The organism is Paenibacillus oleatilyticus, assembly GCF_018998565.1.
Lineage (GTDB): Bacteria > Bacillota > Bacilli > Paenibacillales > NBRC-103111 > Paenibacillus_G > Paenibacillus_G oleatilyticus.
In genome coordinates, this window is sequence record NZ_JAHNZO010000039.1 from 1 (window position 1) to 57671 (window position 57671).

General features: G+C 54.9%; 47 protein-coding genes, 1 tRNA gene and 1 riboswitch (1 of these 49 running past the window's edge). Of the genes, 9 read left to right on the forward strand and 39 right to left on the reverse strand.

From position 1 onward, the window contains the following. Positions 1 to 324: 324 nt before the first annotated feature. The 4 genes from KQX66_RS38810 to nrdR form a co-directional block, all read right to left on the reverse strand. On the reverse strand, positions 325 to 606 hold the full coding sequence (locus KQX66_RS38810; RefSeq protein WP_498047120.1) for a DUF8371 domain-containing protein: 282 nt from the start codon (positions 604 to 606) through the stop codon (positions 325 to 327). Further along, positions 593 to 1393: a DUF8371 domain-containing protein gene (locus KQX66_RS32265; RefSeq protein ID WP_216797672.1), complete on the reverse strand. Its 801-nt coding sequence runs from the start codon at positions 1391 to 1393 to the stop codon at positions 593 to 595. Before KQX66_RS32265 ends, KQX66_RS38810 begins: the two co-directional genes overlap by 14 nt. A gap of 665 nt (positions 1394 to 2058) precedes the next feature. Then, positions 2059 to 2131 (reverse strand) — tRNA-Ala (locus KQX66_RS32270). Positions 2132 to 2255: 124 nt separating this feature from the next. Next, complete coding sequence (nrdR, locus tag KQX66_RS32275; RefSeq protein ID WP_216797673.1) at positions 2256 to 2738, reverse strand: transcriptional regulator NrdR; 483 nt, start codon at positions 2736 to 2738, stop codon at positions 2256 to 2258. Positions 2739 to 2837: 99 nt separating this feature from the next. Here nrdR and KQX66_RS32280 point away from each other — a divergent pair, with 99 nt between their 5' ends. Continuing rightward, complete coding sequence (locus KQX66_RS32280; protein WP_010496076.1) at positions 2838 to 3062, forward strand: alpha/beta-type small acid-soluble spore protein; 225 nt, start codon at positions 2838 to 2840, stop codon at positions 3060 to 3062. Between the two features lie 86 nt (positions 3063 to 3148). Here the strand turns inward: KQX66_RS32280 and KQX66_RS32285 are convergent, their stop codons facing one another. The 5 genes from KQX66_RS32285 to polA form a co-directional block, all read right to left on the reverse strand. After that, the gene (locus KQX66_RS32285; RefSeq protein WP_216797674.1) at positions 3149 to 3730 is read right to left on the reverse strand and encodes a lytic transglycosylase domain-containing protein; all 582 of its coding nucleotides are present in this window, start codon (positions 3728 to 3730) and stop codon (positions 3149 to 3151) included. After that, positions 3727 to 4323 (reverse strand): dephospho-CoA kinase, encoded by a 597-nt coding sequence (gene coaE / locus KQX66_RS32290; RefSeq protein ID WP_216797675.1) that lies wholly within the window; start codon positions 4321 to 4323, stop codon positions 3727 to 3729. The genes KQX66_RS32285 and coaE overlap by 4 nt, the downstream gene beginning before the upstream one ends. Before the next feature lie 41 nt (positions 4324 to 4364). Continuing rightward, positions 4365 to 5048, reverse strand: a complete 684-nt coding sequence (gene ytaF, locus KQX66_RS32295; RefSeq protein WP_216797676.1) for a sporulation membrane protein YtaF — start codon at positions 5046 to 5048, stop codon at positions 4365 to 4367. Positions 5049 to 5134: 86 nt separating this feature from the next. Next, positions 5135 to 5998, reverse strand: a complete 864-nt coding sequence (gene mutM / locus KQX66_RS32300) for a DNA-formamidopyrimidine glycosylase (protein WP_216797677.1) — start codon at positions 5996 to 5998, stop codon at positions 5135 to 5137. A gap of 45 nt (positions 5999 to 6043) precedes the next feature. Then, positions 6044 to 8725, reverse strand: coding sequence for a DNA polymerase I (polA, locus tag KQX66_RS32305; RefSeq protein WP_216797678.1), 2682 nt, complete (start codon positions 8723 to 8725; stop codon positions 6044 to 6046). A gap of 183 nt (positions 8726 to 8908) precedes the next feature. On the opposite strand from polA, the gene KQX66_RS32310 reads away from it, so the two are divergent. After that, entirely contained in the window at positions 8909 to 9679 is a 771-nt protein-coding gene (locus KQX66_RS32310) for an HAD family hydrolase (protein WP_216797679.1), read from the forward strand. On the opposite strand, the gene KQX66_RS32315 is transcribed toward KQX66_RS32310, so the two are convergent. From KQX66_RS32315 to KQX66_RS32370, 12 genes are all read right to left on the reverse strand, one after another. Then, on the reverse strand, positions 9676 to 11484 hold the full coding sequence (locus tag KQX66_RS32315) for a GGDEF domain-containing protein (RefSeq protein ID WP_216797680.1): 1809 nt from the start codon (positions 11482 to 11484) through the stop codon (positions 9676 to 9678). The genes KQX66_RS32310 and KQX66_RS32315 overlap by 4 nt on opposite strands. Positions 11485 to 11597: 113 nt before the next feature. Further along, positions 11598 to 12620, reverse strand: coding sequence for a response regulator transcription factor (locus KQX66_RS32320; protein WP_216797681.1), 1023 nt, complete (start codon positions 12618 to 12620; stop codon positions 11598 to 11600). Between the two features lie 42 nt (positions 12621 to 12662). Then, entirely contained in the window at positions 12663 to 14489 is a 1827-nt protein-coding gene (locus KQX66_RS32325) for a sensor histidine kinase (protein WP_216797682.1), read from the reverse strand. Beyond that, on the reverse strand, positions 14486 to 15511 hold the full coding sequence (locus KQX66_RS32330) for a response regulator transcription factor (RefSeq protein ID WP_216797683.1): 1026 nt from the start codon (positions 15509 to 15511) through the stop codon (positions 14486 to 14488). The genes KQX66_RS32325 and KQX66_RS32330 overlap by 4 nt, the downstream gene beginning before the upstream one ends. A 167-nt stretch (positions 15512 to 15678) precedes the next feature. Beyond that, on the reverse strand, positions 15679 to 17232 hold the full coding sequence (locus KQX66_RS32335; protein WP_216797684.1) for a type 2 periplasmic-binding domain-containing protein: 1554 nt from the start codon (positions 17230 to 17232) through the stop codon (positions 15679 to 15681). Positions 17233 to 17377: 145 nt separating this feature from the next. Next, positions 17378 to 18247: a carbohydrate ABC transporter permease gene (locus KQX66_RS32340; RefSeq protein ID WP_216797685.1), complete on the reverse strand. Its 870-nt coding sequence runs from the start codon at positions 18245 to 18247 to the stop codon at positions 17378 to 17380. 16 nt (positions 18248 to 18263) lie between these two features. Continuing rightward, positions 18264 to 19220 (reverse strand): ABC transporter permease, encoded by a 957-nt coding sequence (locus tag KQX66_RS32345; protein WP_216797686.1) that lies wholly within the window; start codon positions 19218 to 19220, stop codon positions 18264 to 18266. A 171-nt stretch (positions 19221 to 19391) separates the two neighbouring features. Continuing rightward, positions 19392 to 20051, reverse strand: a complete 660-nt coding sequence (gene phoU, locus KQX66_RS32350) for a phosphate signaling complex protein PhoU (protein WP_216797687.1) — start codon at positions 20049 to 20051, stop codon at positions 19392 to 19394. 36 nt (positions 20052 to 20087) lie between these two features. Continuing rightward, on the reverse strand, positions 20088 to 20876 hold the full coding sequence (gene pstB, locus KQX66_RS32355) for a phosphate ABC transporter ATP-binding protein PstB (protein ID WP_081890320.1): 789 nt from the start codon (positions 20874 to 20876) through the stop codon (positions 20088 to 20090). 2 nt (positions 20877 to 20878) lie between these two features. After that, complete coding sequence (pstA, locus tag KQX66_RS32360) at positions 20879 to 21736, reverse strand: phosphate ABC transporter permease PstA (protein WP_216797688.1); 858 nt, start codon at positions 21734 to 21736, stop codon at positions 20879 to 20881. Beyond that, complete coding sequence (gene pstC / locus KQX66_RS32365; RefSeq protein WP_216797689.1) at positions 21733 to 22671, reverse strand: phosphate ABC transporter permease subunit PstC; 939 nt, start codon at positions 22669 to 22671, stop codon at positions 21733 to 21735. Before pstC ends, pstA begins: the two co-directional genes overlap by 4 nt. A gap of 195 nt (positions 22672 to 22866) precedes the next feature. After that, entirely contained in the window at positions 22867 to 23796 is a 930-nt protein-coding gene (locus KQX66_RS32370; RefSeq protein WP_054973561.1) for a phosphate ABC transporter substrate-binding protein, read from the reverse strand. Positions 23797 to 24009: 213 nt separating this feature from the next. On the opposite strand from KQX66_RS32370, the gene KQX66_RS32375 reads away from it, so the two are divergent. Next, positions 24010 to 25968: a methyl-accepting chemotaxis protein gene (locus tag KQX66_RS32375; protein ID WP_216797690.1), complete on the forward strand. Its 1959-nt coding sequence runs from the start codon at positions 24010 to 24012 to the stop codon at positions 25966 to 25968. 70 nt (positions 25969 to 26038) lie between these two features. Here the strand turns inward: KQX66_RS32375 and KQX66_RS32380 are convergent, their stop codons facing one another. The 6 genes from KQX66_RS32380 to KQX66_RS32405 all read right to left on the reverse strand — a co-directional run bounded on the left by KQX66_RS32380 (position 26039) and on the right by KQX66_RS32405 (position 33605). Further along, positions 26039 to 27121 carry a Gfo/Idh/MocA family protein gene (locus KQX66_RS32380; protein ID WP_216797691.1) on the reverse strand — a complete coding sequence of 361 codons (1083 nt, stop codon included), beginning with the start codon at positions 27119 to 27121 and terminating at the stop codon, positions 26039 to 26041. Positions 27122 to 27261: 140 nt separating this feature from the next. Continuing rightward, positions 27262 to 28251 carry a Gfo/Idh/MocA family protein gene (locus KQX66_RS38115; RefSeq protein WP_216797692.1) on the reverse strand — a complete coding sequence of 330 codons (990 nt, stop codon included), beginning with the start codon at positions 28249 to 28251 and terminating at the stop codon, positions 27262 to 27264. Positions 28252 to 28382: 131 nt separating this feature from the next. Continuing rightward, complete coding sequence (locus KQX66_RS32390) at positions 28383 to 29102, reverse strand: response regulator transcription factor (protein ID WP_216797693.1); 720 nt, start codon at positions 29100 to 29102, stop codon at positions 28383 to 28385. A 96-nt stretch (positions 29103 to 29198) separates the two neighbouring features. Further along, on the reverse strand, positions 29199 to 30998 hold the full coding sequence (gene pnpS, locus KQX66_RS32395) for a two-component system histidine kinase PnpS (protein ID WP_216797694.1): 1800 nt from the start codon (positions 30996 to 30998) through the stop codon (positions 29199 to 29201). Positions 30999 to 31059: 61 nt separating this feature from the next. Then, the gene (locus KQX66_RS32400) at positions 31060 to 32055 is read right to left on the reverse strand and encodes a bile acid:sodium symporter family protein (protein ID WP_216797695.1); all 996 of its coding nucleotides are present in this window, start codon (positions 32053 to 32055) and stop codon (positions 31060 to 31062) included. A 14-nt stretch (positions 32056 to 32069) separates the two neighbouring features. Beyond that, on the reverse strand, positions 32070 to 33605 hold the full coding sequence (locus KQX66_RS32405) for a fumarate hydratase (RefSeq protein ID WP_216797696.1): 1536 nt from the start codon (positions 33603 to 33605) through the stop codon (positions 32070 to 32072). Here KQX66_RS32405 and KQX66_RS32410 point away from each other — a divergent pair. Together KQX66_RS32410 and yfbR are read left to right on the forward strand one after the other, a co-directional pair. Beyond that, positions 33591 to 33908, forward strand: coding sequence for a hypothetical protein (locus tag KQX66_RS32410; RefSeq protein WP_216797697.1), 318 nt, complete (start codon positions 33591 to 33593; stop codon positions 33906 to 33908). The genes KQX66_RS32405 and KQX66_RS32410 overlap by 15 nt on opposite strands. A 48-nt stretch (positions 33909 to 33956) precedes the next feature. Further along, on the forward strand, positions 33957 to 34538 hold the full coding sequence (gene yfbR, locus KQX66_RS32415) for a 5'-deoxynucleotidase (protein WP_216797698.1): 582 nt from the start codon (positions 33957 to 33959) through the stop codon (positions 34536 to 34538). Between the two features lie 128 nt (positions 34539 to 34666). On the opposite strand, the gene ytaF (KQX66_RS32420) is transcribed toward yfbR, so the two are convergent. Continuing rightward, the gene (gene ytaF, locus KQX66_RS32420; RefSeq protein WP_216797699.1) at positions 34667 to 35302 is read right to left on the reverse strand and encodes a sporulation membrane protein YtaF; all 636 of its coding nucleotides are present in this window, start codon (positions 35300 to 35302) and stop codon (positions 34667 to 34669) included. 131 nt (positions 35303 to 35433) lie between these two features. Between ytaF (KQX66_RS32420) and KQX66_RS32425 the strand changes: the two genes are divergently transcribed. After that, entirely contained in the window at positions 35434 to 36096 is a 663-nt protein-coding gene (locus KQX66_RS32425) for a DUF1232 domain-containing protein (protein WP_216797700.1), read from the forward strand. 503 nt (positions 36097 to 36599) lie between these two features. Next, positions 36600 to 36772: riboswitch (M-box (ykoK) riboswitch) on the reverse strand. Positions 36773 to 36843: 71 nt separating this feature from the next. Here KQX66_RS32425 and KQX66_RS32430 read toward each other — a convergent pair. Together KQX66_RS32430 and pepF are read right to left on the reverse strand one after the other, a co-directional pair. After that, positions 36844 to 39288, reverse strand: coding sequence for a S8 family serine peptidase (locus tag KQX66_RS32430; RefSeq protein ID WP_216797701.1), 2445 nt, complete (start codon positions 39286 to 39288; stop codon positions 36844 to 36846). Between the two features lie 111 nt (positions 39289 to 39399). Next, positions 39400 to 41199 carry an oligoendopeptidase F gene (gene pepF / locus KQX66_RS32435; RefSeq protein ID WP_216797702.1) on the reverse strand — a complete coding sequence of 600 codons (1800 nt, stop codon included), beginning with the start codon at positions 41197 to 41199 and terminating at the stop codon, positions 39400 to 39402. 87 nt (positions 41200 to 41286) lie between these two features. Between pepF and KQX66_RS32440 the strand changes: the two genes are divergently transcribed. Continuing rightward, a complete protein-coding gene (locus tag KQX66_RS32440; RefSeq protein WP_216797703.1) occupies positions 41287 to 41589 on the forward strand; it encodes a hypothetical protein in 303 nt (100 codons plus the stop codon). Here KQX66_RS32440 and KQX66_RS32445 read toward each other — a convergent pair. Beyond that, positions 41576 to 42517 carry an MsnO8 family LLM class oxidoreductase gene (locus KQX66_RS32445; RefSeq protein WP_216797704.1) on the reverse strand — a complete coding sequence of 314 codons (942 nt, stop codon included), beginning with the start codon at positions 42515 to 42517 and terminating at the stop codon, positions 41576 to 41578. The two genes, KQX66_RS32440 and KQX66_RS32445, sit on opposite strands and share 14 nt — an antisense overlap. A 127-nt stretch (positions 42518 to 42644) precedes the next feature. Then, the gene (locus tag KQX66_RS32450; RefSeq protein ID WP_216797705.1) at positions 42645 to 43424 is read right to left on the reverse strand and encodes an SDR family oxidoreductase; all 780 of its coding nucleotides are present in this window, start codon (positions 43422 to 43424) and stop codon (positions 42645 to 42647) included. A gap of 609 nt (positions 43425 to 44033) precedes the next feature. Between KQX66_RS32450 and serS the strand changes: the two genes are divergently transcribed. After that, positions 44034 to 45323 (forward strand): serine--tRNA ligase, encoded by a 1290-nt coding sequence (serS, locus tag KQX66_RS32455; RefSeq protein ID WP_216797706.1) that lies wholly within the window; start codon positions 44034 to 44036, stop codon positions 45321 to 45323. 48 nt (positions 45324 to 45371) lie between these two features. Here serS and KQX66_RS32460 read toward each other — a convergent pair whose 3' ends face one another. The 6 genes from KQX66_RS32460 to citZ form a co-directional block, all read right to left on the reverse strand. Beyond that, the gene (locus KQX66_RS32460; RefSeq protein ID WP_216797707.1) at positions 45372 to 45797 is read right to left on the reverse strand and encodes a hypothetical protein; all 426 of its coding nucleotides are present in this window, start codon (positions 45795 to 45797) and stop codon (positions 45372 to 45374) included. 87 nt (positions 45798 to 45884) lie between these two features. After that, complete coding sequence (locus KQX66_RS32465) at positions 45885 to 49010, reverse strand: efflux RND transporter permease subunit (RefSeq protein WP_216797708.1); 3126 nt, start codon at positions 49008 to 49010, stop codon at positions 45885 to 45887. Next, on the reverse strand, positions 49007 to 49606 hold the full coding sequence (locus KQX66_RS32470) for a TetR/AcrR family transcriptional regulator (protein WP_216797709.1): 600 nt from the start codon (positions 49604 to 49606) through the stop codon (positions 49007 to 49009). The genes KQX66_RS32465 and KQX66_RS32470 overlap by 4 nt, the downstream gene beginning before the upstream one ends. A gap of 215 nt (positions 49607 to 49821) precedes the next feature. Further along, positions 49822 to 50763: a malate dehydrogenase gene (gene mdh / locus KQX66_RS32475; protein ID WP_216797710.1), complete on the reverse strand. Its 942-nt coding sequence runs from the start codon at positions 50761 to 50763 to the stop codon at positions 49822 to 49824. A gap of 388 nt (positions 50764 to 51151) precedes the next feature. Further along, positions 51152 to 52447, reverse strand: coding sequence for an NADP-dependent isocitrate dehydrogenase (gene icd / locus KQX66_RS32480; protein ID WP_216797711.1), 1296 nt, complete (start codon positions 52445 to 52447; stop codon positions 51152 to 51154). A gap of 188 nt (positions 52448 to 52635) precedes the next feature. Next, positions 52636 to 53748, reverse strand: coding sequence for a citrate synthase (citZ, locus tag KQX66_RS32485; RefSeq protein ID WP_216797712.1), 1113 nt, complete (start codon positions 53746 to 53748; stop codon positions 52636 to 52638). Between the two features lie 529 nt (positions 53749 to 54277). Between citZ and KQX66_RS32490 the strand changes: the two genes are divergently transcribed. After that, positions 54278 to 55819 (forward strand): Ppx/GppA phosphatase family protein, encoded by a 1542-nt coding sequence (locus KQX66_RS32490; protein ID WP_216797713.1) that lies wholly within the window; start codon positions 54278 to 54280, stop codon positions 55817 to 55819. On the opposite strand, the gene ppk1 is transcribed toward KQX66_RS32490, so the two are convergent. Next, positions 55785 to 57671, reverse strand: the 3' portion of a protein-coding gene (gene ppk1 / locus KQX66_RS32495; protein WP_216797714.1) for a polyphosphate kinase 1. It continues 207 nt past the right edge of the window; only the last 1887 of its 2094 coding nucleotides appear in the window; its start codon lies off the right edge, out of view — the gene reads right to left on this strand; its stop codon occupies positions 55785 to 55787. The two genes, KQX66_RS32490 and ppk1, sit on opposite strands and share 35 nt — an antisense overlap.

Here is a 57671-nt window from a genome sequence, read left to right on the forward strand (position 1 = left end):
TCGATAGTATGATTAAAGCACAAAAAACCGTAAGAGGTCACTTTTTTTCAAGTGTCCATCTTACGGGTTACAGTTCATACAACGTTGTGGTTTTATTATTAGCCCTATGATAGGCTTCTAGAAGCTTCAGTCTATCCGACTTATTTTTATGATAAACTTGCGACACATTACCGTTTTTATCTACCTCAAAATAACAAACTGTACTCATACCATACGGGAAGTTATTAGCTTCTTTAGCACTTCTCATCAATAACACTCCTTTATAGTCCTATACTACCACAAAACCCCAAAACCTGATTCATCTGGATTCATTTTTTACAAAATTCATGAAACAGAAGCAGTCTTGCGCTTACGTAAATCTAATATGGCTATATTTATATACAGTTGTATTGTATCGGTATAGACATGATTTCTAATAAACTGCTCAGTTTTTTCAATTTCGCTATCTGTAAAACATGCAATTAAATAGAACGCATTTTGATAGTTAGTAGACAACATATAATCTGTCAATTGCTTTTCATATCCTTTCTTTAAATATGAACTGCTTGCTCTTTTAATTTCAATTAATACTTTTTCATCTTCCTTTTTATTTCTATAGTTTAAAATCTACTTTACCATTTCCCAACAAAGCTTCTCTAGTAATATCAATTTCTTGATTATAAAAATACGCATCCATAATATTTTCTAAAATTAATTGTATACGTTCTTCTCGAACAGGAGTATTATTCTCCCAAAATAGTTTATATAAATTTCCATAATTTAATTTATGTCCAATATAGTTAAGCATTCCAGAGACTTCACCTGAAAGTGTGATATGCCTGGATTTATATTCATTCTGAATATCTAACGGCAATATGTCATAATAAAAGTCAATATTGATACCTAGATTATCTTCCAAATTAGTATTACCAAGCTTACGACTATTATAGAATTTATCAATTAATAAAAAATCTGTATCTTCGAATAAATAATCTGAATAATAAAAAACATCATAAAAATTATCCTCATACACTTTCAATGACATATCATTATATTCGTTAAAGTCTAATTGACTAGCTTCCTTGATTAATGAATGACATTTGTCATCAAAATATATATTATAAAATTCTTCCATATCCTCTTTCATTTTTGCCAAATAATCAATGAAATTATACAAAGCTAACTCGTGAAAAGCACTCATGCTGTGGTAAAACTCATCTTCTGTCCACCTAAATAATTCCTCAAAGATTTTTATGCATTTATGATATTGTTCTCTGAACAAATATTTAGGTAATATTAATTCTAGTTTATCTCCAATATCTATGTATGCATCTACATTGAAAATCTCAATTTCTAAAAAATGATGAACAATATAGTTATAAACCTTTAAATGATTAGTATTAAACAAAATCATATTACCCCTCCTTAATTTACGATAAAATGGATCAGCTACACTAAGTTGGACAAAAAAAGGGACTAGTAGAATACAACTTATTATCCTAAGAAGCGGCTCCTACATGCTAAAACCACGCAGAAGATTTACAGCTGAATTCAAGAATCAAACGGTTCAGTTCTATGGAACATCGCGAGCGGCTTTTGTGGAAGGGCATGACGACCTCACAGCCTCAGTTCTAGATCGCTGGGTCGAACAAGGACGACAGGCTTCTTCTTAAAGAAGGACTATTTTTCAGTAAAAAAAGTACCGCTAGGGTACTTCCTTAAAGTAAGATCTATTATAAGAAAAATAAAACGACATCTCTGCCGTTTGTGTGTCTTACTGGTGTAGCCTAGGGGATATGGAAATCACGATTAACCTTACGAAGAAGTCGGCTCGACGATGCCAACCCGCAGCGGTAGATTTCCATGCCGCGCTCGTTCGCTGATGCGATTCCGGGAGGCTTCCCCGATCGCTCCCTTCGCGCGTACTGACATTCGCCGATGCAGATCGCAGCGGTAGATTTCGTTGCTACCTCCTCCGCTTCGTTGCGGAGTGCGTACTGAACCCCTTGCAGGGGTTCGCTCCCTAGCACCTGTAAATGAAAAAAAACCGATCCATTCGGACCGGTTTTTTTTCATTTATGGAGCCTAGGGGGATCGAACCCCTGACCTCATCGCTGCCAGCGATGCGCTCTCCCAGCTGAGCTAAGGCCCCTCGCTATTCGTTTCTTTTATCGCTCTTGTTTATTTCAGCGGCGACAAAATTGATAATAGCACAGCCCTTAGTGGCTTGTCAATCAAATAAACTAAAGTTGCATTTTTCTGAAAATAACAAGCCACTACAGCTTAGTCGTATCCCCGCCGGCCTGATGCTTGGACAGCAGCCCGGTCAATTCCTTCATAAACATATCGATGTCTTTAAATTGACGGTACACCGAGGCGAACCGGATATAAGCGACCTCGTCTACAGGATACAGCTCGCTCATGACAATCTCCCCGATCTCGCGGCTGTCCACTTCGGCATGGGCCGTCGTGCGGATTTGCTTCTCTACCTCGGAAACGATCATCTCCAGCCGTTCGACGGATACCGGACGTTTCTCACAGGCGCGGATCAAGCCCCGCAGCATTTTTTCCCGGTTGAATTCCTCCCGGCTTCCGTCCTTCTTAATAACAATGAGCGGCGTCTCCTCGACCATCTCAAAGGTCGTGAACCGCTTTTGACACTTCTCGCATTCGCGGCGGCGCCGGATCGATTTATTCTCATTGGCGGCACGCGAATCCAATACCTTCGTGCCGGAATAATCGCAGTATGGGCATTTCATCGATCGTTTCTTCCTCCCCCTATTTCCCAATAGCTCCCTGTCATGAAGTCCGGGCAATCGCACATAATAGGACTACCAACGACAAGGAGGTGAACAGACATGGGTGCAGGTCAATCCCGCAGCAGCAATCAATTGGTAGTGCCTCAAGCGAATGCAGCGTTGGATCAACTGAAATACGAAGTAGCGCAGGAACTGGGTATCGCCATCCCTCAGGACGGTTACTTCGGTCACATGGCTACTCGTGATACTGGTGCGATCGGTGGTCACATCACTCGTCGCCTGGTGCAAATCGCCGAACAGTCTCTTGCCGGTCAATTCAAATAATAACATGTTTTGAAGAATACGCAAGAAGTATCGGGCTTAAGCTTCCTTCCAAGGCAGCTTGTCCGATACTTCTTTGACGTGTAAGGTTAAGCAGCGCGCTCTCCCCACTCTTCCCCATACAATTTCTCGTATTTATTATAATAATACATTACACGTTGTATGTAATGTCTCGTTTCCCCGTAAGGAATACGGTCCGCATTCTGAAGCGTTCCGTCCCATTCGTTCTCCTGGAGCCAGCGGCTGACTTTACCATGCCCCGCATTATAGCCCGCAAGAACTGCTATTCGATTCCCGTTAAACTGCTTGAACAACCAATTAAGATACCATGAGCCCAACTCGATGCTGACTGCCGGATCGTTAAGCCTGGTTTTGAATTCTTCACTAAAACGCGCCTTGTCGATAATCCAACTCGCCGTATCCGGCATAAGCTGCATCATTCCGTATGCGCCCTTCTTGGATTCCGTTTCCGCCAAATAGTTGGATTCCACCCGAATGACGGCGGCCACAAGAAAAGGATCGAGATCGTATTTTGCGGCGTTTTGGCGTATTTCCTGTTCGTAACGGATCGGATACAGCATGCGCCCCACATAGGTGCTGCTTAAGAACAAAAAAATAACAAACGTCAGCAGCAGCAAGGCGAACACCCGCTTTTTCCGCCAAAAGCTCATGATAGCCCCCTTTCATTCCAGAAAGCTTCAATTTGCTTTTCCGTCGCCTCTAGGGTACCCGAATTATCGATAACCCAATCGGCGAGCCCTTTCTTTTCCTCGATCGGCATCTGGGACAACAGCCGTTTTTCCGCCTGCTCCGTCGTGATTCCGTCCCGGGCCATCAGACGCTGAAGCTGCACATCGCGCGGGACATAGACGACCATCACCTGCTCGTACATGGCCTGTTGCCCCGATTCGTACAGGAGCGGCACGTCGACGACGATCAGCTTGTCCGGCTGCTCCGCCGCGTAGGCCTGCATTCTCTCGCGTATTAATGCGCGAATGGGCGGATGCAGCAGATTTTCCAAATCGCGAAGCGCCTCGCGATTGCCGAAGACACGCTCGCCCAGCTTTTTGCGATGAAGAGAGCCGTCCGGCAGCAGCAGATCGTCCCCGAACCGCCGGATCACTTGAGCCAGAACGGGGGTTCCCGGCTCCACGACCTCTCTCGCAATCCGATCCGCATCGATCAGCAGCGCACCGCGCCGGACGAGCATCTCGGCCACCGTGCTTTTGCCGCACGCAATCCCCCCGGTTAATCCGATGTTCATGGTCATTCCCCTATTATATCCAAGATGATGTTGTTGTGTGGTCAGAACAGTTTCATGATGCCCATCAGGATCAAGACAAATCCGGGCAAAACGGACAGCTTACGAATCCATTTCAGCTCCGCATAGCGCAATCCGATTTGCAGACCGATTCCCAGAAACGTGCCGCTGGCCAGCGCAATGACCGCTGCCGTCAGCCACGGCGTGAAGCCGAGCAGCGCGGCACCGATCCCTGCCCCAAAGGCGTCCAATGAGAGCGCCAGACCCAGCAGCGTCGCTTCATAGGCCGATATGTTGCCGGAACGGTCTACATCCGCCATAGACGGCGTGCGCAGAATTTGAATGACCAGACCGAACCGTTTCAGTTCAAGATAAAATACTTCTTTAGCCGTCGCCGGCCCCGGCGTGGGGACTGGCGGCTGCGGCTCGTTCGCCGGCCCCGCTTGCGATTCCTGCCGTCTTTGCTGGATTAGTTGAACCAGCGCCCACAAGCCGATCCCCATTAGAATGACGGCGCCGATATCTTTCGCCACGGCCGGGTCGACAAAACGGCTCATCCAGACGCCGATCTGCATCGAAGCGTAAATGATAACGCCCGACCAAGCCGCGATGATCGCGATCGAAGTGAGCGGAATCCTGATTTTGCGGAGACCGTACGTGACGCCTACCCCGAAACCGTCCAAGCTGACGGCAAACGCAAGCAGAAGCAACGAAACGACAGACAACATGACGTTCCCTCCTCACCAGTAACTGCACACCATACTATATGGCTGTACTGGGCGGAGGGTGCGTGTTGCCGTTCCGGGAGGCCCCTTTAGCCTTCGAGCGTTTCCTGTTTCCCGCGCTTGCGCTTTAGCGGCTGGCAGACCGGACAATAATGGGTGCCGCGCCCCGCTACCACCGTCTTCACAATCGCCGTGCCGCATGTCAGACAAGCCTCGTCCTTGCGGCCGTACATTTTCAACTGATGCTGAAACATCCCGATCTCGCCTTGACCGTTGACGTACGACTTGATGGACGACCCGCCTGCCGCCACGGCGTCTTTCAATGTTTCTACAATCGCTTCATGAAGCTTGGCCGATTCCGCCGCGCTCAGCGTATGGGCTTCCCGCTCCGGATGAATACCGGCCAGGAATAACGCTTCATCCACATAAATATTCCCGATGCCGACAATGTATTCCTGATTCAGCAGCAGCGGCTTGATCTTCGTCTTGCGCTTTCCGATCTTCCCGTGGAAAGCTTCCGGCGTAAACGCCTCGTCCAGCGGCTCAAGCCCCAGCTTCTTGAGCGGCGCCTCCAGCAAATCACGATCCTTCGGATACACGTGCATTGTTCCGAACTGCCGCACGTCCTTGTACCTCAGCTCCGTGCCGTCTGTAAAATGAAACACGACATGCGTGTGCTTCTCCATCGGTTCGTCCGAGCGGTATACCCCATAGCGTCCCTCCATCCGCAGATGCGAGACGAGCGTATACCGGTCGAGCATGAACCGCAAAAATTTTCCCCGCCGCTCGACTGAGCGGATCGTTTCTCCCTCAAGCATAACGGCAAACGCCTGGATGTCGTCCGGATGCTGAATAATGCGGGGCAGCAGGACGGACACGCGTTCGATCTTCTTGTCGATCACCAATTGATTGAGCGTACGGCGTACCGTTTCGACCTCCGGCAATTCCGGCATGATGTCTTCCCCCTCCTCCATTCCGCCCGGACGATGCCCGGCGGATTACTTCGCCTCGTACCAGTTGTCCCCGGCATCGACGTCCACCTTCAGCGGCACGTCGAGCTTCAGGGCCGATTCCATCACTTCGGCGACCATTCGTTTCATCAAGTCAATCTCGTCCTCCGGCACCTCGAACACCAGTTCGTCGTGCACCTGCAGCAGCATGCGGCTGCGCACGCCCTCTTCCTTCATCCGCTTGTCCAATTGGACCATCGCCAGCTTGATGATATCCGCGGCCGTTCCTTGAATCGGCGTATTCATCGCGGTACGCTCGGCGAACGAACGCAGGTTGAAGTTCGAGGCGGTAATTTCCGGCAGGTAGCGGCGTCGCTGCAGCAGCGTCGTGACATAGCCGTCCTGACGGGCTTTTTTAACGATATCGTCCATATATTGGCGAACCCCTTGGAACACGACAAAATATTGCTCGATAAACTTCGCCGCGTCCTTACGGGTAATGTTCAAGTTCTGCGACAACCCGTAATCGCTGATGCCGTATACGATGCCGAAGTTGACCGCTTTGGCCTGACGCCGCATATTCGAATCGACTTCCGTTTCGGATACGCCGAACACGTCCATGGCCGTTTTCGTATGAACGTCCATATTTTCGCGGAACGCTTCGATCAGCTTCTCGTCCTGCGAAATGTGCGCCAGCACGCGCAGCTCGATCTGCGAGTAGTCGGCAGTAAGAATTTTCCAACCAGGCTCGGAAGGGAAAAATACCTTGCGGATTTTGCGGCCTTCCTCCAGCCGGATCGGAATGTTCTGCAGATTCGGATACTGGCTGCTGAGCCGCCCGGTCGCCGCGATTGTCTGCTTGTAGAACGTATGCACCTTCCCGGTAGAAGGTCGCACTTCCTTCAGCAGGCCTTCCACATAAGTCGACTGCAGCTTCGCCAGCGTCCGGTAATGAAGAATATGACCGACCATCGGATGGTACGGCTCCAGCTTTTCCAGCACTTCGGCGTCGGTCGAATAGCCGGTTTTCGTTTTCTTGATCACGGGCAGACCGAGCTTCTCGAACAAAATTTCCCCCAGCTGCTTCGGCGAGTTGATGTTAAACTCGACTCCGGAGGCATCGTAGATCGATTGCATGATACCCTCAAGCTGATTTCCAAGCTCCGCGCCGTAGGCTTTGAGCTCCTCCGCATCGACCTTGATCCCTTTGCGCTCCATCGAAGCCAGCACGAGCGCCAGCGGAAGCTCCAGCTCGTAAAACAGTTGATGCATTTCGCTCGTTTCAAGCGCTTCCTTCAGCTTCGGCGTCAGCCGATGGACCGCGGCGGCTTTGCGGCACAAATAAGCGGTCAGCACGTCTTCCTCGGGCACCTTGAATTTCGCGCCCTTGCCGAATACTTCCTCGTCAGCCGGAAGCGGACGCAGTCCATAACGGGACGTCAGGCCGTCCAGCGTCAGCGACGATTCCGTCGGATCGAGCAAATAGCCGGCGAGCAGCGTATCGAAGCCGATGCCGCCCAGCCCGATCCCGCGCCAGGACAGCACGATGATGGCACGGTGCAGATCGTAGACGGCAACCTCCTGCTTGTCTTCCGAAGCGAGCCACTCTCGTACTGCGGAGGCATGATCCTGCTCAAGCCGTCCCACCGGCACATAGTAGCATACGGGCTCCGCGCCCGCTTCTTCGCTGTAGAAGGACACGCCGATCACCTCGGCGTTATGCGGATTGTCGCCCGCCGCTTCCACATGCAGCGCTCTGACATGCGGCAGCGCCGCGATCAGCTCGGCCAGCTTGTCGTCCGTAACCAGCACCGCCGGGGGCTCCGTACCGGCTTCCTCCACTACCCCGGCCGCCCCAGCGCCGGAAGCGGGCAGCTGCAGCCGCTCCATTAACGATTTAAACTCCAGCTTGCGGAACATCTCGGCAAGCTCCGATTCCTCATATCCGCGGTAGGCCAGCTCGTCCCACGAAAAATCGACCGGCACCTCCCGGAAAATCGTCGCAAGCTCCTTGCTCATCCGGGCGCTGTCGGCGTTCTCCGCGACCTTCTCTCCCAGCTTGCCTTTAATCTGCGAGGCGTTCTCCAGCACGTTCTCGACCGAGCCGTATTCTTGCAGCAGCTTAAGCGCCGTCTTCTCCCCAACGCCCGGGATGCCCGGAATGTTGTCGGACGTATCGCCCATCAGCCCTTTCAGATCGATGATCTGATGCGGCTTCAGGCCGTACGTTTCTTCGATATGCGCCGGATCGAACAGTTCGACCTCACTGATGCCCTTGCGCGTCAGCGCGATGGTCACCTGCCCGCTCGCGAGCTGCAGCATGTCCTTGTCACCGGTAACGACGACGACCTCAATGCCGCCTTTTTCGTCCGCAACGCGCGTCAGCGTGCCGATAATATCGTCGGCTTCGTAGCCGTCCAGCTCGAACTGACGGATACCGAACGATCCGAGCAGATCCCGTAGAATCGGAAACTGCTCGGACAGCTCCGGCGGCGTTTTTTCGCGGCCGCCTTTGTAATCTGCGTAATCTTTATGTCGAAACGTCGCTTTCCCCGCGTCGAATGCGACCAAAAAGTGCGTCGGCTTCTGCTCTTCCAGCAGCTTGAGCAGCATGGTGGTGAACCCGTAGACGGCGTTCGTATGCAGTCCCTTGGAATTGCTCAGCAGCGGCAGCGCAAAAAAAGCGCGGTAAGCAATGCTGTTCCCGTCGATCAGTATAAGCTTGGACAATGGATACACCCCATTCAGGCAGTCTTCCTACTCTATACATGATAGCATAGGACAGCATAAGAAAAAAACCTTTGGAAAGCTTTCTCGAAAAAGGGGTGTGCGCCGTTTTTGCCGCATAAAATGAACTAACTTTTGATCCTTGACGGCGCCTTTCGAGCGGAAAGGAGATCGGAGGCTGGGTTCATGAAAGAGATGGTTCGTTTGAACGGAAAACGCGCGATTTTTTTCGATGTTAATCAGACGCTGGTCCAGCAGGGACTCAGCTTCGAGCAATGCTTCGCGGAGGTGTGGAACGATTATTCGGCCAGATGGGCGGCGGAGGACCGCCCGAAGGCGGATTCGCTCTGGGAGCAATATATTACCCGTTGGCAGCAGCGAAAAAAAGGCCGGACGACGTTCAAGCAGCTCGACGAGCTGCAGCAGCAATGTCTGCGGGAAGCCTTCGAGGCGCTGAGGATTCCCGCTTCCTCCGGCGTTCTGCGAGGCTTCATGCAGGATATCCGCCGCCTGCAGGTAGCGGCGAAGTCCATGGCGCCGCAGGCGGCCAAAACACTGGAGACGCTGTCCCGTACATACCGCCTCGCCATCATCAGCAACAGCCCCCGCAGCGAAGTGCTGATGATGCTGCAGCGGTTCGGGCTGGAATCGTATTTTCCCGAAGAACGCGTCTTTACGGCGCAGAAGCCGGCGGACAAGAAGCCTGCCCCTCACCTCTTCAAGACGGCGCTCCAAACGATGCAGCTTGCGCCCAGGCAGGCGCTCATGGTGGGGAACTCGTGGAAGCATGACGTGTGCGGCGCCGTCAAGGCGGGCCTGGATGCCGTATGGCTTCATCCCGGAGCAGTCGGTCCGTCCGCCGAGTCGGGAGACAAAAAAATTTCCCAGCAGCGGCTGGGAAAGCGTAAGGTGTATCTGATCAAGCAGCTGGATCAGCTTCACCAGCTTTTCGGTTAAATTTCAATCGGCCCGCCGTCCTCCGGAACGCCGACCGCATCGCTGCTGAACACGCTCCCGCGGTGCGCTTTCGACTGCTTCTTCAGCTTGGCCGCCGTTTCGGAAATTTGCTCCGGCGTTACGGCGGCGGCCGCCTTGCAGATCACAAGCGACAGCGACAGCGTGACCCCGTCGCTATCGATCCGGTTGCCCTGCCGGTCCTCGACATACGTCCAGTCGTCCTCGTCGTAGAACATTTTGACTCCCGCATCGAACCGCCGCAAAATTTCGCCGCACAGCTTCTCCGGCTCCTCGCTCGCCGTAATCGCAATAAAATCGTCCCCGCCGATATGGCCGACGAAATCGAACGGCAGTCCCAGCACACCCATCGCCTGCTGAATGCAGTCGGCGGTAAATTGAATGAGCTGATCGCCTTTTTGAAAGCCGTACCGGTCGTTAAACCATTTGAAATAATCGAGATCGGCATAGATGACCGAGAACGGCTTCTTGTCCGTCAGCCGCTTGCTCAACTCCCGGTAGATTTGCAGATTGCCCGGCAGTCCCGTGAGCGGATTGGCCACTTTGGCGCTTTCCATGCGGGCATTCGTGATGCATTCGAGAATCGACCTTATGGAGGACATCCCCAGCATCCGCCCTTTGGAGGTGATGATCACAAGATCGTACAAATTTTGAATGTCCCGTGAGGTCGCAAGCTGGGACACCTCCTCGACCGGCATCTGCTCGTCCACGATCAGAGGCGACGGGTCCATCACCTGATCGATCGGACGGTTCCAGAACAGCGAGTACCCGTACTGTCCCGCAAGCTGCTGGAACAAACGGTCCCGCATAATGAGGCCGATGGGCACGCCGCCGGAAACAACCGCCGCGCCGAGTGCGTTCGCATTTTTCTTGAAATACCCGGCGACCGCCGAGATAGGCGTCGAGTTTTCAAAGGACTGATACGGGATCGACAGATCGCCGATCGTCCAGACGCTGCCCGCGGTTTCGACAATTTTGCGGTGCAGCAGAATATGATTTTTCAGCTCCGGCTTCAGCGCGGCCTGCTCCGTTCCGGGACGGCCAAGCAAAAAGCCTTGGCCGAAATGCACGCCCATGCGCGTAAGCTTCATCAGCTCCTCGGCCAATTCAATGCCCTCGGCAATCAGGTGGATGCCCAGCTTCTCGGCGAATGACAGCATCGTCTCGAGGATGTATTCCTTCGTTTTGTGGCGGTGAATGTCCTTGATGAGCGAACGATCGATTTTGATAAAATCGGGCTGCAGCTCGGCAATGGCTTGCAGCGAGGAATACCCCGCTCCGGCATCGTCGATGGCGATCCGGTATCCTTGCTGGCGGTAATGGTCCAGAATCGTCTTGGCCGCGTCGAAATCTTCGATCGAGCTGCGCTCCGTAATCTCGAACACGACATTCCCCGGCGTCAGCCCCCGCTGCTCCAGCAGCTCGAGCGTCCGGCCCGGCTCGAACTGCGGATCGTTCAAAATTTCGGCGGACAGGTTCAGAAACAGCATCTCCTCCTCCGTCCGGCTCAACGCGCCCTGAATCGCCTTGGCCCTTGCAAGCCGGTCCAGCGGATACAGCAATCCCTCGGACTCCGCCGCCGCGAACAGCCTGAGCGGAGAATGCAGCGGGCTGCCCTCCGGTCCCCGGGTTAACGCCTCGTAGCCGAAAACCGTGCCGTCCTTCAGCGAAATAATCGGCTGATAAACGGAAGTTACGGCTTGTTGATGTAAAATGTGCTCCAGCTCGCTATGAAGCGTCGAACCGTCGATCGGCTGCTCCGTCATTCGTTCTATCGTCATGACCATCCCTGACTTTCCGTGTCTTTGGATCTACTATATCATGGGAATTTTATCCCAGTGTTAACACGGAACGTCCTGATTTGTTAAACGATTGTAAATATTTACGAAGAAATCGACTCTTACTTGATGCCGATCGATTGGCGGTATTCGGAAGGAGAACAGCCGACCGCCTTTTTGAACAGGATGGAGAAATGCGGATAGCTCTGATAGCCGACGGCCAAGGAGACGTCGATTACTTTGTAATGGGGAATTTCCAGCAGCCGCTTGGCCATCTCCATCCGTTTGCGGATGCGGTACTGCACGAACGTCTCGTTCGCCGTTTTTTTGAACAGGTGGCTGAAATAAGTCGGCGCGAGCCCGACTTTTCCGGCGACCTCCTCCAGGCTGATATCCGTCGCAAGATGCTCGTCGATATACGCTTTGGCTTCCTCCCAGACGTTCTTCTGGTTGCCGCCGCGGTAGGTTTGCAGCAGTCCGGACAGCTTGAAAATCTCTTCCTCCAGAAAGGCCAGGGCTTCCTGAAGGGCAGGAAAGCTTCGCCGCTCGGGAGGCTCGGGAAAGAGGAAAACGTCTCTGGCGTTCAGCCGCTTCACCAGCAAGCGGAGCACGTCGTTCACGGCTGCGCTCAGTCGCTCGGGAGACGCTTGCTCCTCGAAATAACGGTCCTTCCCTTCCGTCCAGCAGGCGGCAGCCGCGTCCGGGTCGGCGCTCCAGATCGCTTCCTCCAGCGAATCGAGCCACTGCTCGTATTCCGAAATGGACGGCGCGTCGGCCCGGGCCGGTTTCAGAACACGGTCCAGCACCGAATACAGCTCCCCAGGGGTGACCGGCTTGAGCAGGTATTCCTTGACCCCGTATGTCAAACATTTTTGCGCATACGCAAATTCCCCGTAGCCGGAGATGACGACCGTCCTGACGGAGGGTCGGGTTTCCGAGATGATTCTGCACAGCTCAAGCCCGTCCATGCGAGGCATCCGAATATCCGTGAGCACCAGATCGGGCGGGGTCTCCCGCACCAAAGCAGCGGCCTCCTCGCCATTGGTCAAGGCGGTAACGCGTATCCTTCCCGCCCCATACCGCTCGACCATCCGGGCAAGCCCGAGCCGGATCATCGGCTCGTCTTCGACGACGACAACATGCATCCCTATCCCCCTCCGCTCCGCATCCGTACAAATCGTAACCCTTCAGCCTGACGGCCTGCCCGTGGAAGGCATAATCATCGTGACTTTCGTCCCCTCGTCAAGCCGGCTCTCGATGTGCAGGCCATACTGCTCGCCGAACACCATCTGAATGCGCCTGTGCACGTTAACAATGCCAATTCCGCCCTTCTTTCCGGCCGCATCGTCCCCTCCGTCGACAAGACGGTTCGCCTCCAGCTTCTCCCGCAGCTCCGCCAGACGTTCCTCCGGCATGCCGTTCCCGTTATCCTCGACGCTGACCCAGAACGTGCCTTCTCCTTCGCCCGCATCGATCCGGATGCAGTGGTAATCCTCCACGCCGCCTTCGAACGCGTGCTGAAATACGTTTTCGACAAGCGGCTGCAGCGTCAGCCGGACCATCTTGTGAAGCAGCAACTCCGGCTTCACGGCGACATCGATCTCAAACTCCCGCCCGACCCGGTGCTTCAGCACGATCATAAAGTTAAGCACGTGCTTCAGCTCGTTGGCTACCGTAATTTCCTCCAGATTCGTCTGCACGGAATAGCGCAGCATGTAAGCCAGCGCGCGCACGATTTCCGAAATTTCGTCCGAATCCTCAACGAAGGCATAGCACACAATCGTCTCCAGCGTATTGTATAAAAAGTGCGGATTGATCTGAAGCTGCAGCGATTGGAACTCCGCCTTTTGCCGCTCCATCTGGATTTCGTGGTTTTTCAGCTCGGCCTGATATACCTTGTCCACGAGCTCCGACAACCGGTTGACCATCAGATTGTAACGGATCATCAGCTCTACGATTTCGTCCCGCTGCCGCTGCTCGGGAAGCGGAATGGTCGCCCAGTTGCCCTTCTCGGTCTCCCGCATCCCTTCCTTCAGCGCCCGGATCGGCCCGGTAATCGACTTGCCGAAACGGAAGGCCAGCCATAACGCAAACACAAGCGTAAACAGACCGACGACGATCGAAGTGACGCGAATCGTATCCACCGGCTTCCGCAGTTCGGCCATCGGCATGGACACGACGAGATGCCAGCCCGAATAGGCAGACTTCTGGCTCCGGTACAAGCGCCGCTCTCCGTTTTCCTCCGCCACGAACGACTGCAACCCCGATTCGACGATGCTGCGCTTCAGCTCAGGCTGTACGGTTTCCCCAATCCGCTCCCTTTGGGGATGATACACGATCCGCCCCCGCTCGTCGACGATGAAGAAGAATCCGGTGTTGGTGAGCTCGATGCCTTTCCACAGCTCCGAAAGCTCGGCCGATCGAAGCTCGATCGCGAGGATGCCTTGCGGCTCTGAAGACGTTAAGCCGCGAATTTGGCGCACGAGCGTGATCGTCCGGTTATTCTGGCTTTCGATAATGCTGCGGTTCAACACGCTGAGGTTCCCGTAGGCCGACGTATTCGTCTTGAAGAAGGTCAACTGCTCCTTGATTTGCTCCGGCGTAAACGACGTTCCCGTGACTTCGTTATAGTAGTACACGGCGTTCTCGTTGAAGCTGATCGAATAAACGGCCGTAATCTCGGGATTCCGTATAAAGATCGGGTCGATCACGAATTCCTTGATCTGCTTTTGGATCTCATAGAACTCGTATCCCTCCAGCCCTGCCGGCAGATCGATAAAACGTTTGACCTCCTTGTTGGTCAGCAGCGAAACCATGGAACGCTCATACGATTTCAGATACAGATCCGTATGGTATGCCGCATTGCCGACCATCTGGGACAGCTGTCGCTCCACCATCCGGTCCAGCTCCTGGGAAGAGGCGTAGTACGTCACGATGCCCACTGTCGTCAGGGAGACGATAATTACGGTCAGAAAGTAGAGGAACAGCTTCCGGTACAGGCTCGCCCTCTTCATTTGATCCCCAGTTGGCTGCGGTATTCCGAAGGCGAAATGCCAACGATCTTTTTAAATGTTTTCGTAAAATGCGGATAGTCGTCGTAACCGACCTCCAGCGCCACGTCCACAATGCGGATATGGGATTGGGCCATCAATTGAAGCGCTTTCTCCATCCGGCGCTTGATCCGGTATTGGACGAACGTTTCGGAGGTCATTTTTTTGAACAGCGCGCTGAAATACGTCGGGGTCAGCCCGACAAGCTCAGCCACTTCCTCCAGGGTGACTTCCTCGGACAAGCGCTGATCGATGTAAGCCTTCGCTTCTTCCATCGGGTCCTTGAATTGCCCGCGGCGCGCCGAGATTAGCCTCCGGTATATCGCCCGCAGCGTCTGTTCGAAATCGTCCAGCAGCTCGGCCTTCGTATGAGCGGCAATCGCCTCCTTCGTCTCGGGGGACACCGAAAAAGCGTTCCGCTCCTGCAGCCGCTGCACAAGCAAGCGGATGCAATCGCCGAGCAGCTCCCGAAGCTTCGCGGCGGACAGGCCAGAGTCGAGGCAGTAGCCCCGCCACTGCTCCAAATACCGGGCCAGCTCGTCCGATTGGTTGGCCCAAATGCACTGCTCCAGCTTCCCTACCCATTCCACGTATTTGGATACCGGCACATAGCCTTTCATTTTTTGCTTGAGCACCGTATCCAGCGCTTCATGCAGCTCCGGCTTCGTGACGGGCTTCAGCAAATACTGCTTCACGCCGTAAGCCAGACATTTTTGCGCATACTCGAAATCGTTGAACCCGGAGATGACGACCGTTTGAATATCGGGGAATTCTTCGTGAATGCTGCGGCACAGCTCCAGTCCGTCCATCTTGGGCATCCGGATATCGGTCAGCACGATGTCGGGCTCTTGCGCGCGGATCGACTCCAGCGCCTTCATCCCGTTCTCCGCGGTTGTGATGCCGGTGAACGCGGGACTGTACTGCTCCGCCATTTTGACCAAGCCTCTGCGGATGACCGGCTCGTCGTCCACGATGAGCAAATGCATGGAACACCCCTCCTGTTAGGTCCGGCTAAGGGAAAAGTATCCGCTCCGGACAAAGCCGGAAACGGATACTTTACCGTGATCTGTATGATGATTTTACTATGCCTTCGGGATGCAGGGCAATGAGAGAAGTTGGCTTTGACGGACAACGGCTTTCCGGCTGCAGACCGTTACTTCACATTGTTGCGGACAATGACGCCTTCCTTCTTGTTGTAGCGCTCCGTCGCTTCCTTGATAACTTCGTTGCCGCCTTTGGTTTTGTATTCTTCGATGACCTTCGGCCAATCGGAGATCGGCTCTTTGCCGTAGATCATTTTGACCATATGGTCGATGATCAGCTTCGGCGCCGTATCGGTCGTCGGCATCAGATCCGGGTATTTGGCGAACGCATTCAGCGTCGGCGTGAATTCGATCGTGCCGAGTCCTTCTTTGGCCAGCACCGTATCGAACGCTTTGGCCAAGTCCTTGCCGTCCTGAGACAAGGAGGCGCGGAGCTTGTTGATGGTAATGTCGTGCGTCCACCACAGATTGCTGCGGAAGCCCTCTTCGTCCACTTCTTCTTTCGTTTGCGGGAATTTGTACTTGATCTGCCCGTTCTCGACGGTGTAATTCTCGCCTTCCACCCCGATGCTGAAAAACTTCTCCGCTTCGTCGGTCAGCATCCAGTCCAAAAATTTGACGATGCCGATCGCCGTTTCCTTCTTTACATTATTGTTGATATACAATGCGGTGGACAAGGAGCCGTACAGAAGATGACCGCCGTATCCTTCCGGACCTTTCGGCGACGGAATAATATCTATTTTGGCCTCGGGCACGACCTTCTTCACCTTGGTCCGGTAGTTGGCCATCCCTTCCGCATTGGCGGACCACATGCCGACTTTACCGGCCTCGATATTTTTGCCATAGTCGGTTGATGTCACCGTTGCAAAATCTTTCGGAATCAAGCCTTCGTCGAACATCGTTTTGTAGGCTTGAAGCGCCTTCGTCATATTTTCCACGTCAAAAAATTTCGGAACGACCTGTCCGTCCTGCAGCTCGAACTGGGAACCGATCACGTCGTAAGAGCCGAAAATCGTATCGGCATACTTGAATTTTTCCCGGATCTGGTACGGATTCTCGACGCCGAGCTTTTTCATCGCGCGCATCACGTTCAGCATGTCCTCGACCGTCTTCGGTGCAGGAAGGCCGGTTTTCTCCAGCAGGTCCGTACGGATGAACAGCGCGCGCCGCGACGGATTGGACAGCCACGCCGGCACGGCGTAAATTTTGCCCTGGTAGCTGACCTCGTCCCAGGCCTGCTTCGGCACCTGCTTCATCAGATTCGGCGCATATTCTTTCAGCAGATCGTCCAGCGGCATGAACAGCCCAGCCTCCACCGAGCCGGACATCGCCTTGCTGTTGACGCTGCTGCCTTGAACCACGTCGGGGATGTCGTTGCCTGCGAACATGACGGCCATTTTCTGGTCGAATTCCTTGAGCGGGAGGAAGCGAATATCCATGTCTACGTTCGCCAGCTTCTCCAGCTTTTTCACCCATTTGTCTTCGTTAATATTTGGCGAGCTTTCCGCATACGCATTGCCGCTCGTGTTCAGCGAAATGGTAAACTTCGTTGGCCCCTGCTTCCCGTCGGCGCCCGGCGCTTCGCCTTCATTCTTGCCGCCGCCGCATCCGGCTGCCGTGACCGCCAGCGAACCGACCAGCACCGTACTGATGAGCTTTTTCAAGTCGAACCCCTTCTTTCGCTTAAAAAGTATGTGTATGTTGCCTAAGTCAAATGATAGCGATTTCAAAGCGAACATAGAATTGGCTAACTTATTATGACGATGTGTTTTTTTACGATGGGACGAGTTCTGCCACCGGAAAGAAAGGTCACGATTTGATCGAGCCGATCAGCATCCCTTTGACAAAATAGCGCTGAAGAAACGGATAGATCATCATGATCGGAATCGTCGCCACCGTAATAATCGCCATTTTGATGCCCTCGGGGGACGTATTCGTAAGCTGCGACAGCTGATCGGACGAGCCGAAGAAGTCGGTAATGACGATTTCGCGCAAGCGGACCTGCAGCGGATAAAGCGCCCGGTTATTAATATAATACAAGGCATTGGAGTACGTATTCCAGTGCGACACCGCGTAGAACAGGCCCATGGTCGCCATCGCCGGCTTGGACAACGGAAGCACGATGCTCCACACGATCCGCATTTCACCGCAGCCGTCCATCCGGCCGCAATCGATCAGCTCGTTCGGCAGGTTGACGAAGAAGGAACGCATGACGAACAAATTATACGCGCTGATGGCGCTCGGGATTATCAACGCCCATACCGTATCCAGCAGGTGCAAATTTTTGACCAGCAAATAGTTCGGAATCAGCGGCGCCTGAAAAATCAACGTGATGAGCACCATAAGCAGCACGTACGTGCGGCCCGCATATTCCGGCCGCGACAGCGGGTAAGCGAGCGCCGCGGTAGCGATCAGATTGATGACCGTTCCGACGACGGTAATGAACAGGCTGACCGAGAAGGAGCGCCAGACGGAGGCGTCTTTTAAGATCAGCTGGTAATTTTCCAGCGTGAATTGTACGGGCCAAAGCGTCACCTGCCCGCTGTTGATCGCGGCGTCGGCGCTGAGCGATTGGGCGACCACGTGAAGCAGCGGCAGGATCATCGTCGCCGCAAGAATCGTAAGCACAACATAGTTCAATACCGAGAATGCCCGGCCAGCCGGAGTTATATGATTCATCTGCGTTTCCCCCGCCCTAATATAGTCCTTGTCCGGTCGCTTTGCGGCTCAGCGCATTGCCAAGCATGATCAACGCCAGTCCGACGACCGATTTGAACAGCCCGATCGCGGTCGTGAAGCTGTATTGCCGCCCCACCAGGCCGACCCGGTAGATGTAAGTATCCATAATATCCCCCGATCCTTCGTTCAGCGAGTTAAGGAACACATAGACCCGCTCGAACCCGAAGTCGAGAAAATTGCCGATATGCAGCAGGAACAAGATGACGATGGTCGGCATAATTGTCGGAATCGTAATCGATATCGTCTGCCGCCAGCGGCTCGCGCCGTCCATGACGGCCGCCTCGTACATTTCCGGATTGACCCCGGCCAGCGCCGCCAAATAGACAATCGTTCCCCAGCCGCTGTCCTTCCAGATGCCCGAGCCGACCAAAATGCCGCGGATGTACGAATCTTCGCCCAAGAAATAAATCGGATCGATCCCGAACAAGCCGAGCACATGATTGACGACCCCTGTCGTCGGAGACAAAATGCCGATCGCAATCCCGCCGACGATGACCCACGACAAGAAGTGCGGCATGTACACCACCGTCTGAATAATCCGCTTGTACATCAGCAGCCTCATTTCATTCAACAGCAGCGCCAGCACGATCGGAAACGGAAAAGCGAAGATCAAATCATAAAAGCCGATCAATATGGTGTTCTTCAAAATTCGCAAAAATTCGTCATACGCGAACATCCGCTGAAAATTTTCAAGCCCGATCCACGGACTCCCCGTAATTCCTTTAAAAATGTTGTAGTTTTGAAACGCCATGACCGAGCCCATTAAGGGGACGTATTTGAACAAGACGAAATATAAAATGCTGGGCAGCGAAAGGATATAAATGGCCTTGTACTTCTTCATCAGTCTCCACGTTTCCCGGGCCCGCGACGGTTTAACCTCGGAACGAACCGCCCTCTCCAGCTTGGCTTCCATGCTGCATTCCTCCTTTATGGTTCGATCTTACTATGAGGGGAACTTGTTTCAAATGGAGAAAGTTGCACGGAAGCTGTGTTTTTTTACGATGGCGTAAAAGCAAAAAAAGTCCCGCCCGCGCCTTGGTATAAGCGCGCGGCGGGACTTTCGGCCGAAGCCGTTCGGTATCCGCTATACGTTCAAATCTTTGCGTTTGCCTGTGACCATAAAGATTACGCCTTCTCCGATATTCGTCGAATGATCGGCCACGCGTTCGAGGAAATGGGCGGCCAGCATGAGCTGGGATAACTGCCTGTTTTTGGCAAAATCCGTGCCCATCAGCATGATGATATCGTTCACGATGACGCTGTACAGCTTGTCGACTTCGTCGTCCTTCTCGGCCAGCGCCGCAGCCCGGTGAACGTCGCGTTCGGTATAAGCCAGCAGGCTCTCCTGCAGCATATTCTGGGTCAGCTCCGCCATCCGCGGAATGTCTTCGAGCGGCTTCACCAGCTCTTGGCCGTTCAACCGGATGCAAATTTTGGCGATATCGACGGCATGATCCGCGATGCGTTCCAGATCGGTGGCGATCTTCAGCGCCATGCTGATAATCCGCAGATCGCTGGCCATCGGCTGCTGCAGCGCGATCAGCCGCAGCGAATCTTCTTCGATTCTGGCGGTCATCTCGTCGATCTGATCGTCCTCTTCGATCGTTTGCCGGGCCAAGCTCTCATCCAGCCGCGCAAGGGATTGAACGGCTTGACGGATGAGCCTTGCCACATTGTTGCCCATGTCGAGCAGGTCTTTTTGAAGCAGGTCCAGCGATTGGTGAAAATTGATCCGGTTGTCCACGAATAAAGCGCTCCTTTGTCCGAACGGCTGCGGAACTTATCCGAACCGTCCGGTAATGTAATCTTCCGTCCGTTGGTCGGAAGGCGTGGTAAAAATTTTGTCCGTCTTGTCCGACTCGACCAGCACGCCGTTCAGGAAGAACGAGGTGTAGTCAGAAATCCGCGCAGCTTGCTGCATGTTATGCGTAACGATGATGATCGTATATTTCTCCTTCAATACCTGCGTCAGCTCTTCGACCTTCAGCGTCGAGATCGGGTCGAGCGCGGACGTCGGCTCATCCATCAGCAGCACATCCGGCTCGACCGCAAGCAAACGTGCAATGCACAAGCGCTGCTGCTGACCGCCGGAGAGACCGAGCGCCGACTTGTTCAAGCGGTCCTTGACTTCGTCCCACAGGGCGGCCTGCACCAGGCTGCGCTCGACGATTTCGTCGAGCACGGCTTTTTTCTTCGTGCCGTGAATCCGAGGGCCGTAAGCGATGTTGTCGTAAATGCTCATCGGAAACGGGTTCGGACGCTGGAACACCATGCCGACCTTCTTGCGCAGGGACACGACGTCCGTCTCCGGACCGTAAATATTTTGGCCGTCCACATAGATGTCGCCGGTGATGCGCACGTTGTCGATCAGATCGTTCATCCGGTTCAAGGTGCGCAGAAAAGTCGATTTCCCGCAGCCGGAAGGGCCGATCAACGCGACGATGGAATTTTGCTCGATCGTCAGCCCGATGTTATGCAGCGCATGATTTTCACCGTAATATAAATTTAATTGCTCCACTTTGATTTTATTCGCAACCTTCGGATTCGCGATTGCACTCGCTGTCGCCATAGTCATTTCCCTCCGGACAATTTTTTCTGCAGCATACGGCTTGGAATGCCGATTAACAAGTTAAAGATCAGCACGACGATCAACAGCAGCGCGGCGGAGCCTTTGGCAATGTCCTGGGCGTCCGGCACGATCGCTTCGGATTGGACGTACCACAGATGAACGGACAGCGTCTCGCCCATGCTGAGCGGATTGAAGTCCGGGAAGAAGCGCGATACCGACAGCCCCGCGGTATAGATCAGAATGGCCGATTCCCCGAGGGCGCGGCCTGCGACGAGCGTGATCCCCGTAATTAAGCTCGGCAGCGAAGCCGGGAGCAGCACCTTGCGGATCGCCTGCCAGCGGGTGGAGCCAAGCGCAAGCGACGCTTCCCAGTACGATTCCGGAACGGAGCGGATCGCTTCTTCCGTCACCCGCACAAGGACGGGCAGATTGAGCAGCGACAAGGTGATCGCCCCGCCGATGATGGAAAATTTCAGGCCCATCCAGTTGACGAACAACAGGAAGCCGAACAAACCGAAAACAATCGACGGCACGGAAGACAAAGCTTCGACGGAGACGCGCACGATGTCCGTAAACCGGTTCTTTTTCGCATAAATGGCCAGATACACGCCGGCGCCGATACCGATCGGCAGCGAGAACAGCAGCGACAAGAACAAAACATAGAAGGAGTTGAACAGCTGCGGTCCTACGCCGCCGCCGGCCATAATCTCCGAAGGCTTGCCGGTGATGAAATTCCAGTTCAGCATCGGCAGTCCGTCGCCTAAGATCCGGAATAAAAACCAAGCCAGTATCAAAATAATAACAACACCCGTTGCCCAAAAATAGAGCGTGGCGATCCGGTCTGTCGTTTTACTCGTCATTTCACTTCACTCCTCTTTGCGACAATGCGGATGATCAGGATCATGGCCAGCGAGACCAGAAGCAGCACAAGCGCCATCAGGAACAAGGCGTTGTTCCACGTGCTGCCGTAATGGGTGTTCCCCATGTCCTTGACGATTGCCGTCGTCAGCACGGTAGCGGAGCTGAGCAGCGAATCCGGCATTTGCGGCGAGTTGCCGATGACCATGAATACAGCCATCGTTTCTCCGATTGCTCGTCCCATCCCGAGAATGATCCCGGTCAGAATGCCAGGCCGGGCCGCAGGAATAAGCACGCGCCAAATCGTCTGCCAGCGCGTTGCGCCGAGCGCGAGCGAAGCCTCTTCCAGACGGCCGGGCAGCGCCCGGATCGCGTCCTCGGAGATGGATAGAATCGTCGGCAGAATCATGATCGCCAGAATGATGGCGGCCGGCAAAATCCCGTACCCGAAGCCCTCATTGAACTTGCCAAGAAACGGAACGATCACCGTAAGACCGATCAAGCCATAGACGACCGACGGAATCCCGACGAACAAGTCGGTCGCCGGACGAAGAATTTCGCGCACCCACTTTGGCGCGATTTTGGCCATAAAGACCGCACCCGACAGCGCGAGAGGCACCGACAGCAGCACCGACAAGAAGGTCAGCAGCAGCGTGCTGTACAGAAACGAGAACGCGCCGAATTTATTTTCCGACGGGGTCCACTCGGTCGAGAAAAAAAACTCTACCGGCGTCACGCCCGAAAAGGTCTTGACTCCTTGCCAACCGACAAAGACGATGACGGAAAAGATGATGAACGTCACAAGCGAAGCGCTTCCTATAAATATCCATCTCATCATTTGGTCGCTTCTGTTCTGTGCTCTCGTCCAGCGGTTCATCCGATGCTCCTTCCGCTCTTCCTTTACACTTTCCGTCAGCTGATCGGCAAATGAATTCATCAGCTATTACCCCCTGGTTTGAATAGTTCCACACGTGTTCCTTAGCTCAAGACCATCATAGAGTACGAATGTAATAACAGAACATGAGAATTGTTAAGGTAATGTAAAAATTGCGCAAGTTTCGACAAATCGGCAGACGCGGACATAAAAAAGAGCAGCGACTTTATGCCGCTGCTCTCGTAGATGACTGAATGATTATTTTTTCAACAGGCTGGCCGGAAGGAACTTGAGCTCCTCGACTTTTTTGTCTTGGAATTCCGGGCTCATGATGTAGTCGATAAATGCTTTCGTTGCGCCTTTAGCTTCACCTTTGGTGTACATATGCTCGATGCCGTACAGCGGGTATTTGCCTTCTTTGATCGTCTCTTTGCTGAATGCCACGCCTTCGAATTTCAGAGCTTTCAGCTTGTCGTTAACATAAGGCGTATCTACGTAACCGATCGCGCCAGTTGTTTGACCAACAGTCGTAGCCATAGCACCGCTGGATTCTTGCGTCACGCCGTCTTTCGTGAAGTCTTTGCCGTCCAGAACGATTTTCTTCACGAGCGCACGGGAGCCGGAGCTGTCCGGACGGTGAACGATCGTAATTTTTTGATCTTTACCGCCAACTTCTTTCCAGTTCGTGATTTTGCCGGAGAAAATATCCGCTGCTTGAGCTTTCGTCAAGTTGTCGATCGTAACGTCTTTGTTCACGATGATGGCAAAAGGCGCAATTGCTACGATGTGGTCGACAAGACCTTTGTCTTTATATTCCGGGCCGGCTTCGATGTCGGAGTTACCGATATCGGACGTGCCGTCCGCGACGTTTTTAAGACCTGTACCGGAACCGCCGGCGGTCGGGTTGATCGTGACTTTCGGGTTTTTCTTCATGAACTCGTCCGCAGCCGCTTTAACGAGCGGAAGCAGGGCGCTGGAGCCGGAAGCCGTTACCGTACCGGTGATCTCTTCTGTTTTAGCCGGTTGGTCTGCCGGTTTTTTGTCTCCCGTTGTTGCCGTTTTGTCTCCACCTGCTGCCGAATTATTCGGTGCCGGATCTGTCTTCGTACCGCAAGCGGAAAGAACCCCCAACATTAAGATCGAAACCATGGCCAAGCTTAAACCTTTTTTTGACAGCTGCTTCAACATTTCAGCATGTCCTCCCTTTGTTTTTTGTTTACTAGGACATCGTACCAACCATTTGTTAAGTGAAAACCATCGGAACGTAAACGGAATGTAAAAGTTTAAAGCTGCTAAAAGTTAACAATCGTTTTACAAACTTCCGTTTTTCTATTAATACTTTAGTCCTACACTGGCATCAGAATCGGGATTATTTATAGAAAGAATGAGTGGAGGGTTTCTATGAAACTAGCAGGCGCTATGACGCTTAGACAGAAGCTGATCGCCGGTTTGTCGGCTATGGTGGTCTTGTTTATGGGCGTTGCGTTATTTAACGTAAACCAGATGCAGCGGATCAAAAGCCAATTGGGCGTTCAAAACGAAAAGATGGAGCTCAAACTGATGGCGCTTGAATTGAAGGAAATGGTTCAGGAGCTTAACATCATCGCCTCCGGTTTGGAGATCTCGAAGAACCCGGACTATATCCCCAAATATAATGAAAAAAGAAAGCTGTACGATCAGATGGTCCAGCGCATCGGCGAAACGGCCGATACGGATGAGAAATCCGTCTGGCGGAGCAAGCTGATTCTGCTCACCGGCGAATATACGAATACGTTCGACGTAGCGGCCAAGGTCGTGCAGGATAAGTCATTGACAAAAACGGACGTCGATAAAAATATGGAGTACCTGTACAATGAATCGCAGCGGATCATGAGCGAAATTTTCACGTATGTCGATCATTTCTACGTCTCGTATGCAACCGATGCCGCCGCTGCGGTAACGGCGACGCAGGACGGGTTGGACCGAACCGTTGCCGTCATGATCACCGCATTCGCCCTGGTTGCGGTATGTGTGACCGCTGTCGGCGTCCTTGTCATCCGCTCGTTCACCGGACAGATCCGCCGGCTGCAGCATGCCGTGGGGCGAATCGCGGACGGAGACCTGCGGCACAAAATCGGAAGCCGTTCCCGGGACGAGCTCGGGCAGCTCAGCCAAAGCTTCGATCATATGGTCGATCAAGTGCGGGGCATGCTGCACAGCACGAAGCAGATCGCTTCTTCGTTAGCCGGACATTCGTTTTCGTTCCGGGAATTCTCGGGATCGACGGCGGCCGCCAATCAAGGCATTTTGCGTGCGATCCAAGACATCTCTACCGGAGCGGAGCAGCAAGCCCATTATTCGGAGCACAGCGCCTACCTCATCGCCAGCTTGGCCGGGGAAATTCGTAAAATCAACGAATATACGGATACGATGCAGCGAAAAAGCCGCGAAGCCGCCTTCAATACCCACACCGGTTCCCGGTCGATGGAAGCGCTCAGGCAGTCGGCCGACCGGTCGGGAGACGTTCTCCGGCAAGTGACCGCCGCGATGGAGACCTTGTCGCAAAGCTCGGCGCAAATCAGCAAAATTGTCGGCACGATTGCAGAAATCGCCACGCAAACCAACGTGCTGGCGCTCAATGCGTCCATCGAAGCGGCGCGGGCCGGAGAACACGGCAAAGGCTTCTCCGTCATCGCGGAAGAAGTCCGCCAGCTCTCTTCGCAAACGGCCGAATCGTCCAAGATGATCGGGCTGATCGTCAAGTCGCTGCAGATCCAAATGAGCGAGATGGAAGCCTCGTTCGAGGAAGCCCGCCGCTCATTTGACGAGCAGAACGGGAAGATGGAGGAGAGCATGGAAGCGTTCAGCTCGATTCGGTCCTCGATGGACGAGCTTTCCGGCCACATCGGCCAAATTCACGAGCTGATCACCGATGCGCAGGAGAAGAACGGCCAGCTCGTCGAAGCCGTGCAGCACGTTGCTGCCATTGCCCAAGAATCCGCGGCGGGCGTGGAGGAGGTCAATTCGTCGTCGCACCAGCAGGATACGGCCATTCGGCACATCGCTTCGCAGGCGGACGATATGCTTTCGCTATCGCGGCGGCTGTTCGAGGAAATCGACAAGTTTAAGATGGATGATATTGAGGCGGAGGAAGTGGAGCTCCCCTTATCGCCGGAGATTGATGAAAACCGGGGGCAGAAGGAAGAGGATCGTGAGGTGAGCCCCGAGGCTAACGGGACGCCTCAAGCGGCCGAGGTCATAGCAGCACCCGTGACATCGGCTGACGCCGGGACGCAAGCCGCGCCTCAAGAGCAGACGGATTGTAAGAATAACGAAGCCGTTAGCCGGGAAGAAGAGGAGAAAAAGCTGCAGCCGGTTTGATGCCAAGATCTCGGTAGGCATACGAAAAGCCCCGGTTCCGCATTCAATGCGAGATCGGGGCTCCCTACGTTTATTCGAAATAGACGGCTTTGCCGGTGCGGGAAGACTCGTAGATCGCTTCGAGAATTTTCGAAACGACGCAGGCCTGCTCCGGCGTAACGACCGGATCGATATCCTTGTCGATCGCTTCCAGCCACAAGCGGGCTTCGAGATCGGCCGGGCTTTCGCCGTTGCCTTCGTAAAAATCGACGCCTTTGGCATCCAGCTGGATTTCGTTCATGAACAGTCGGCTGTGCTTCTCGCCGTTGATGCGCAAGCCGTCCCACATGTCAGCGCCGCCCTCGGTGCCGCACAGCGTCGTTTTGGCTTCGCCGGTTTGCAGCAGGTTGATCGCCCAGCTCGATTCGAGCACGATCGTCGCTCCGTTCTGCATCGTAATCATCCCGAACGCGGAATCCTCGACCGTGAACTTCTCCGGGTCCCAGGAGCCCCAAGCGTTGGCAGCGTTTGCTTTCTTCGACAGCTTATGAAAAGCGGTCCCAAGCACGGCCTTCGGCTTGTAATTGTCCATCATCCACAGCGTCAAGTCGAGCGCGTGCGTCCCGATATCGATCAGCGGGCCTCCGCCTTGCTTCTCTTCATCCAGAAAGACGCCCCAGGTCGGCACGGCGCGGCGGCGGATTGCGTGCGCTTTAGCGTAATAAATGTCGCCAAGCTCGCCTTCCTCGCAAACCTTCTTCAAATATTGGCTGTCCGCGCGGAAACGGTTTTGATAGCCGATCGTCAGCTTTTTGCCGGTCCGCTTCGCCGCTTCCACCATACGTCTGGCGTCCGCCGCGGTTTTGGCCATCGGCTTCTCGCACATCACGTGCTTGCCGGATTCCAGAGCGTCGATCGTAATGTCGGCGTGGGAATCGTTCGGCGTACAAATATGGACGAGATCGAGCGTCGTATCGGCCAGCAGCTGCTTATAATCCGAATACACTTTCGCTCCCGGCGCGCCGAACTTGCTTGCGGCCTCGTGCGCCCGCTCTTCGACAATATCGCAAAATGCGACCATTTCAGCGTTAGGTTGATTTTTCAGCGCAGGCATGTGCTTGCCATTGGCAATTCCCCCGCAGCCGATAATTCCAATCCGGTATACTTTAGACATGAAGACGGCGCCTCCTTCGTCAATCGCAGTTTGGTTCGTAATCCCAAGCCTTAGTATAGACAAGTTGCGGACAAAAAGATATTTCGGAATTGGCGTTCGTTATATGCAATTGTGTCATCACTGCTTCGTTCGGCAGACGCCTATACGCGAACCCTACGCTCGGTACGTGCTGCCTCCAGCAGCGAATCCATAACCCGCGCTTGTCGGAGCGCTTCTTCGGCTCCGTCGCTGTCTTCAGAGCGCCCCTGCTTTCGAAGCAGCACCGCCTCCGCGAAGCTCTCCGCCTGCAAGCGAAACGGCGTGAGCCGGTCAGTGACCCATTCCTTCCATTGGCTATCAAGCCGACAGCGAATCCGCAGCTCCTCCGCGGTCACGTCGAGCTCGACCTGCAGCTTCCCCTTTGTCCCCCATAGCTCGAAGCTGGCGCCATGAGGCAGATCCAGCGCCGCATCCAGTTGGGCCGTACGCCCCTCGGCAAAATAAAGCGTACCCGCGAACCGCCGGTCTACGCCATGCAGGGGATGCAGGTCCAAAGCGGCATCCGCGGCTACCGGCTCCTCCCGGGTAAAATACCGCGCCCACGCGACCGGATAACAGCCGATGTCGTACAGCGCGCCTCCGCCCCATTCTTTGCGCCAGCGGCTGCTGGCCTCGTCGGCCACGAACGAAAAGCGCCCGTAAAACCGGGCCCATTGCCCGATTCCGCCTTCCCTGATCCAATCGCGCATCTGCTCGAATCCAGGATAGTATTTCCATACAAAAGCTTCCCGGACCAGCACATTATGCTTTCGGGCCGCATCGGCAATCGCTTTAGCCTCGCTCCCGCTCAAAGCAAACGGCTTTTCCAGCAGCACGTGCTTTCCGGCTTCGCACGCTTTCACCGCCCATTCTTTATGCAGATGATTGAGTAAAGCGATATATACCGCATCAATCTCGGGATCACGCAATAGGGCCTCGTAGCTCTCATAACGCCGGGGCACACCAAAGCGCTCGGCAGCGGAACGCCCGTTTTCTTCCGTTCTTCCGGCTACTCCGTGCCACATTCCGTTTGCCGCTTCGTTTAACGCCATACCGGCTTTGCCTATAATACGTCCCGTCCCCAGGACTCCCCATTTGATTCGATTCGACACCGATTCACCCTGCCTTTCGACCTATTTCCCGGGAAATGGATATTGATCGCCCCTATTCGACCCAAGGAACTCCGCTTATACACAAAGAAAAGGAGGCCGCGATGTCTGCTGCCTCCTCCCTGCTGCGCAAGCTATCCTTTTTTTCCTGACGAAGTGACCAGCTTGTAGCCGACGCCGCGAATCGATTCGATCTGCACCGACTGCTGGTTCATTTCCAGCTTTTTGCGAAGGGAACTGACGTGCACGTCCACCGTCCGCTGGCCGCCGATATAGTCGAAGCCCCAGACGATGTTCATCAGATCGTCCCGCGTCACGACGACGCCCGGCCGCTGCACGAGATACAGCAGCACTTCGAACTCCTTCGGACGAAGTGGAATCGACTCGCCGCCGAGCAGCACCTCGTATTTTTCCGGATAAATATACAGGTCGCCCGCGGTGATGACCTTCTCCCCGCTTCCCGGCTTATCCTGCAGGCCGTCATCGGCCGTTGTCCGCCGCAGCACGGCGGATACCCGTGCCAACAGCTCTGCCACGCCGAACGGCTTCGTAATATAGTCGTCGGCTCCGTATTTGAGCCCTTGCACGACTTCTTCCTCGGCATTGCGGGCGGTCAGGATGATCACCGGCGTTTTGTTTCCTTTTTGCCGGAGCTTGGATAAAATCTCAAAGCCGTTCATCCCGGGAAGCATGATGTCCAGGACGATGAGATCGAACTGATGCTGCAGCGCTGCCTGCAATCCGTCGCTTCCGTGATCGACCACTTTGGTTTCGTAGCCTTCTTGCGTAAGATTATAAGACAACAGCCTCGCTAGCGTAGGCTCGTCCTCAATAACCAAAATTTTTTGCGGCATGTTACTCCCCCGGGCATTCATTCTATATCTAAAGCTTAACATAGCCTATATTTATTGACAAACGGTAAATGGTTTTTTGGACCAATCGGCGTGCGCTCAGTGAATCATCGGCATATCGATCTCGAACTTCGTGCCGACGCCGACCTCGCTTTCCACCCGGATCGTACCCTTGTGAAGCTCCACCAGATGCTTGACGATCGACAGCCCGAGTCCCGTGCCCCCGGAGCTGCGGGAACGCGCCTTGTCCACCCGGTAAAACCGCTCGAAGATGCGCGGCAGGTCCTTCTTCGGAATACCGATACCGGTATCCGCAATCGTAATCCGGACTTTGTCGTCCGCCGCCTCCGACGTTCCGCCGAGCAACTGCTCGACCCTCACCTTCACTTTACCGCCCTCCGGCGTATAGTTGATCCCGTTCGACAGCAGGTTGATCAAAATCTGCCGCAGCCGGTCCTCGTCCGCTTCCATATAAATGTCTTCGGGCACCTGCATGTCCAGCTCGATCGATTTCTTCGCCGCCTCCGTCCGCATCACGTTGACGCAATGACCGACGAACGTTTCCAGATGCACTGGCGAGAACTGCAGCGGAATGCGCTTCGATTCGATTTTGGACAGCTCCAGAATGTCCCCGATCAACCGGTTGAGCCGCTCGCTCTCGTCGAAAATGATCTGGAGAAACGACCGCGCCGTTTCCTTGTCGTTCAGCGCTCCGGCCAGCAGCGTTTCGGCGAAGCCTTTGACCGCAGCGATCGGCGTCTTCAGCTCGTGGGACACGTTGGCGACGAATTCGCTGCGCATCCGCTCCAACCGCCGAACGGCGGTGATATCGTGCAGCACGATGAGAAGCCCCGTCCATTCCTGGCTCGAATCCGAGATTGGACTCAGGTTGATCTCCAGAATCCGCTCGCTTGGGTAGTAGAAAATCATTTCGTCCCGGATATGCTCGCGAACTTCGATACATTCCTGAATCATCTGGGTGAACTCGAACTGCTGTTTCGCCTGATCGAATTTTTTCCCCAGGAGCTCTTGGGCGGAAAAGCCCAAGATATCTTCGGCCGAACGGTTCAGAAGCACGATCTTGCCTTCCCGGTCGATCATCATGACGCCGCTGATCATGTTCTCCAGTACGCTCTTAAGCCGGTTCTCGTCCTCCAGAATGCGGTTCATCTGCAGCTGTAAACTGTCCGCCATCCGGTTGATCGCATTGCCGAGCTGCCCGATCTCGTCTTTTTTGTTGAGCTGGACGCGGTACTTGTAATTCATGTCCGTAATCTGCTGCGCGACGCTCGTGATCAGCTCGATCGGTCGCGTAATGCCGTAGGCGACGCGGTAGCTGATCAGACCGGCCAGCAGGAACACCGCCACCAGCCCGCCGAGCAGCACGTACCATACTTTGCGGATCGACTGCTCGACCTCCGCCAGACTCATCGCAAGCCGAAGATAGCCTTCGGTCTTGTCTCCCATCTGCACCGGAATCGCGACGTAGAGCATGTTTTGCCCGATCGTGCTGCTGTAGCGCTTCGCGTAGCCGACTTTCCCCGAGCTTGCCGCAGCTTCGATTTCTTCACGGTGCAGGTGATTCTCCATCTCCGCCGGATTGGAGTCCGAATCGGCCAATACCTTGCCGTCTCCGCGGATATACGTGACCCGGGCGTCGGCAAACTGCTTCAGCCGGGTGGCGCGCTCCGAGAACTCCTTCATCAGCTCCGGCTCCGATCCCCGGTGGCTCCAATCCATCGTCGAGAGGATGATTCGCAGCTCCCGCTCCATATTCGTTTTGAGCGAGTCGATGTACGATTGCTGCAGCATTTGGGCCATGAACAAACCGGCCATCAGCACGGAAGCGCCGATCAAAGCGATAAAAATCAAGGTCAACCGGGCGCGGAACATCTTCATAAGGTGCGTCTTCCCTCCAAGCAAGCTGCGCGGGCGCCAAAGTCCCGACAAACGTTTTTACTCAATATCGTACTTGTTCGGCCGGCGGAGCGCCAGTTAATTTTGTGTAAAGGGACGAGCGCCAATATTTTTTCATCAACCAATGATTGAGCGTGGCCATCGGCTGTTGGATCAAAATCGACAGAACGACGGGCACCGCGGTCAGCGGCTCGAAATAAGCGAGCGCCAGCACCAGCCCGAGCGAAATGTTGCGCATGCCGGACGAATACGTAATGGCGATGATCAGTTCGGGCTTGCGCAGCCATACCGAGCCTGCGAAGCCGATCAGATACGACAGGATCACCAGCAGAACGACCAGCGGAATCACGACGATCATATCGCTCTTCATCTGCGCCACATACGGCTCGATTGCCGCCGCATTGATCATGACCACGACGGCCAGCGCCAGCTTGGAGGTCGGCCCGCAGACGGGAGCCGACCAGTTCTTGAAGCGCTGCTTGGACAGCTCGTTCACGAGCACGCCGAGAATCGTCGGCACCACGATGATTTTGACCAAATCCAGCATGACCTTAGTATGATCGAACGCGATCGCCTCGCCGAAGAACAGCTCCACCGCAGCCGGAATGACGAACGGGCTGAGGGCCGAATCAATCACGATCATGGCCAGAGCGAGCGGCACATGCCCTTTGGACAACCCAACCCAGATGACGGACGATACCCCGAGCGGGATAATCGCGAACAGGACGAACCCGACCACATAAGGCGATTCCGCGCCGAAGGCGGTCCGGCCGATCGCATAACCAAGCGCCGGCGCCACGACATGCGATAGCACGAACGTCAGCGCCATCGGCAGCGGCATCCGGAACGCTTCGCGGATCTGGCCGAAGCTGCAGCCGGTCGCCATGACGAAGGTCAAATAAGCGAACAGCAGCGGCACCGCCGCTGTCCAGCTATTCATATAATGAGACAAAAGAAACCCCAGTATCAACGATACCGGGACAATGACGGACAAATATTTTTCTATCCAGGCGTTCAGCCTGATGCCGAATGATTCCATTTCAATGCCAGGCCTTACACGAAGACCGGTTCCTTGAACTGGGCCAGCTTCTCGCGCGACTCCTGCTCGACGTCGGCGTGCAGGCTGTTGCCGTGGGAATCCATCGTGACGATGGCCGCAAAGCCTTCGGTTTGCAGATGCCACATCGCTTCCGGAATGCCGAATTCCATGAAGTCGACGCCTTCCACTTTCTTGAAGCATTCCGCATAGTATTGGGCTGCGCCGCCGATGGCATTCAGATAGACCGCGCCGTGCTCCTGCAGCGCTTTGAGCGTTTTGGCGCCCATGCCGCCTTTGCCGATGACCGCGCGGATGCCGAACTTCTTAATAATATCGCCTTGGTAAGGCTCCTCGCGGATGCTGGTCGTCGGGCCTGCCGCTTTTACGATCCAGTTCCCTTCCGCATCCTTGGCCATGACCGGTCCGCAGTGATAAATCACCGCGCCGTTCAGATCTACCGGAGAATCGTGATCCATCAAATATTTGTGCAACGCGTCGCGGCCCGTATGCATCGGTCCGTTAATAATCACGACGTCGCCGACGCGAAGCTGGCGGATCTGCTCCTCGGAGATCGGCGTTTGCAGCACGACTTCGCGGCGCTCGCCCGACTCGGACGCGGCGGCCGGCTCGTCCTTCTGCATCGGCAGCTCTTCGCCCTTGCGGTATACCCACTTCGTGATCGCGCCCGTTGCCGGATCAAGCAGCACGCCTTGTCTGCGGAACGCCCAGCAGTTGTACGCGACAGAGACGAAGAAGCTCGCCGGCAGCCGGTTCATGACGCCGACCTTGCAGCCGAGCAGCGTCACTTGACCGCCGAAGCCCATCGTTCCGATGCCGAGCTTGTTGGCGTTGTCCATAATGTAGTCTTCCAGCTTGCGGAGCTCATCGTTCGGATTGACGTCGTCCGCCGCCCGGAACAGCTGGTGCTTCGCGAGCTCGTAGCCGGTCGTCCGGTCGCCGCCGATGCCTACGCCGATGAACCCGGCGCTACAGCCTTGGCCTTGCGCCTGATACACCGCATGCATGATGCATTTGCGGATGCCGTCGAGGTCGCGGCCCGCTTTGCCGAGGCCTTCGAGCTCGGTCGGCAGGCTGTATTGAATGTTCTTATTTTCACAGCCGCCGCCCTTGAGGATCAGCTTCGCTTCGATTTCATTCCGTTCCCACTGCTCGAAGTGGATGACCGGGGTGCCCGGACCGATGTTGTCCCCGCTGTTCGCACCGGTCAGCGAATCGACGGAGTTCGTCCGCAGCTTGCTGTCCTTCGTCGCTTGGGCGACGGCGGCGATGATCTGCTTCTTCATCTCGATCTGGTTGGCGCCGACCGGACAATGAACGATAAACGTCGGCATTCCCGTATCCTGACAGATCGGCGATACGTTGCACTCCGCCATCCGGATGTTGTCTGCAATCGTGGACAGCGAAAGCGCGGAGCGCGTACCCGCATCCTCCTGGGCACGGGCAGCCTGAATCGCTTCCCGGACGTCGGCCGGAAGGTTCGTAGACGTTTCGACGATCAATTGATAGATGCTCTCTTGAAAATGCTGCATGATGGCAAAAGACTCCTTTCGTTTTTCGCAAAAACGATACTTGATAGCATGGAAACGCATAAATCTATAATAGCATATTCGGACAGGGACCAACACCCGATTTTGCACGATGCCGAAGGGAGGAAAGCCCGTTTTACGGGAGCGGCTGCATCAAGCGATCCTGCGGCGCGGCAGGCAGCATGGAAAAACAATAAAATCTTCATGACTCTGAAAGATTTAGAACAGACGGTCGGGGGACAAATCGTGTATAATCCAAATGTACAAAGCTTCGCCTTGCGCCAATCGATCGATACGAAGCCTTGACCGGGCGCAGGAAGCCCAAGCTGAATTCATAACTTAGGATGATGATGGATGGAAAGTCATTTTTTAGCTTATTTGTACCGGCTGCGGTATATCGAGCGCTGGAGCCTCATGCGGAACGTGCTCAAGGAAAATGTCGCCGAACACTCTTTTCACGTCTCGATTCTGACTCATGTGCTGTGCACGATTGCCAACGAGGTGTACGGCAAGCAGGTGCCGACGGAGCGCGCCGTCAGCATGGCGCTGTTCCACGACGCGACGGAGGTTTTCACGGGAGACATTCCGACGCCGGTGAAGCACCACAATCCGAAGATTCTTTCCAACTTCCGCGAGATCGAGCAGCTTGCCGCCGAGCGACTGCTGGACATGGTTCCGGAGCCGCTGCGACACGTGTACGACCCGCTGATCGTTGCGAAGAAGGATGCCGATCCCGAGCTGAAAAAATACGTCAAAGGCGCCGATCTTCTGGACGCCTATCTCAAATGCGTGTCCGAGCTGTCCGCCGGCAACCGCGAATTCGCCACGGCGAAGAAGCAGATCGAGCAATCGATTGAGGAAATGAACATGCCCGAGCTGGACTATTTCCTGCAGCATCTTGCCCCGAGCCTCGAGAAGACGCTCGACGAGCTATAGCCCTAACGAAAAAGCAGTCCGACGCGAACCCGCGCAGACTGCTTTTCTCTATCTTTCGTTCCTTTCCTGTCATAACAAGCCGCCGCAGTCCGTAGTATAGTAAAGACAAGTAGCCGGGGGCCGTCTCCTTAGTCAAACAGGGAGTTGCATGCAATCACCAGAAGGATCACCCCGCTGATCAATGTACCGAATTGTCCCAAGGTGAAGGACCCGATGCGGACTCCCGCCACTTTCCGGCCTATTGCGACGCCGATCCAGATGGTAATAAAGCTTCCTTGTGCAGCCGTAAGCGAGATGGCGAGCGGCGACAAATTCATCAGCCCTGCGCTCAGACCGTTCGTGACGGCATTCGCCGAAAGCGCGATGCCCAGAACAACCGATTCGCCGATCCCGATGGACCCGGATTTATCCTTGTCGGCTTTCTCGGGATGCTGCAGAAGATCTTTTAACGATGAGCCGTCGGACCGGTCTTCCTTCTCCTCGGTCGTCATCGCTTGCTTTCGCGGCATCGCCAGCAGCACGATGCGCAGCCCGATGACCGTCAAGACGAAGGCTCCGACCAAAACCGGAAACATTCCCGGAAGCACCTCCGAAAGCCACTGTCCGAAAAAAATCCCCGTTTCGCTGAACAGAAAACAAATCATGGCGATGATCAGATTCGACAACACGCCGACGCGGATTCGCCGAATCCCATACGATATCCCTACACCCAAATTATCCAGACTCGACGAGACGGCAAACCCTGCAATTAACAGCCATGTCATGCTGTTTCACTCCTTTTCGCTTTATATTGGCATCATATTGAGAATTCGGCAAAAATGTGCCTATCCGTCTCAACAATGTTGAGAATTTTTCAATATGCTAACTCAACACAAGCAATCGGGAGGAATAACCGATGTCCGATAAGAAAAAAGAACCGGAGCTGGGTCCAACCTTAAAATCGCTGCTAAAAGGCCGTTCGTTGTCCATGCGCAAGCTGAGCCTGCTTACCGGAATCGACACGGCGACGATCTCGCGCATCGCCAACGGCAAGCAGCAGGCGAGGCCCGACCACCTGCAGCAGTTCGCGGTCCATCTCGGCGTTCCGACAGAGCAGCTGTTTCAAGCGGCCGGATTCGACGTCGGTTCCCGCCAGTCAGAGCAAGGCTCGGATATTTACGCCTCCGTCGAAAGCATCAAGGATGTTTTGCTCTCCTCCAACTTGTTCGACCAGCAGTTTACCACCGAGCTTGTCGGCAAGGAACTAAGCAAATACGAACAATATGCCATGACCGAGGAAGGACAGCGGATCATCGTCGACGATTTCCGCACGAAGGTGGAAAGCGTCAACGGCGCCGGGCCTTTTATCGATGAACTGCGGCAATTGTATGAGCTGTACTGCCGGGAGGATACGACGCCGGAGAAACGCGCGATCGCCGGCAGCGCCCTGCTTTACTTTATTTTGTCGGCGGACATTATCCCCGATTACGTCTTTCCCTTGGGGTATCTGGACGATGCGATCGCCGTCCAGATTGTCGCTGGCCGGCTTTCCCAAACGGCGGATAAAATCGAACCGTAAGCCGGCCGGCCCTCGTTTGAATGGATCCTACAGCCACTCGTAACTACACCCTTCCGCCGTAAGAAAGGCCCGGAATGGGAAGCATGGGAACCATGGGAGGGCCGCAGCTGCGCGGCTCTTCCTCGTTACGACATATAGACTTGTAGAAAATAACCGTCGAAATCGACTACTACCGCTACTGTCCATGTGCATGTTTCCCCCTCTCAAAACGAAAAACCCCTCAGTTTGAACTGAGGGGGAGCTTGTTGAGAAAGTGGTCGAATAGAATTATAGAGGTTACGAAGGGGTGGGGTATCCACTTCCGACCGCTGTTGTCCTCGGGAAATTTGATTGGAAGCCGCTTAGTAGCGGACATTTCCCGAAGACAAAGGCGGCCGCTATCGCTTCTCCAGTGGATACCCCACCTCCGTATGCTTCTCTTTTTTTGTAAAAGCCCACTTTCTCAACACTCTGACCCTCAGTATTGAACTGAGGGGTTCGTTAAGCGCACAAAAAAACACCATCGCTAACCTCCTGGTCGAGTTTTGGCACTATACAACGTAAAGAGCGCGGTGCGCTCTTAGCCACGTTAAGAAAAGCCTTAATCCGGCAGTTCCTGTTCTACCCATTGGCATCTTTCGATATTTCCGGGCAGTGGCCTGTGTTTGTATAGGAGCCTCACCTAACGAGGTCATGTGATTTACATAGCTCATCATATGCTTGCTCTATTTATTTTGTTAACCTTTTTTTATCGGTGTGCGATGTGGATCAATTCATCATCCGGGCGAGCAGGGTCACAAACTCTGCCCGCGTCGCCTGGCTTTCCGGACGGAACGTTCCGTCGGGGAAGCCCGTAATCCAGCCTTCCGCCTTCAACTGCTTCAAAATGCCTACTCCCCAATCCGTTTCTTTTACATCTACAAAAGGCGACGTTCCTCTTTGTTTTCCGCTCATTTTCATGCTTCTTGCCATCATGGCCGCCATTTCCATACGGGTAAGATACCGGTCCGGAGCCAACGATCCGTCGGGATAACCGTCGATGATCTCCGCCTGGGCGGCTTTGGCGATGAACGGGTATGCCCAATGCTCGGGTCCAAAATCCGTATAGCGGACTTCTTTTTGCTTCGTCAGCTTTAACCCCCGGACCAGCATGGCCGCAGCCTCAGCCCGCGTAATCGGTTGATCCGGCATGAACCGGTAATGCTCGTACCCGTCGATAAGTTTCCGCTCGGACGCCAGTTTGATCACCGCTTCGGCCCAATGCCCTTTGATGTCGGCATATCCGCCAACCAGCGGCTTGACCTCGGCTTTAAGCTCGTAGAACCGGTCGTCGAATGCCGCGTTCGCCGTTAAGCGGATGTAATAAACGCCCGGCTGCCAAAGCTGACTGAGCACCGCCTCCGACGTGCCGTCCGGATTCGTGACCGAGTCGATCTGCTTGAGCATGCCGTTATAGGCAGACATCGTCATTCGTATGTTCTGCGGTATGCCGGATAAACGAAGCTCGACCAGGCTTTCCTCGTCGATGTTCAGCGAAAACCAGTTAGCGCCGCCGCTCTTGTCCAGCAGCCCTTGATATTTCGCTCCGGGCTGCATGACCGTCGCCGAGTACGGCTTATCGTGCGGGCCGTTCGGATCGAGCAGCTTGGGCTTGTATTGGATCGCAAGCGTGTATTCGCCCGTAATGGGAGGGATGTAGCCCTCGGCATTGCTGACGCGGATGTAATAGTCGCCCGGGTAGACGTCCGTCTCCGGAAAATATTCGGACTCCCCTTCGCCGCCTTCGTCGATCGTCTTGCCTTTTTCCCCTCTCTTTTGAACGAACAGCACCGGGTCCATCCGGTTCGTATCGACGGATAACCGGACGCTCAGTTTGCCCGTTTGCGCAACTGGAAGCATGTACCAATCCTGGTCGTTGTTCCGGTGAAACGTTCCTTTCAAGGTCTGACTTTGCGCCGGAAGCACGTAGGCCTTGTACTGCTTGCCGTTATCGGCATAGGCATCCTTATAAATCTCAAAGGAGGTCGTAAGCTTGAATTCCAGCTTGCGCTTGGCGGCGGCGTTTTTGAGCTGCAGCATCAAGTAGCTTTTACCTTTCTTCACCGGAACCATAACCGGCCCCGCTGCGCTCAGGGAATAATCTTTAACGCCTCCTCCGGCATCCGTATGCGTAACGGCTACCTCCTCCGTCGGGTCCAACTCCAGCTCCAGCTTGACGCTGCCGTCGTAAGGCGCCTCGAAGGTAAACCAGTTCGGATCGCTCCCGTTCTCAAACGAACCGCTGGCCGTTTTGCTTACCGAGATGGGGGTGGCCTGCTCCTTCCGGTCGTTCCGCTTGTACATATGCTCCGAATAAGGGTCCTTCAGAACGCGGTCGGCGCGCAGCAGACCGTAGCCGGTCCCGGGACTCCAGCCGTTCCCGCTGAGGTCCTCGGCCGTTTGCCGGAGCAGGCTGCGAATTTGATACGGCTTCATCCAAGGATACTTGGCCCAGGCCAGAGCGCAAACGGCCGCAACCTGAGGCGCCGCCATGGAGGTGCCGTCCTTGTGTTCGTATCTCCCGCCGATCGCTGTCGTAAAAACGTCCCACGGCGCCACCAGATCCACCTCGGGGCCGCTGTTGGACAGCTTATGCGCCTTCTTGTCCGCCGCCATGCCGCCGACGGCCAGAACGGTAGGATATGCCGCCGGGTATTTGACGCTGTTTCCCTCGTTGCCGGTGGCCGCGACGAGCAGCACCCCCTTCGCCTCGGCATAGCGCACGACTTCGCTCATGTACTCCGAATACTTGTTCAAGCCGAGCGACAGTACGACGATTTTGGCTCCGTGATCGACGGCGTAACGGATGCCCTCGCCCAATTTGGCTTCGCTGCCTGTGCCGTCGTTCTCCACCGCCTTCACGGGCATCAGCTTGGCCTTCCATAAAATGCCGGCGATTCCTTTTTCGTTGTTGGCCGCAGCGCCGATGATTCCGGCGACATTCGTGCCGTGTCCGTTGTCGTCGCGCGGCGGCTGACCGGGCTCGATCAAATTGATCCCTTTCACCAAATTCGGCATAAGATCCGGATGGTTCAAATCGACGCCTGTATCCACGATCGCAATTACGATCGAGTCGTTTCCGGTCGCAACATCCCAAGCCTCGCTCATATGAATTTGCTGCAAATAGGCTTGTTTCTCCACCAACGGGTCCGTAGGATAAGCCGAGATCTGCACATCCCTCGCTTCCTCGGCCGCCGCTACGGAAGCAAATGGAACCCACGATGACCATAGGAGTAAGATACAGAGAGTGACGATGATGTTAAATTTTTTATCAGGCATCGCTTATTAAAACAACTGCTCCAGCTCGTCGATCAAAGAACCGACATAGGCAACCGCGCTGCGAATCGGCTGCGGCTCGGACATATCGACGCCGGCGAGCTTCATCAGCTCAAGCGGCCGCATCGTGCCTCCGGCCTTGAGCACGTCAAGCCAGCGGTCCACGGCCGGCTGCCCTTCCTCGCGGATGAGCTCGGCTACGGCTGTCGAGGCGGTTAAGCCCGCGGCGTACGTATACGGATACAGCCCCATATAATAATGCGGCTGGCGCATCCAGGTTAATTCCGCTCCCGCGTCGATGTCGACCGCATCTCCCCAGAACTCCGACAGCACGCTTCCCTTCAGCTCGCGGAGCTTTTTCGCCGTCAGCGCCTTGCCCGCTTCCGCCGCCTCGTACACCCTTTTCTGCATGTCGCCTTCCAGCAGATGCGTGACGAAATTGTGATAGTAGGTGTTCAGAAGCTGAAGAATCACCCAGCGTTTCAGACGCGGATCGTCGGACTGCTCCATCAGATGCCGGGCAAGAAGCAGCTCGTTCATCGTCGACGGCGCTTCGATAAAATAGGTGGACGGCCTGTAGTTCGTATACCGCTGATTGCGCGCGGCCAGCATCAGATGACCCGCATGCCCCAGCTCGTGCGCCAGCGTAAAGGCGCTGCGCATGTTGCCCGCCCAGGTGATCAGGATGTAGGAATGCGTGCTGTACGTACTCGAGCAGAAGGCACCGGTCGACTTGCCGATATTGTCGGCGTAATCGATCCAGCGCCCGGTCAGCGCCTGCTCCATAAGCTCCGTATATTCGGGCCCCAACACCCGCAGAGCGTCCAGAATCGTCCGTCCCGCCTCTTCGAACGTGACCGAAGGACTGAATTCCGGATCGAGCGGAGCTTTCAAGTCGCAGAACCGGATGCGGTCCAACCCGAGCACCCGCTGCTTCAACCGGGCCAACCGCCGCATATGCGGTGCCAGCTCCGTACGGATAATATCAAGGATGTTATGATACATCGGAATCGTAACCTGCTGCGGCTGGAGCAGCATATGCGTCACGGATTCGTAGCCGCGCAGCCGGGAAATGACCGTCTGTTTCTTCACTTCGGCGGCGTATACGGCGGCAAACGTATTCTGGTACGACTCCAGCGTCCCGGTAAACGACTGGTAAGCATTCCGGCGCAGCACGGTATCCGGCGACAGCTCGTAGTCGGTTTCGTACAGCGCGAACGAAACCGGCCGCGTTGCGCCTTCGCCGTCCTCCACGGAAGCGAAGGACATATCCGACAGCTTGCTTCGCTGATAGATCGTATAGGGGGCTCCCAGCACTTCCCCGAGCGACGCCAGAGCCGCTTCCGTCTCTGCCTGAAGCCGATGCGGCTTCGTTTCCAGCAGATCCGTCAAGCTTTTGCGAAACGGCTCCAATTTCGGTTCTTCCCCGATATAGCGCTCCAGCCATCCGTCCGGCAGCTCCAGCAGCTCCGAGCGGATGAACGAAAGCGCGGCCCCCGCTTGCGCAGCGACATCTCCGACCCGGGCGGAATTCGCTTGGTATGCCGGGTTCGTTCCGTCGCCGGACAGCTGCAAGCGGGCATACGTAGAGGCGCGCAAAAACCGGATGTGCAGCGCCTCCTGGGCTTCCAGACACTCCAGAAGCCGGCCGGCTCCTTCGTGCAGCTTTCCTTGAAAGCGCTCCATGGACGGAAGAGCTTCGGCGATGCCGGTCATCTCGGCTTCCCAAGCGTCGTCTCCCGCATATAAATCGGCCAAATTCCAAGTGGATTGCGGCTCGACCTGATCTCTTCTTTTTCTCTCTTTCATTTCCGCTTTCTCCTTTACATTTGAAGTAGACCGTTCCATCCGTCATAATAAAACCATAATGAAATCATCGACAAGGATGACCGGCTTATGGCATTCGGTATTAAAAGAAAAGAGCTCGTTCAGTGGAAAGAAGCGGTCACACGTGGGGAGATCGCTTTTTTAACCCATTTTTGGTTCGATCCGCGTTTCCCGGAGTTTCATTCGGTCACCAAGGTCGGATGCTCGGATATGAAGCGGCTCGTCGCATGGTGCGAAGCCAACGGATTGAATCCCCGGTATATCCACGACCGCGAAAGCTTCCCGCACTACGACCTGATCGGACCGAAGCAGATCGAAATTTTGCAGAAGGAAGGGCTCGGGGAGCACATCGAACGATTCAAGCTGTGCTGATATCTCCCGCGGCTCCCCATACGGCGTCCGCCAGCAGCTCATACGAACGTAAGCGGCTTTCGTAGTCGGGTCCCAGCGTCACGATCATAAATTCGTCGACACCGCAATCCCTGTGCAGCTGCTCCAATGTCGCCTTCACTTGTCCCGGATTTCCGATCATCGGCTTGGGCCGGTCCGCTCCGCTGCCGCCTTCCGGCTCCAGCAGCCGCTTCGACTCGGACGCGAGCCTGCGGGCCTCCTCTTCCGTATCCGCGCACAGGACGCTCACGGCTATGATCGCACGCGGGGCGACTCCCAGGGACGTTGGCCGGAACTCCCGAACATAGGCGGAAAGCACTTCCGCCCCGTCCCGGTCGCTCATGAATTGGCCGAAGACGTATCCCGCCCCGAACTCCGCGGCATACGAGGCGCTTTTCTGATTCGTCCCAAGCAGCCATACCTCCGGATCGGCAGGAGGAACGGGCATGGCCCGGACCGGGACATCCTCCACGCGAAATTCGTCGGCAAGCAAGGCGGACAAAGAGCGAAGCGATTCAGGCAGCTGCCGGACATTTTCCAAAAAATTGCCGCTCAGCGCCATGCTCGTATGCGCCGACCCTCCCGGGGCCCGGCCGATTCCGAGATCGATCCGCCCGGGATACAAAGCCGCGAGCAGCCGAAACGTTTCAGCCACCTTGATCGGCTTGTAATGCGGCAGCAGCAGCGCCCCGGAGCCGAGCCGTATCCGCTCCGTGTGCGCACCGATATGCGACAGCAGCACTTCCGGCGCAGGGCAAGCCAACCCCGGCATATCGTGATGCTCCGCGGCCCAGTAGCGAGAATACCCCAGCTTCTCCGCCGTCTGCGCAAGTCTGCGTGCTTGCGCCAAAGCGGTCGAAGCATCGGCCCCTTCAAGCAAAGGAACAAGATCCAGCAGGCTTAGCTTCATGTACGTCATTGCTCCTCTCTCAGGGCTTGCTTCATTCTTTCTAAGTTTATCCAACATCTGCCGCAGCATCAACTTTGCCACATGACGGATTGGCTTCAGACCTTCAGGATCGTCAGTGGGAAAAGCCTCAGTCCCAAAATCCGCCGTCGGAGTGAATAATCTGTCCCGTCACCCACCGGGCGTCGTCGCCGGCCAGAAACCGGATCAATCGTGCGGCATCTTCCGGCTGTCCGATGCGTCCCATCGGGAATTTGGGAAGCAGCGTCCGCTTCAACGCTTCGTCCATCCACCCCGAATCAGTCGGTCCGGGATCGACCGCATTGACCGTGATCCGGTGCGGGGCCAGTTCCGCCGCGAGCGAGACGGTAAACGCCGAGATGGCCCCTTTGGTCGCAACATAGGCCAGATTCCCCGGCATCGGACCTTTGTCTTGTCCCGATACCAGATTGATGATCCGTCCGCCACTCCCCCCTTTCAACCTGCGGGCAAATTCCACCGAAAGCATGCAAGTGCCGCGAACATTGACGGCGTGATGCGCATCGAGAATATCTGCATTCAGCGCCTCGAAACCGACTTCTTCGCAATGCGTTGCGTTATTGATCAATATAAACGGGGTGCCAAGCCGGTGCTGCACTTCATCCAGCAGCCGAATCGCCGAATCTTGGTCAGATAAATCCAATTCCATTGACCCTGCCCTTACGCCGAGTGCGACAAGTTCCTCGGTCATCTGCTTCGGCCACTCCCACTCGCTTCCGTAAGGCTGGGCTTCGTCATATTTGCGCCAATGGGTAAAAAACAGATCGGCGCCTTCTTCTGCCAGCGCTCGGGCAATGCCGCTCCCGATGCCCCTACGGCGGCTCACTCCCGTCACAATGGCGATTTTGCCTTGCAATCTTTTCTCGTTCATACGATCATCCTCCTGTAGATGGAGACACGGCGGTGTGAGCTGCCGGAGGTGCAACTATTCCCGGCTGAACTAAAAAAGCGGATACCATAAGGTATCCGCTTGCCGGGTGTCGGGCTCGTTCCCATAGCGTCCCTGTAATGGTGACAGACAGACACACCTCTCCCGTTAAACTAATCGGGATCGTGCGCTATCCGGTTCGTCAACCATTACAAAGTTCCTGCCATCGGACAAATTCCCCTTTCCTGCATCTCTATCCTGATTGTACAAGAACGGCAATGACCGGTCAATCCAAAACAGGCCGAAAGTGACCCTCGATTCCATCGCCTCACCTTCCCGCACTTGAATCCTTTGCCCGAATAAGCTATACTACAACAAATTGAATGACCGACCATTTGCCTATGAAGAGCATCCAACTCGGAGGCGTTCTCGTTAAAGGGACCGATACCGTCCCTCAAGTGAACCGGGCCCGCCCGTTAACGCGGAACCAAAGCGGATCGGACCGCCATGCTGTCCGGTCAAGTTGGGTGGCACCGCGAGACAAGCGCTCCTCGTCCCAAAAGGATAGAGGGCGCTTTTTGTCATTTTCCAAGAAAAAGGAGCGGTACTACAATGCTGGACATTCACTGGATTCGCCAAAATCACGAGACGGTACAAACGGTCGCCGATCAAAAAGGAATCGCCGTTTCCGTCGCCGAGCTGCTCGCCTGGGACGAAAAAAAGCGAAATCTGCTTCAAGAGACCGAGAAGCTGCGCCACGCCCGAAACAAGCTGTCGGAGGAGATCGGCACTCTCGTTCGTTCGGGAAGCCATGAACAAGCCGAGCCGTTGAAACGTGACGTGAAGGAGCTGGGCAGCCGCTTGGCGGAGACCGAACCGGAGCTGGCCGAAGCGCAGCGTCAGTTCGATCAACTGATGCTGCGCATCCCGAACGTCGTATCTCCCGACACGCCTGTCGGACGTTCGGATGCCGACAATATTGAAATTCGGCGTACCGGGACGCTGCCCGTGTTCGCTTTCGAGCCCAAAGACCACGTAGCCCTTGGCGAGCTTCACCGGATGATCGACATCCCGCGCGGGGTCAAGACGGCCGGTACCCGGAACTATTACCTGCGGGGGCCCGGAGCGCTGCTGCACCGCGCCGTTCAGCAGCTTGCGGTGGATATGCTGCTAAGCCGGGGCTTTACGCTCATGGAGGTTCCGCTGCTCGTACGCGCGGATGCCTTGACCCATACGGGCTACTTTCCCTTCGGCCAAGATCAGGTGTACCGGATCGCGGACGAGGACAAGTGGCTGGTCGGCACCTCGGAGGTGCCGCTTGTTTCGTATTACAGCCATGAGGTGGTCAACGTCCGCGAACCGCTCATGCTTGCCGCCGTCTCGTCGTGTTTTCGAAGCGAGGTCGGCTCGGCAGGCAAAGACGTGCACGGCTTATACCGCGTGCATCAATTTTCCAAAGTGGAGCAGGTTATCGTGTGCGAAGCCGAGCTTGACCGTTCCGAGCCGCTGCTGGAAGCTATCACGAGCAACGCGGAAGAGCTTTTGCAGCTGCTGGAGCTGCCCTACCGGGTCATGGCCGTCTGTACCGGCGATATGTCGCAAAAAACGTATAAGCAGTACGACATCGAAACTTGGATGCCGAGCCGCCAAGCCTACGGCGAAACCCATTCGTCGTCCCATCTGTTCGACTTCCAGGCCCGCCGTTCGAACATCCGGTATCGCGATTCGGGCGGCAAGCTGCGCTACTGCCATACGCTCAACAATACGGCCGTCGCATCGCCGAGAATCCTAATCCCGCTGCTGGAAAATCACCAGGCCGAGGACGGCTCGATCCGGATTCCGCCGGCGCTGCGCCCGTACATGAACGGCATGGAGCGGCTGCTTCCTTCGTCCGAAGAATAACAAAAAAGGCCGGAGTTGTTACCCCGGCCTTTTCCACTCTAATCTGAACTAAAATGCATATGGGAACTTCATCAGCGTAACGACAAGAAAGAAGATGATGCCGTTGATCACGCTAAGCGACTTGATGGAACCGATGTGAGCCTTGATATTGCCGCCTGCCGGATCTTGCAGCGCCTTGCGCATTTTGCTGCCGAGAATGCCTGTCAGCGCCCCTATGGCGAGGAACAGCACGACCGCCAGCACCATCCAAAGTACCGAATAGTGCGCCTTGCTGACCAGATAACCGCCGGACAAAAATGCGATCACAAGCGCCAACTGCCCCGCACGGTTGGCGGCAAACAACACATTCAAGAAACCGAACTGCGCCGTTCCCGATTGCAGCGCCTCCACCCGCATCGCCAAAAACGGCAGCATGAGATAAAAGCCCATCAAAATGGCGCCGAGCACATGTAAATACAAAAACACTTGCTGCATAATCCCGGGACCCTCCCTATTCAACCTCGTTTTCTCTCTCCCCTAGTATACAAGACTATGAGCTTCCTAAGCAAATGTTACCCAGGCTTACGAATGGACCGCTTTACCCGCTTTCGCCGAGCGTTTGTCGCGCCACTTCTGTAAAATGACAAACAGCGACGGAACGACGATCAGCGTAAGCATGGTTGAATACAGCAGACCGGAAATAATCGTAATTCCCATCGGGCGCCACAAATTCCCGCCCATAATCGTCATCGGCAGCAAGCCGCCGATGGCCGTGGCCGTCGTCAGCAGAATCGGCCGGAGCCGCGCTTTCCCCGCTTCCGCTACCGCTTCGTACAAAGGCAGTCCGCGTTCGCGCGCCTGCTCGATAAATTCGATCAGAATGATCCCGTTCCGCACTACGATGCCCGCCAAGCTGACGAGCCCCATGAGCGCCATGAAGCCGATCGGCGAACCGGAAAGGAACAGACCGATGATCGCGCCGCCTGCCGCCAAATAGACGGTCGAGAGAATGAGCAGCGGAATCGACAGCGAGTAAAACTGCATGACCATAATGATGTAAATCAGCAAAATAACGATAACCGACAGCTTTCCGATGGAGGCAAACGCTTCGTTACGCTCCTCGTTTTCGCCGCCGAACTGAATCGAATAGCCTGCAGGAACATTGTAGCTTCCCAGCTTGGCCTGCAGATCCTTCACAATATCGTCCGCCAGCCGGTCCTGCGTATAGCTGCGAACGGTAATCGTCCGGGTCTGGTCGCGGTGATGAATCGACTTGATCATTTGGCTAGTGCGGATATCACCCAGCTCGCGCATCGCGACCGTGCCGCCTTTTTGCGTCGAGACGTACATTTTCTTCATCGTCTCCACCGGGTCGGCAGAACGCATCTTCGCGTATAGAATCACGTCGATCAGATCTTCGCCTTTCTGCATCTCCGACACTTCCAGCCCTTCGGTTGCCATTCTGAGCGTCGTGGAAAGATCCTTCTCATTCACGCCGAATAGACTCAACTTCGCCGGGTTCGGGTCAACCTCATAGGTGTTCATAACCTCTCCCACATCGTCGCTTACGCTGATCGTACCCGGGATTTCTTTCAGCATCGCTTGAACGTCCGCCGAAATCTGGCGAAGCTCCGACAGCTCGCTGCCACTGATGCGCAGGGCAATCGGCGCGCCGACAGGCGGTCCTTGCTCCAGCTCGCGCGGCGTAATCTCCACATCGGAGGGGAACATCGCCTTGAGCTGCTCCCGCCACTGCACGACGGCGGCTTTCGTATTCAACTGCTTCATATCGACCTTAACGAACAGCTGTCCGATCGAGATGCCCGTCTGATCCGCTTCAGTGTAATAAAAATGCGGAGCCGTACGTCCGGCATAAGCCGAGACAAAGCGCACACCCGGCTGCTCTTCCATCCATGCCGCCGCTTTGCGGATCGTAAACTCCGTTTCGGCAAACTGACGTCCGGACGGAAGCTTGAAGTCGATGAGCATCTCTTCCTTCTCCGCAGGCGGGAAATACTGCACCCCAAGCAGCGGCATCAAACCGAAAGCGGAGGTGCCCAGCAGCAGCGCAGCGAGCCCGGTCAGCAGCGGACGCCGCAAGAAGCGGTGAATCTGCTTGCCGTAAAAGGCACTCAGCCTTGCGATCGGCTTGCCCAGCAGACCCGGAGTTTCCGTCCCTTCGCTTCCGGACGCCGCCCCCGCACCTTTGGTCGGCTCGGCCTTGGAGCCTTTGCGGCGAAGCCGCCGCTCGCCCACCCATTGGCGGAAAATCGGAACAATGGTCAGCGACATCGCCATGGAAGCCGCAAGGGACAACGAAATGACAACAGGAAGCGGGCGAATGAAGCTGCCGATGTTGCCCTGCAGGAAAAACAACGGCAAAAACGCGGCAGCCGTCGCAATCGTCGCCGTCAGAATCGAAATGGCGACATCACGGCTTCCCTCCAGCGAGGCCGTAGCCGGATCGTCGCCCAGTTGCAAGCGGCGCTGAATATTGTCGTTCACGACGATGGCGTCGTCGACGAGAATTCCTAGCACGATGACGAGCGCGACGATCGTAATCTGATTCAGATCGATCCCCACCGTTTCGACGGGAATAAAACCGATCGTAATGGACACCGGAATGGCCAAGGCCACGATCAACGAAGTGCCGAACGTTAGTCCGAGAGAGCAGACAACGATAACCGAAATAATCCCCATCAGCAGCTCTCTGCCCAGCTCGTTGAACAGATGGTCGAGACTTTCCTTTTGCGTAAACAGCGACTCGATCCTCACATTGGCCGGCAGCTTCGGCCCCAGCTCCGCGACCTTCTTGTCGATGCGCTTCTGCAGCGACGGGACATCCGTACCTTTCTCCGAATTGATGACCAGGTCAAGGACGGGCTTTCCGTTATGTAAGATGGATACTTCTTTTTTCTTCGGCCGCAGCTTGACGTCGGCGACGTCCTTGATCTTCAGCGCGCTGCCGGGAGGCAGGCCCAGAAGCTCCGTATTCGCGATATCCTCGGCGGACTTCCATTCCCCGCCCATATTGACGTAATACTGCTTGGCGCCCTTGTCGACCGTACCGAGCGGCACCCGATCATGCTTATTTTTCAACGATTGAGCCACGATACCCCATGGCAGCCTGAGCGTATCCAGCTTTTCGGTATCGAGCGTGATCGCCACTTCTTGCTCGGGCAGGCCGACGACCTCGACGTTGCTTACGCCGGGGACAGTTGCAAGCTGCTTCTTCCAAGAGTCCATCGTCGTCCGTAGCGACTCCAACTCCTCCGGCGTCTCCACGACAAAATGCAAAATTTGCGCCGCAATTTTGCTCAGATCGTCGTTCACTTCCGGCTGGTGCGCGCCTTCCGGCAGGTCGTCTTGCGCGGACTGCACCTTCTGGCGCAGCGAGTCCCATGCCCTGCGGATATCCGTGTCCGACTTCAGCTCGACTTGAATGACTGACACATTGGCGGCCGAAGTGGAGCTGAGAACCTTGATGCCGCTGATTTCCTTAATTTTATCCTCCAGCGGACGGGTGACGAACTGCTCTACCTTTTCCGGCGAGGCCCCCGGATAGACGGTTTTCACCATCGCATACGTGATCTCGACCTCGGGATTCTCCCTCTGCTTCAAGGTGAAAATATTGAACACCCCGAGCACGACCGCCATCACGAAAAACAGCAGCGTCACCTTGCGGTATTTCAGCAACTTCGCGATCATTCTTCGTTCACATCCGTTTCCCGCAGGCAGTTGACGTTGATCCCGACGAGCACCTCGGCAAGCAGGTCAAGCTTTTCCAGACCGTATCCTTTTTCGATGAACCACTGGTAAGCGACCATCTCCACCATCCCGATCTCTGCATAAGCGGTCATTTCCAGCTGCTCGTCCGTATATCCGGGATAGACGTTGTTATGCTTGAACATTCCCTTGACAACCTCGCAAATATTGCCGTAAAACTGCTTCGCGATGTCCGCTATTTCCGGAGAGGCGGCACCATGCCGCTTCAAAATGTTAAGTATCGTCCGGTTTTGGTAATAAATGATCAGCGTCTCCCGGATCAAACCATCGTGCATTTGTTCGTTGCACAGATCTGGAGTGTCGACCGATTCCGGTTCGAGCGCGACGACGATCTCCTTCAAGCACTCCTCCGCCACGCTGCGGAACAAGTCTTCCTTGCTTTTGAAATAAAGATAAAACGTGCCCTGCGCCATGCCGGCATCCTTCACAATGTCCGACACTTTAGTGCTGTGATACCCTTTTTGCTCAAAAAGCTTCAGCGCCGACTCGACGATTTTGTCTCTCTTTTCTACGGCCAACGGCGAATTCTCCTCCCCTAGGATTCTCCTCACGGTAGATCCCGATATTATGACTGATTCGTCAGTCATTTCGTATCGTACCATGGATTGTCATGGCTTTCAATCCCTTAATCGGCAGTTTTTCATCGGCTCCGCTAAAGAAAAGGGAAATAAAAAAAGACCAGCTTCGGCCTTTACGGCGAAAACTGGTCTTACCTTGAACAGATAATATGCGATTAGCCCGTAACGACTTTGATGACGTTGCGTACGGATTCTGCGGATTTGTCGAGTGCCGCTTTCTCTTCCGGAAGCAGCTCCAGCTCGAATATTTTCTCGATGCCGTCGCCGCCAAGCAGCGTAGGTACGCCCATGAACAGGTTGTCATAGCCGTATTCGCCTTGGAGCAAAGCGATGGAAGGCAGAACGCGTTTTTTGTCTTTCAGGATCGCTTCCGTCATTTGCACGAGGGAAGCCGCCGGTGCGTAGTAAGCGGAGCCGTTGCCCAGCAGGTTAACGATCTCGCCCCCGCCGGTACGCGTACGCTTCACAATCGCTTCGATGCGATCAGCCGGAATGAGCTTCTCGATCGGAATTCCGCCAACATTGGAGTAACGAACGAGCGGAACCATGTCGTCCCCATGCCCCCCGAGTACGAAGCCGCGCACGTCTTCTACGGAAACGTTCAGCTCCTGCGCAATAAACGTGCAGTAACGAGCCGTATCCAGCACGCCGGATTGACCGATGACGCGGTTTTTCGGGAAGCCGAGCGTTTGGTAAGCGACATACGTCATGGCGTCTACCGGGTTGCTCAAGATGAGAACGATCGATTGCGGGCTCGTTCTTTTGATGTTTTCGCAAACGGATTTCACGATGCCTGCGTTCGTGTTCACGAGGTCGTCGCGGCTCATGCCCGGTTTGCGGGCAATCCCTGCCGTGATAATCACGATGTCGGAACCGCTGGTCTCGTCATAGTTGGACGTGCCGACAATGTTCGCGTCGAACCCTTGCACCGGGGAAGCTTCGAGCATATCAAGCGCTTTCCCTTTGGTCGGGTTCTCCAACTGAGGGATGTCCAGCAATACGACGTCGCCGAGTTCTTTTTGCGCTAGCATCAGCGCTGTTGTGGCACCTGTGAAGCCTGCGCCGACAACCGTAATTTTTTTACGTTGGATTGCCATAATCAATTCCTCCCATAGTTTGTGCTTTACCGCACATTAATTTTATGTTTCAATTTCGGGAATTAGCATATGACTTCGGCTTAATCTTTATCAGTGACGCATGGAAGCGTGTTCTTGTGCAGCACGGCGCTAGCTCGTGCGCATGAGAACAAACGCGTTCCTACAGCCAACCTAACACATAAACGCCCCAGCACGCATGAAAGCGTGTTTGCGGGCGCCTGGCTTCAGCCGGGCCGCCCGCAGACAAACGCGCTCTATTCTCAAACGCTACATGGGTGCGCCTCTACCCTGCCTACCAACAGCTTTCGTCGTCCAGGGGGCGAAACCTCCAAGTTTTGCGAAGCAAAACTGCTTCGTAAGCTCTCCCTTGTAAGGGAGGTTTGGATTCTTAGAAATTTTTGATGATCTCGTCGGCAAACGCGGAGCACTTCACTTCGGTTGCGCCTTCCATCAGACGGGCGAAGTCGTAAGTTACCGTTTTGTTGTTGATTGCCGTTTCCATGCCTTTGTAGATCAGGTCAGCCGCTTCCAGCCAGCCCAGGTGCTCCAGCATCATAACGCCGGACAAAATAACGGAGCCCGGGTTAACAACGTCGAGACCTGCGTATTTCGGAGCCGTACCATGCGTTGCTTCGAAGATCGCATGACCGGTTACGTAGTTAATATTTGCACCTGGAGCGATACCGATACCACCGACTTGAGCAGCTAGAGCGTCGGACAGGTAGTCGCCGTTCAGGTTGAGCGTAGCGATAACGTCGAAGTCCGTCGGACGAGTAAGCACTTGCTGCAGGGCGATGTCGGCAATCGCGTCTTTTACGATGATTTTGCCGGCAGCTTCTGCGTCTTTTTGCGCTTTGTTCGCCGCGTCAACGCCTTGCTCTTCTTTAATTTTGTCGTATTGAGCCCAAGTAAACGTTTTGTCGCCAAACTCTTGCTCGGCGAGCTCGTAGCCCCAGTTTTTGAACGCGCCCTCGGTGAACTTCATGATGTTCCCTTTATGTACCAGGGTCACGCTCTTGCGGTTATGCTGGATCGCATACTCGATCGCGGCGCGGATCAGACGCTTCGAGCCTTCGGAAGATACCGGCTTGATCCCGATACCGGACGTTTCCGGGAAGCGGATCTTTTTCACGCCCATTTCGTTTTGCAGGAAAGCAAGCACTTTTTTCACTTCGTCGGAACCTGCGGCCCACTCGATACCGGCATAGATGTCCTCCGTATTTTCACGGAAAATAACCATGTCTACCAGCTCCGGACGTTTAACCGGGGAAGGTACGCCTTTGAAGTAGCGAACCGGACGGGAGCACACATACAGATCCAGCTCTTGGCGAAGCGCAACGTTCAGGGAACGGATACCGCCGCCGATTGGCGTCGTCAGAGGTCCTTTGATCGCTACGATGTATTCGCGGATTGCCGTCAGCGTATCGTTCGGCAGCCAGTTATTGTATTTGTTGAAGGCTTTCTCGCCTGCAAAAACTTCGTACCATGCGATTTTTTTCTCGCCTTTGTATGCTTTCTCTACCGCTGCATCCAATACGCGCTTGGAAGCCGCCCAAATGTCCGGACCTGTGCCGTCGCCTTCGATGAAAGGAATGATCGGATTGTTCGGAACGTTCAGTTTGCCGTTCGTGATAGTGATGCGTTCGCCTTCGGTCGGAAGTGCATATTGTTCGAATTGTGCCATGAATAGGTAAGCCTCCTTGGAATGGTTTGGAGCCGCTGCAACAAGCTCCGTGGAATAGGGATGATGATGTCAAAAAGATACGGGAGCAGCGGCGTACGTCCCCTTCTTAGAAGACCGGTAACGCCGCAGCCGCCCGTAGGAGAGCTGCTTTTCTATTGCTTCCCGCAGGTGCGGGCATCCCAGCCGGATTAGCGCTGCTCGATCGGAACGAAGGCTTGGTGCGACGGTCCCGTATATTCGGCGCGCGGACGAATGAGGCGGTTATTATCGAATTGCTCGAGAATGTGCGCCGTCCATCCGGACGTACGGCTGATCGCGAAGATCGGCGTGAACAAGTCGCGCGGAATTTCGAGCGACGTGTAGACGGAAGCGGAGTAGAAGTCTACGTTCGGCTTCAGCCCTTTTTGGCCGGTGACGATCTCTTCGATTTGAATGGACATGTCGTACCAGTTCATGTTGCCGGTAATTTTACCGAGCTCCTGGGACATTTTTTGGAGATGCTTCGCGCGCGGGTCGCCGTTTTTATAAACGCGATGGCCGAAGCCCATAATTTTTTCTTTGTTGGCCAGCTTATCGTTGATATAGCTGGTCACGTTGTCCGCCGTGCCGATTTCTTCGAGCATCGCCATAACCGCTTCGTTGGCTCCGCCATGCAGCGGGCCTTTGAGCGCGCCGATCGCGGACGTTACACCCGAGTAAATATCGGACAGCGTCGCAACAGTTACGCGCGCGGCGAACGTCGAAGCGTTCAGCTCGTGGTCGGCATGAAGCACCAGAGCTTTGTCCAAAGCCTGGATGGCGATGGCTTCCGGTTGTTTGCCCGTGAGCATATACAAGAAGTTCTCGGCAACGGAAGAACAGGATTTCGGCGCGATCGGCTCTTGTCCTTGGCGGATGCGAGCGAATGCCGCTATGATCGTCGGCAGTTGCGCCTGCAGCTTGATCGCTTTGCGGAGGTTGGATTCCGGAGTCATATCGTTTGCCTCGGCATCGTACAGCGCCAAGCTGGAAACGGCGGTACGAAGCGCGGCCATGGAATTGACGTCTTTCGGGTACAGCTTAATTTGCTCGATCACTTCGGCAGGAACCGAAGCGTTGTCGCTCAGATCTTTGGTTAATTGATCCAGTTCGGAGCGATTAGGAAGCTTGCCGTACCATAACAAGTATACGACCTCTTCGAACGTGGCGTTCTCTGCAAGGTCGTCGATATTGATGCCGCGATAGGTGAGCACACCGTCTATAATGGAGCTGATGGAGGACGTTGTGGCTACAATTCCTTCCAAACCTTTGGTAGCAGTCAAGATAATCTCTCCTTTTGCGTTCGAATTCACATAATTCTAATATAAAGTATTTAGATACTAAAGTGAACAAATTCAGACATAAAAGTTCATTATCAGCACCATAAACAGATGCTATCTGCGGGATGAATCATATGTATTCAAACCTGTAAACCCCCATCCGTAAAGGATCTATCCAGTTTCATTATACTCATATTAACTCATAAAAAATCATAATGAATCCAGTTGGACGGCTTTATTTTAGATAGGTATTAAATCAACATAGTCCTTTTCTAATTCGCAATTCGTTGGTACATTCGAGGCAGAGGTGGTGAATTTTGAAAAAGCACGGCCTGATCGAAAAAATTATGATTATATCGATGTTGGTCCTCGTGATATTTTTTATTGGTACATTTTTTGTAATCAGATATATTTTTCAGCATATTTCCTTTGCCCCTTAGCGAGGAGATTATCGGGAGGCGGTTCAGTGGACTTCCATCTGCCGTAACGGTAAAATAAAACTAACTTTCACCCGTTAGCAGGAGGACCAGCCATGAACAACAGCCGGCGAATCGGCATCATTGACATCGGCTCCAACTCGATCCGGTTGGCCGTAAACGAACAAACGACGGGCGGAGCATACCGCGTGATCGGCGAATTTAAGGAATCCGCTCGCTTGAGCCAGCGGATCGGCGCCGACGGGACATTGGCTCAAGCGGATATTCAGGTGATCGTGCAGATTTTGTCGCATTTTAAACGAATATGTCACGCTCACGAAGTGACCGAATACCGGGTAGCCGCTACGGCCGCCATCCGCAATGCCGCAAATTCTCAGGAAATTCTGGACACGCTGCGGCGCGAAAGCGGTTTTCACGTCGAGCTGCTGTCTGGGGAGGATGAAGCCCGACTTGGCTTCTTGGGCATGATCCAAACGATGGATATTTCGGACGGTTTTCTTGTCGACATCGGCGGGGGAAGCACTGAAATTTCGCTCTTCCGCGACCACGCCTTGATCCGCAGCGTATCGTTTCCTTTCGGTGCGGTCAATACGACGCGCAAATTTGCGTCAAACGGCGAATTCCACGAAGAACAGCTGCGGGGCATCCGCCAGATGGTCGAGGACGCGCTTGCCCGCGAGCCCTGGATTCGACAGGCTCCCGGCCTGCCGCTCGTCGGGCTCGGAGGCGGCGTCCGGACGCTATGTAAAATCAATCAGCGCAAGCGCAAATATTCCTTGCCGCTTACGCATAATTATACGATCCCCGCGGCCGAAGTGGACGAGCTCGCCTCCTGGCTCCCGCTCATGCCCGGAGAAAAACGCAAAAAAATCGACGGCCTGTCCAAAGACCGCTACGATATTATCGTACCGGGACTGCTGATTCTTCAGACGATCTTTCAGGCGGCCGGCGCTTCGCACTATGTCGTCAGCGGCGCGGGCTTGCGGGACGGCCTGTTCTTCGAAAGCTTTTATCCAGTCGACACGGAGCTAAAGCATATGGCCGAGCGAAGCGCAGACAACCTGCTCGCCCTTCATTCGACGGCTCCCCAGGCGCATCTCTCACAGGTTAGCCGGACGGCCTTGAAGCTGTTCGATGCCTTGACGGAGGCGGGAAAGCACCGCTTCGAGCCGCGCGTGCGCCTGTGCCTGATCATCGCGGCCAAGCTGTACCGGATCGGCGCTTCGCTTAGCTATTACCAGTATCCGAAGCATTCGTTCCACATGATTGCACACACGCGCATCGACGGTCTGACCCACCGCGAAATTCTCATTTGCGCCTTGACCGCTTCGTACAAAACAAAAGCACGGACCCAGCAGGCCGTGCAGCATCACAAGGATATTTTGAAAAAAACCGATACCGACCTGATCGCCAAGCTCGGCACGCTGCTTAAGCTCGCCGTCGCTCTCGACATTAGCGAGACGCAGGCGCTGGAAGTGACAAACGCGTTCTCGGAAAGCAAAGCGCTGCATTTAAGGCTGAAAGCAAAGCACGACCCCTCTGCGGAATACAGAGAGGTCCTCGGATTGCAAAAAGAATTTAAGAATACGTGGGGACAGCAGCTCAAAGTTCACGAGTCGTCGTTTTCCACGAACTGATGCGCATGGCCGCAAATTGACTGCGAAGCTGCAGCACGTTTCCTTCCGAGCGGACATGCTCGTACATGCCGTTCGGTTGGAGCTGCCGCGCCTTCACGTTATCCTTCAGGCTGAGCCCCAATATATTGATCAGCGACTGCTGGATGCTTTTGTCAAATACGGGGCACATCAGCTCGACGCGCCGCGTCAGGTTCCGGGTCATCCAGTCCGCGCTGGCGATATACACTTCCGGCTCCCCACCGTTCTCGAAATAAAAAATGCGCGAGTGCTCCAAAAACCGGTCCACGATGCTGCGCACCGTGATCCGCTCGCTCAGTCCCGGAACACCGGGTCGCAAGCAGCATACGCCGCGCACGATCAGATCGATCTCGACCCCCGCCTGCGAGGCCGCATACAGCTCGTCGACCATCTGCTGGTTCGATAGCGAGTTGAACTTGGCAATGATCCGTGCCGGCTTGCCTTCGGCGGCGTGCTTCGCTTCGCGGCGAATTTTCTCGAACAGTTTATCCATCATGTCGGTAGGCGCCACGCCGAACGCTTTCCAGTTGTGCGGCGCCGAATAGCCGGTCACCTCGTTAAACAGCGCGGAAGCGTCCTCCCCGATCTCCTTATGCGACGTAAACAAGCCGATATCGGTGTACAATCTTGCCGTATTGTCGTTGTAATTCCCCGTGCCCACGTGCACGTACCGCCGCAGCCCATCCGCTTCCTGCCGGACGACCAGCGTAATTTTGGCATGCGTCTTCAGCCCCACGAGCCCGTAAACGACGTGGCAGCCCGCCTGCTCCAGCTTGCGCGCCCAAGCGATGTTGCGCTCTTCGTCAAACCGCGCCTTCAGCTCCACCACGACCGTGACCTGCTTGCCGGACTCCGCCGCACGGGCAAGCCCTTGAATAAGCGGGGAATTGCCGCTGACCCGGTACAGCGTCATTTTGATGGCGAGCACTTGCGGATCGTAAGCCGCTTGGAGCACAAAATCGGTGACGGCATCGAACGACTCGTATGGGTGATACACCAGCACATCCTGCTGCCTCAGCTTGGCGAACAGATCCTCGACATCGTCGAGCTCGGAAGGATATACCGGTTGGATCGGGGCATAGCGCAAATGATCGAAGCCTTGGAGCGCCGACGCCATTTTCATAAAATACGTCAGGTCGAGCGGCCCGTCGATTTCAAAAATATTCTCGACAATCTCAAACTCCTCCGTCAACTGCTCCAACGCATACGGGTGAATGCCCTTCTGTACCTCCAGCCGGACCGGCGTCCCCCAGCGCCGCTTGCGGAGCTGGATTTCGATCTCCTCGAGCAAATCCTCGGCGCCTTCCTCGTTCAGCGTCAAGTCCGCGTTGCGCGTCAGCCGGAACGCATGGACCGACATCGGAATATAGCCGCTGAACAGCGTATGGATGTGTTTTTCAATAAGATTTTCCATAAGAATGAATTCGCGCTTCTTGCTGTTGGTTCGTCCGGGCACCGCCAGGTAACGGCTTAAATTCGACGGCACCTGAAGGATGGCAAAATACGGTTCGTCCTCCGGATCGTCGCCTGCCTTCATCAGCACGACCGCCAAATATAAAGCCTGAGTCCGCACCAGAGGAAAAGGCCGCGACTGGTCGACCGCCATCGGCGTCAGCACAGGAAAGACGATATCGTGGTAATATTCGTCCATCGCTTTGCGCTGGGTTACGTTCAAATCGTCGTATTCGGTAAAAATAATGCCTTCTTTGCCAAGCTGCCGGATGATGTCCCGGTACGTCTTGTACTGCTCCGTTACCATTTTGGAGGAGCGCTTCATGACCCGTTTGAACAATCCGGCGGGCGTATAGCCGGTGAAATCTTTTTTGGTATGGCC

Bases quoted from the DNA above. Each gene is read 5' to 3' on its own strand.
- KQX66_RS32265 (WP_216797672.1), bottom strand. From the start codon at position 1,393: ATGATTTTGTTTAATACTAATCATTTAAAGGTTTATAACTATATTGTT.
- nrdR (WP_216797673.1), bottom strand. From the start codon at position 2,738: ATGAAATGCCCATACTGCGATTATTCCGGCACGAAGGTATTGGATTCG.
- KQX66_RS32280 (WP_010496076.1), top strand. From the start codon at position 2,838: ATGGGTGCAGGTCAATCCCGCAGCAGCAATCAATTGGTAGTGCCTCAA.
- KQX66_RS32285 (WP_216797674.1), bottom strand. From the start codon at position 3,730: ATGAGCTTTTGGCGGAAAAAGCGGGTGTTCGCCTTGCTGCTGCTGACG.
- coaE (WP_216797675.1), bottom strand. From the start codon at position 4,323: ATGAACATCGGATTAACCGGGGGGATTGCGTGCGGCAAAAGCACGGTG.
- ytaF (WP_216797676.1), bottom strand. From the start codon at position 5,048: ATGTTGTCTGTCGTTTCGTTGCTTCTGCTTGCGTTTGCCGTCAGCTTG.
- mutM (WP_216797677.1), bottom strand. From the start codon at position 5,998: ATGCCGGAATTGCCGGAGGTCGAAACGGTACGCCGTACGCTCAATCAA.
- KQX66_RS32310 (WP_216797679.1), top strand. From the start codon at position 8,909: ATGAAAGAGATGGTTCGTTTGAACGGAAAACGCGCGATTTTTTTCGAT.
- KQX66_RS32315 (WP_216797680.1), bottom strand. From the start codon at position 11,484: ATGGTCATGACGATAGAACGAATGACGGAGCAGCCGATCGACGGTTCG.
- KQX66_RS32320 (WP_216797681.1), bottom strand. From the start codon at position 12,620: ATGCATGTTGTCGTCGTCGAAGACGAGCCGATGATCCGGCTCGGGCTT.
- KQX66_RS32325 (WP_216797682.1), bottom strand. From the start codon at position 14,489: ATGAAGAGGGCGAGCCTGTACCGGAAGCTGTTCCTCTACTTTCTGACC.
- KQX66_RS32330 (WP_216797683.1), bottom strand. From the start codon at position 15,511: ATGCATTTGCTCATCGTGGACGACGAGCCGGTCATCCGCAGAGGCTTG.
- KQX66_RS32340 (WP_216797685.1), bottom strand. From the start codon at position 18,247: ATGAATCATATAACTCCGGCTGGCCGGGCATTCTCGGTATTGAACTAT.
- KQX66_RS32345 (WP_216797686.1), bottom strand. From the start codon at position 19,220: ATGGAAGCCAAGCTGGAGAGGGCGGTTCGTTCCGAGGTTAAACCGTCG.
- pstB (WP_081890320.1), bottom strand. From the start codon at position 20,876: ATGGCGACAGCGAGTGCAATCGCGAATCCGAAGGTTGCGAATAAAATC.
- pstA (WP_216797688.1), bottom strand. From the start codon at position 21,736: ATGACGAGTAAAACGACAGACCGGATCGCCACGCTCTATTTTTGGGCA.
- pstC (WP_216797689.1), bottom strand. From the start codon at position 22,671: ATGAATTCATTTGCCGATCAGCTGACGGAAAGTGTAAAGGAAGAGCGG.
- KQX66_RS32370 (WP_054973561.1), bottom strand. From the start codon at position 23,796: ATGTTGAAGCAGCTGTCAAAAAAAGGTTTAAGCTTGGCCATGGTTTCG.
- KQX66_RS32375 (WP_216797690.1), top strand. From the start codon at position 24,010: ATGAAACTAGCAGGCGCTATGACGCTTAGACAGAAGCTGATCGCCGGT.
- KQX66_RS32380 (WP_216797691.1), bottom strand. From the start codon at position 27,121: ATGTCTAAAGTATACCGGATTGGAATTATCGGCTGCGGGGGAATTGCC.
- KQX66_RS32390 (WP_216797693.1), bottom strand. From the start codon at position 29,102: ATGCCGCAAAAAATTTTGGTTATTGAGGACGAGCCTACGCTAGCGAGG.
- pnpS (WP_216797694.1), bottom strand. From the start codon at position 30,998: ATGAAGATGTTCCGCGCCCGGTTGACCTTGATTTTTATCGCTTTGATC.
- KQX66_RS32400 (WP_216797695.1), bottom strand. From the start codon at position 32,055: ATGGAATCATTCGGCATCAGGCTGAACGCCTGGATAGAAAAATATTTG.
- KQX66_RS32405 (WP_216797696.1), bottom strand. From the start codon at position 33,605: ATGCAGCATTTTCAAGAGAGCATCTATCAATTGATCGTCGAAACGTCT.
- yfbR (WP_216797698.1), top strand. From the start codon at position 33,957: ATGGAAAGTCATTTTTTAGCTTATTTGTACCGGCTGCGGTATATCGAG.
- ytaF (WP_216797699.1), bottom strand. From the start codon at position 35,302: ATGACATGGCTGTTAATTGCAGGGTTTGCCGTCTCGTCGAGTCTGGAT.
- KQX66_RS32425 (WP_216797700.1), top strand. From the start codon at position 35,434: ATGTCCGATAAGAAAAAAGAACCGGAGCTGGGTCCAACCTTAAAATCG.
- pepF (WP_216797702.1), bottom strand. From the start codon at position 41,199: ATGAAAGAGAGAAAAAGAAGAGATCAGGTCGAGCCGCAATCCACTTGG.
- KQX66_RS32440 (WP_216797703.1), top strand. From the start codon at position 41,287: ATGGCATTCGGTATTAAAAGAAAAGAGCTCGTTCAGTGGAAAGAAGCG.
- KQX66_RS32445 (WP_216797704.1), bottom strand. From the start codon at position 42,517: ATGAAGCTAAGCCTGCTGGATCTTGTTCCTTTGCTTGAAGGGGCCGAT.
- KQX66_RS32450 (WP_216797705.1), bottom strand. From the start codon at position 43,424: ATGAACGAGAAAAGATTGCAAGGCAAAATCGCCATTGTGACGGGAGTG.
- serS (WP_216797706.1), top strand. From the start codon at position 44,034: ATGCTGGACATTCACTGGATTCGCCAAAATCACGAGACGGTACAAACG.
- KQX66_RS32460 (WP_216797707.1), bottom strand. From the start codon at position 45,797: ATGCAGCAAGTGTTTTTGTATTTACATGTGCTCGGCGCCATTTTGATG.
- KQX66_RS32465 (WP_216797708.1), bottom strand. From the start codon at position 49,010: ATGATCGCGAAGTTGCTGAAATACCGCAAGGTGACGCTGCTGTTTTTC.
- mdh (WP_216797710.1), bottom strand. From the start codon at position 50,763: ATGGCAATCCAACGTAAAAAAATTACGGTTGTCGGCGCAGGCTTCACA.
- icd (WP_216797711.1), bottom strand. From the start codon at position 52,447: ATGGCACAATTCGAACAATATGCACTTCCGACCGAAGGCGAACGCATC.
- KQX66_RS32490 (WP_216797713.1), top strand. From the start codon at position 54,278: ATGAACAACAGCCGGCGAATCGGCATCATTGACATCGGCTCCAACTCG.